Source organism: Micromonospora sp. NPDC050695, from assembly GCF_040654415.1.
GTDB lineage: Bacteria > Actinomycetota > Actinomycetes > Mycobacteriales > Micromonosporaceae > Micromonospora.
This window is the reverse complement of sequence record NZ_JBFAHZ010000012.1, coordinates 1-57671: the sequence shown is the minus strand read 5'-3', so window position 1 is coordinate 57671 and position 57671 is coordinate 1. Positions and strand designations below refer to the sequence as shown.

At 71.6% G+C, this 57671-nt stretch carries 46 protein-coding genes and 2 pseudogenes (1 of these 48 running past the window's edge); 31 read left to right on the top strand and 17 right to left on the bottom strand.

Annotation, left to right across the window (positions count from 1 at the left end):
* The 11 genes and pseudogenes from nuoE to AB0H52_RS11995 form a co-directional block, all read left to right on the top strand.
* Nucleotides 1-66, top strand: a pseudogene (nuoE, locus tag AB0H52_RS12045) (NADH-quinone oxidoreductase subunit NuoE) (its annotated part extends 699 nt beyond the left edge of the window); the annotation flags it as partial.
* Nucleotides 67-497: 431 nt separating this feature from the next.
* A complete protein-coding gene (gene nuoF, locus AB0H52_RS12040) occupies nucleotides 498-1814 on the top strand; it encodes an NADH-quinone oxidoreductase subunit NuoF (protein WP_151489191.1) in 1317 nt (438 codons plus the stop codon).
* A complete protein-coding gene (locus AB0H52_RS12035; protein WP_357946871.1) occupies nucleotides 1814-4321 on the top strand; it encodes an NADH-quinone oxidoreductase subunit G in 2508 nt (835 codons plus the stop codon). The genes nuoF and AB0H52_RS12035 overlap by 1 nt, the downstream gene beginning before the upstream one ends.
* Nucleotides 4318-5664, top strand: coding sequence for an NADH-quinone oxidoreductase subunit NuoH (nuoH, locus tag AB0H52_RS12030; RefSeq protein ID WP_151489193.1), 1347 nt, complete (start codon nucleotides 4318-4320; stop codon nucleotides 5662-5664). The genes AB0H52_RS12035 and nuoH overlap by 4 nt, the downstream gene beginning before the upstream one ends.
* A 1-nt stretch (nucleotide 5665) precedes the next feature.
* Nucleotides 5666-6307: an NADH-quinone oxidoreductase subunit NuoI gene (nuoI, locus tag AB0H52_RS12025; RefSeq protein WP_151489194.1), complete on the top strand. Its 642-nt coding sequence runs from the start codon at nucleotides 5666-5668 to the stop codon at nucleotides 6305-6307.
* The gene (locus AB0H52_RS12020; protein ID WP_151489195.1) at nucleotides 6304-7074 is read left to right on the top strand and encodes an NADH-quinone oxidoreductase subunit J; all 771 of its coding nucleotides are present in this window, start codon (nucleotides 6304-6306) and stop codon (nucleotides 7072-7074) included. Before nuoI ends, AB0H52_RS12020 begins: the two co-directional genes overlap by 4 nt.
* 58 nt (nucleotides 7075-7132) lie before the next feature.
* On the top strand, nucleotides 7133-7432 hold the full coding sequence (gene nuoK / locus AB0H52_RS12015) for an NADH-quinone oxidoreductase subunit NuoK (protein ID WP_030486270.1): 300 nt from the start codon (nucleotides 7133-7135) through the stop codon (nucleotides 7430-7432).
* Between the two features lie 11 nt (nucleotides 7433-7443).
* On the top strand, nucleotides 7444-9372 hold the full coding sequence (gene nuoL, locus AB0H52_RS12010) for an NADH-quinone oxidoreductase subunit L (RefSeq protein ID WP_151489196.1): 1929 nt from the start codon (nucleotides 7444-7446) through the stop codon (nucleotides 9370-9372).
* Between the two features lie 64 nt (nucleotides 9373-9436).
* Nucleotides 9437-10969 carry an NADH-quinone oxidoreductase subunit M gene (locus AB0H52_RS12005; RefSeq protein ID WP_151489197.1) on the top strand — a complete coding sequence of 511 codons (1533 nt, stop codon included), beginning with the start codon at nucleotides 9437-9439 and terminating at the stop codon, nucleotides 10967-10969.
* A gap of 55 nt (nucleotides 10970-11024) precedes the next feature.
* Complete coding sequence (gene nuoN / locus AB0H52_RS12000) at nucleotides 11025-12578, top strand: NADH-quinone oxidoreductase subunit NuoN (RefSeq protein WP_357946866.1); 1554 nt, start codon at nucleotides 11025-11027, stop codon at nucleotides 12576-12578.
* 90 nt (nucleotides 12579-12668) lie between these two features.
* Complete coding sequence (locus AB0H52_RS11995) at nucleotides 12669-13754, top strand: polyprenyl synthetase family protein (RefSeq protein ID WP_151489199.1); 1086 nt, start codon at nucleotides 12669-12671, stop codon at nucleotides 13752-13754.
* Here AB0H52_RS11995 and AB0H52_RS11990 read toward each other — a convergent pair.
* Nucleotides 13730-14947, bottom strand: coding sequence for an MFS transporter (locus AB0H52_RS11990; RefSeq protein WP_357946863.1), 1218 nt, complete (start codon nucleotides 14945-14947; stop codon nucleotides 13730-13732). The two genes, AB0H52_RS11995 and AB0H52_RS11990, sit on opposite strands and share 25 nt — an antisense overlap.
* 154 nt (nucleotides 14948-15101) lie before the next feature.
* Between AB0H52_RS11990 and AB0H52_RS11985 the strand changes: the two genes are divergently transcribed.
* Nucleotides 15102-15884, top strand: a complete 783-nt coding sequence (locus tag AB0H52_RS11985) for an IclR family transcriptional regulator C-terminal domain-containing protein (protein WP_151489201.1) — start codon at nucleotides 15102-15104, stop codon at nucleotides 15882-15884.
* 110 nt (nucleotides 15885-15994) lie between these two features.
* Here the strand turns inward: AB0H52_RS11985 and AB0H52_RS11980 are convergent, their stop codons facing one another.
* On the bottom strand, nucleotides 15995-18121 hold the full coding sequence (locus AB0H52_RS11980; RefSeq protein WP_151489202.1) for a PhoX family phosphatase: 2127 nt from the start codon (nucleotides 18119-18121) through the stop codon (nucleotides 15995-15997).
* A 239-nt stretch (nucleotides 18122-18360) separates the two neighbouring features.
* On the opposite strand from AB0H52_RS11980, the gene AB0H52_RS11975 reads away from it, so the two are divergent.
* Nucleotides 18361-18876 (top strand): sigma-70 family RNA polymerase sigma factor, encoded by a 516-nt coding sequence (locus AB0H52_RS11975; RefSeq protein ID WP_109817284.1) that lies wholly within the window; start codon nucleotides 18361-18363, stop codon nucleotides 18874-18876.
* Nucleotides 18873-19592 carry a zf-HC2 domain-containing protein gene (locus AB0H52_RS11970; RefSeq protein ID WP_151489203.1) on the top strand — a complete coding sequence of 240 codons (720 nt, stop codon included), beginning with the start codon at nucleotides 18873-18875 and terminating at the stop codon, nucleotides 19590-19592. Before AB0H52_RS11975 ends, AB0H52_RS11970 begins: the two co-directional genes overlap by 4 nt.
* A 105-nt stretch (nucleotides 19593-19697) precedes the next feature.
* Here AB0H52_RS11970 and rarD read toward each other — a convergent pair whose 3' ends face one another.
* From rarD to eccE, 4 genes are all read right to left on the bottom strand, one after another.
* Nucleotides 19698-20618: an EamA family transporter RarD gene (rarD, locus tag AB0H52_RS11965; protein ID WP_278125079.1), complete on the bottom strand. Its 921-nt coding sequence runs from the start codon at nucleotides 20616-20618 to the stop codon at nucleotides 19698-19700.
* On the bottom strand, nucleotides 20615-21112 hold the full coding sequence (locus AB0H52_RS11960) for a GNAT family N-acetyltransferase (protein ID WP_151492934.1): 498 nt from the start codon (nucleotides 21110-21112) through the stop codon (nucleotides 20615-20617). Before AB0H52_RS11960 ends, rarD begins: the two co-directional genes overlap by 4 nt.
* Before the next feature lie 117 nt (nucleotides 21113-21229).
* Nucleotides 21230-21616, bottom strand: a complete 387-nt coding sequence (locus AB0H52_RS11955; protein WP_151492933.1) for a phage holin family protein — start codon at nucleotides 21614-21616, stop codon at nucleotides 21230-21232.
* Between the two features lie 112 nt (nucleotides 21617-21728).
* Nucleotides 21729-23453 carry a type VII secretion protein EccE gene (gene eccE / locus AB0H52_RS11950; RefSeq protein ID WP_225854833.1) on the bottom strand — a complete coding sequence of 575 codons (1725 nt, stop codon included), beginning with the start codon at nucleotides 23451-23453 and terminating at the stop codon, nucleotides 21729-21731.
* Nucleotides 23454-23893: 440 nt separating this feature from the next.
* Between eccE and AB0H52_RS11945 the strand changes: the two genes are divergently transcribed.
* Entirely contained in the window at nucleotides 23894-24214 is a 321-nt protein-coding gene (locus AB0H52_RS11945) for a WXG100 family type VII secretion target (protein ID WP_151492931.1), read from the top strand.
* Between the two features lie 22 nt (nucleotides 24215-24236).
* A complete protein-coding gene (locus AB0H52_RS11940) occupies nucleotides 24237-24530 on the top strand; it encodes a WXG100 family type VII secretion target (RefSeq protein WP_151492930.1) in 294 nt (97 codons plus the stop codon).
* A 73-nt stretch (nucleotides 24531-24603) separates the two neighbouring features.
* On the opposite strand, the gene mycP is transcribed toward AB0H52_RS11940, so the two are convergent.
* Nucleotides 24604-25827, bottom strand: coding sequence for a type VII secretion-associated serine protease mycosin (mycP, locus tag AB0H52_RS11935; RefSeq protein WP_151492929.1), 1224 nt, complete (start codon nucleotides 25825-25827; stop codon nucleotides 24604-24606).
* Nucleotides 25828-25979: 152 nt separating this feature from the next.
* On the opposite strand from mycP, the gene AB0H52_RS11930 reads away from it, so the two are divergent.
* Both AB0H52_RS11930 and AB0H52_RS11925 read left to right on the top strand, forming a co-directional pair.
* Nucleotides 25980-28673 (top strand): SseB family protein, encoded by a 2694-nt coding sequence (locus tag AB0H52_RS11930; protein WP_357946856.1) that lies wholly within the window; start codon nucleotides 25980-25982, stop codon nucleotides 28671-28673.
* The gene (locus AB0H52_RS11925; RefSeq protein ID WP_151493301.1) at nucleotides 28670-29035 is read left to right on the top strand and encodes a hypothetical protein; all 366 of its coding nucleotides are present in this window, start codon (nucleotides 28670-28672) and stop codon (nucleotides 29033-29035) included. Before AB0H52_RS11930 ends, AB0H52_RS11925 begins: the two co-directional genes overlap by 4 nt.
* A 3-nt stretch (nucleotides 29036-29038) precedes the next feature.
* Here the strand turns inward: AB0H52_RS11925 and AB0H52_RS11920 are convergent, their stop codons facing one another.
* The 5 genes from AB0H52_RS11920 to acs form a co-directional block, all read right to left on the bottom strand.
* Nucleotides 29039-29971 carry an alpha/beta hydrolase gene (locus AB0H52_RS11920; protein WP_151493302.1) on the bottom strand — a complete coding sequence of 311 codons (933 nt, stop codon included), beginning with the start codon at nucleotides 29969-29971 and terminating at the stop codon, nucleotides 29039-29041.
* A 109-nt stretch (nucleotides 29972-30080) separates the two neighbouring features.
* Nucleotides 30081-30650 carry a hypothetical protein gene (locus AB0H52_RS11915; RefSeq protein ID WP_357946852.1) on the bottom strand — a complete coding sequence of 190 codons (570 nt, stop codon included), beginning with the start codon at nucleotides 30648-30650 and terminating at the stop codon, nucleotides 30081-30083.
* Nucleotides 30651-30709: 59 nt separating this feature from the next.
* On the bottom strand, nucleotides 30710-33148 hold the full coding sequence (locus tag AB0H52_RS11910) for an immune inhibitor A domain-containing protein (RefSeq protein ID WP_357946974.1): 2439 nt from the start codon (nucleotides 33146-33148) through the stop codon (nucleotides 30710-30712).
* Nucleotides 33149-33491: 343 nt separating this feature from the next.
* Nucleotides 33492-36287 carry an immune inhibitor A domain-containing protein gene (locus tag AB0H52_RS11905; RefSeq protein ID WP_357946849.1) on the bottom strand — a complete coding sequence of 932 codons (2796 nt, stop codon included), beginning with the start codon at nucleotides 36285-36287 and terminating at the stop codon, nucleotides 33492-33494.
* Between the two features lie 262 nt (nucleotides 36288-36549).
* Nucleotides 36550-38514, bottom strand: a complete 1965-nt coding sequence (gene acs / locus AB0H52_RS11900; RefSeq protein ID WP_151492878.1) for an acetate--CoA ligase — start codon at nucleotides 38512-38514, stop codon at nucleotides 36550-36552.
* Nucleotides 38515-38767: 253 nt separating this feature from the next.
* Between acs and AB0H52_RS11895 the strand changes: the two genes are divergently transcribed.
* Nucleotides 38768-39514 (top strand): oxidoreductase, encoded by a 747-nt coding sequence (locus AB0H52_RS11895; protein WP_357946846.1) that lies wholly within the window; start codon nucleotides 38768-38770, stop codon nucleotides 39512-39514.
* Nucleotides 39515-39639: 125 nt separating this feature from the next.
* Here the strand turns inward: AB0H52_RS11895 and AB0H52_RS11890 are convergent, their stop codons facing one another.
* Both AB0H52_RS11890 and AB0H52_RS11885 read right to left on the bottom strand, forming a co-directional pair.
* Nucleotides 39640-40446 carry an HAD-IB family hydrolase gene (locus AB0H52_RS11890; RefSeq protein ID WP_151493264.1) on the bottom strand — a complete coding sequence of 269 codons (807 nt, stop codon included), beginning with the start codon at nucleotides 40444-40446 and terminating at the stop codon, nucleotides 39640-39642.
* A 630-nt stretch (nucleotides 40447-41076) separates the two neighbouring features.
* Nucleotides 41077-42831, bottom strand: coding sequence for an ATP-binding protein (locus AB0H52_RS11885; protein WP_357946843.1), 1755 nt, complete (start codon nucleotides 42829-42831; stop codon nucleotides 41077-41079).
* Between the two features lie 397 nt (nucleotides 42832-43228).
* Here AB0H52_RS11885 and ssd point away from each other — a divergent pair, with 397 nt between their 5' ends.
* The 7 genes and pseudogenes from ssd to AB0H52_RS11850 all read left to right on the top strand — a co-directional run.
* A complete protein-coding gene (gene ssd / locus AB0H52_RS11880) occupies nucleotides 43229-44335 on the top strand; it encodes a septum site-determining protein Ssd (protein WP_151492075.1) in 1107 nt (368 codons plus the stop codon).
* A complete protein-coding gene (locus AB0H52_RS11875) occupies nucleotides 44332-45543 on the top strand; it encodes a TadA family conjugal transfer-associated ATPase (protein ID WP_151492074.1) in 1212 nt (403 codons plus the stop codon). The genes ssd and AB0H52_RS11875 overlap by 4 nt, the downstream gene beginning before the upstream one ends.
* A complete protein-coding gene (locus AB0H52_RS11870; RefSeq protein ID WP_357946840.1) occupies nucleotides 45540-46775 on the top strand; it encodes a hypothetical protein in 1236 nt (411 codons plus the stop codon). Before AB0H52_RS11875 ends, AB0H52_RS11870 begins: the two co-directional genes overlap by 4 nt.
* Nucleotides 46776-47080: 305 nt before the next feature.
* Nucleotides 47081-47665, top strand: coding sequence for a type II secretion system F family protein (locus AB0H52_RS11865; RefSeq protein ID WP_225854721.1), 585 nt, complete (start codon nucleotides 47081-47083; stop codon nucleotides 47663-47665).
* 22 nt (nucleotides 47666-47687) lie between these two features.
* Complete coding sequence (locus AB0H52_RS11860; RefSeq protein WP_151492073.1) at nucleotides 47688-47855, top strand: DUF4244 domain-containing protein; 168 nt, start codon at nucleotides 47688-47690, stop codon at nucleotides 47853-47855.
* A 110-nt stretch (nucleotides 47856-47965) separates the two neighbouring features.
* Nucleotides 47966-48340 (top strand): TadE family type IV pilus minor pilin, encoded by a 375-nt coding sequence (locus AB0H52_RS11855; RefSeq protein WP_151492077.1) that lies wholly within the window; start codon nucleotides 47966-47968, stop codon nucleotides 48338-48340.
* Nucleotides 48341-48576: 236 nt separating this feature from the next.
* Nucleotides 48577-48924 (top strand): annotated as a pseudogene (locus AB0H52_RS11850) (Rv3654c family TadE-like protein); the annotation flags it as partial.
* A gap of 250 nt (nucleotides 48925-49174) precedes the next feature.
* On the opposite strand, the gene AB0H52_RS11845 reads toward AB0H52_RS11850, so the two are convergent.
* The 3 genes from AB0H52_RS11845 to AB0H52_RS11835 form a co-directional block, all read right to left on the bottom strand.
* Nucleotides 49175-49753 carry a hypothetical protein gene (locus AB0H52_RS11845; RefSeq protein WP_151492071.1) on the bottom strand — a complete coding sequence of 193 codons (579 nt, stop codon included), beginning with the start codon at nucleotides 49751-49753 and terminating at the stop codon, nucleotides 49175-49177.
* 120 nt (nucleotides 49754-49873) lie between these two features.
* A complete protein-coding gene (locus AB0H52_RS11840) occupies nucleotides 49874-50080 on the bottom strand; it encodes a hypothetical protein (RefSeq protein ID WP_151492070.1) in 207 nt (68 codons plus the stop codon).
* Between the two features lie 101 nt (nucleotides 50081-50181).
* Nucleotides 50182-52611, bottom strand: coding sequence for a DEAD/DEAH box helicase (locus AB0H52_RS11835; RefSeq protein WP_151492069.1), 2430 nt, complete (start codon nucleotides 52609-52611; stop codon nucleotides 50182-50184).
* A gap of 140 nt (nucleotides 52612-52751) precedes the next feature.
* Here AB0H52_RS11835 and AB0H52_RS11830 point away from each other — a divergent pair, with 140 nt between their 5' ends.
* The 5 genes from AB0H52_RS11830 to AB0H52_RS11810 all read left to right on the top strand — a co-directional run bounded on the left by AB0H52_RS11830 (nucleotide 52752) and on the right by AB0H52_RS11810 (nucleotide 57581).
* Complete coding sequence (locus AB0H52_RS11830; RefSeq protein WP_151492068.1) at nucleotides 52752-53108, top strand: STAS domain-containing protein; 357 nt, start codon at nucleotides 52752-52754, stop codon at nucleotides 53106-53108.
* Nucleotides 53105-53542 carry an ATP-binding protein gene (locus AB0H52_RS11825; protein ID WP_151492067.1) on the top strand — a complete coding sequence of 146 codons (438 nt, stop codon included), beginning with the start codon at nucleotides 53105-53107 and terminating at the stop codon, nucleotides 53540-53542. The genes AB0H52_RS11830 and AB0H52_RS11825 overlap by 4 nt, the downstream gene beginning before the upstream one ends.
* 317 nt (nucleotides 53543-53859) lie before the next feature.
* Nucleotides 53860-56220, top strand: coding sequence for a sodium-translocating pyrophosphatase (locus tag AB0H52_RS11820; protein WP_151492066.1), 2361 nt, complete (start codon nucleotides 53860-53862; stop codon nucleotides 56218-56220).
* A gap of 102 nt (nucleotides 56221-56322) precedes the next feature.
* Nucleotides 56323-56865, top strand: coding sequence for a hypothetical protein (locus AB0H52_RS11815; protein WP_151492065.1), 543 nt, complete (start codon nucleotides 56323-56325; stop codon nucleotides 56863-56865).
* Entirely contained in the window at nucleotides 56856-57581 is a 726-nt protein-coding gene (locus AB0H52_RS11810) for a hypothetical protein (protein WP_357946835.1), read from the top strand. The genes AB0H52_RS11815 and AB0H52_RS11810 overlap by 10 nt, the downstream gene beginning before the upstream one ends.
* Nucleotides 57582-57671 lie beyond the last annotated feature (90 nt).

Genomic DNA, 57671 nt, shown 5'->3' with positions numbered 1-57671 from the left:
TCCGCCGCCGAGGCGAAGGCGAAGGCGGAGGCCGCCAAGCCGGCGCCCGCCGAGGCCAGTGCTGCCCCGGTGAAGGGTGGCGACGGGGCGTCCGCCCCGACGGGGGCCGCCGGGGTCGCCGGGCCGGCGAAGCCGGCAGACGCCACTGAGCCGGCGAAGCCGGCAGACGCCACCGGCAGCACCACGCGGGACGTCACGGCACCGGACGGCAAGTCGCCGCAGGTGCGTACCGCCGAGACCCGGCAGCCGGACGCGGACACCGCCGTGGCGGACGCCCCGGGCACGAAGGTTCCGGTGGACGGCACCGGCACCGCGCCCGCGGCTGGCGACGCGCGGGCGGCCGAGGCCGCCGGCGTGGCGGCCAACGCGCCGGCCGGCGACGGCAAGCCCGCCGGCGACGAGGCCGGGGCGCAGGAGCGCAACCTCACCGAAGCGAAGGCTGGCACGGTCGCCGACGGCGCCGGACCGGCGGACGCGAGCGAAACGGGGGCCCAGAAGTGACCACTCCCCGCCCGGAGACGTTGGCCAAGCTGACGCCGGTGCTGACCAAGCGCTGGCTGTCGCCGGACGCCTGGCGGATCGGCACCTACGAGCAGCTCGACGGCTACGCCGCGCTGCGCAAGGCGCTCAAGGCCCACCCGGACGACCTGATCCAGCTGATCAAGGACTCCGGGCTGCGCGGCCGTGGCGGCGCCGGCTTCCCCACCGGACTCAAGTGGGGCTTCATCCCGCAGGGTGACGGGAAGCCGCACTACCTGGTGGTCAACGCCGACGAGGGCGAGCCGGGCACCTGCAAGGACCTGCCGCTGATGACCCACGACCCGCACGCGCTGGTCGAGGGCGTCATCATCGCGTCGTACGCGATCCGGGCCAGCCGCGCCTACATCTACATCCGGGGCGAGGCCGTGCACGCCGCACGTCGGCTGCGCAACGCCGTCCAGGAGGCGTACGACAAGGGCTACCTCGGCCGGAACATCCTGCGCAGCGGCTACGACCTGGAACTGGTCGTGCACTCCGGCGCCGGGGCGTACATCTGCGGCGAGGAGACGGCTCTGCTGGACTCGCTGGAGGGGTTCCGGGGTCAGCCCCGGCTGCGCCCGCCGTTCCCGGCCACCCACGGCCTCTACGCCAGCCCGACGGTGGTGAACAATGTCGGCACCATCGCCAGCGTGCCGCCGATCGTGCTCGGTGGGGCCGACTGGTGGAAGACCATGGGCACCGAGAAGTCCTCCGGTCCGATGATCTACTCGCTCTCCGGTCGGGTCGCCAACCCCGGCCAGTACGAGTGCTCGATGGGTGTCACGCTGCGCGAGCTGCTGGAGCTGGCCGGCGGGATGCAGCCCGGTCACAACCTGCGGTTCTGGACTCCGGGCGGATCGTCCACGCCGTTGCTCGCGGCCGAGCACCTGGACGTGCCACTGGACTTCGAGGGGGTGGCGGCGGCCGGCTCGATCCTGGGCACCACGGCCACCCAGATCTTCTCCGACCAGGACTGCCCGGTGTACGCGACGTACCGGTGGCTGGAGTTCTACCACCACGAGTCGTGCGGCAAGTGCACCCCGTGCCGCGAGGGCAACTACTGGATGGTCCGGGTCTACCGGCGGATCCTCGCCGGTCAGGGCACCCACGAGGACCTGGACACCCTTCTGGACACCTGCGACAACATCCTCGGCCGCTCGTTCTGCGGTCTGGGTGACGGCGCGACCAGCTCGGTGACCTCGTCGCTGAAGTACTTCAAGCAGGACTACCTCGACTACATCGAGGGACGTACCGCGCCGAAGCTGTCGGACAAGCAGCTGGTGGGAGCCCACTAATGACCGACGTAGCCAAGCAGACCGAGACCGTCACCCTCACCATCGACGGCATCGAGGTCACCGCCCCCAAGGGGACGCTGCTGATCCGGGTCGCCGAGCAGATGGGCACCGAGATCCCCCGGTTCTGCGACCACCCGCTGCTGGCCCCGGCCGGCGCGTGCCGGCAGTGCCTGGTCGAGGTGGAGGGGCAGCGCAAGCCGGTCGCCTCGTGCACCCAGACCGTCGCCGACGGCATGGTCGTGCGGACGCAGATCACCTCCCCGGTCGCCAAGAAGGCGCAGGAGGGGGTGATGGAGCTGCTGCTGCTCAACCACCCACTGGACTGCCCGATGTGTGACAAGGGCGGCGAGTGCCCCCTGCAGAACCAGGCGATGTCCACCGGCCGCACCGACTCGCGCTTCCACGAGCACAAGCGGGAGTACGAGAAGCCGATGGCGATCAGCAGCCAGGTGCTGCTGGACCGCGAGCGCTGCGTGCTCTGCCAGCGGTGCACCCGGTTCTCCGAGGAGATCGCCGGCGACAAGTTCATCGACCTGATGGGCCGGTCGTCCGCCGAGGAGATCAACATCTACCGGGACGACGCGTACGGCGAAGAGGGCGACGCCGGGGACGTCCCGTTCAACTCCTACTTCTCCGGTAACACCGTGCAGATCTGCCCGGTGGGTGCGCTCACCGGTTCCCAGTACCGGTTCCGCGCCCGCCCGTTCGACCTGGTGTCCAGCCCCAGCGTCTGCGAGCACTGCTCGGCCGGCTGCGGGCAGCGCACCGACTGGCGTCGCGGCAAGGCGCTGCGCCGCCTGGCCGGTGACGAGCCGGAGGTGAACGAGGAGTGGAACTGCGACAAGGGCCGGTGGGGCTTCCAGTACGCCCGCGCCACCGACCGGCTGACCACCCCGCTGGTCCGCGACGAGCGCACCGGCGAGCTGCGCGAGGCGTCCTGGAGTGAGGCGCTCACCGTGGCCGCCGAGGGGCTGCACGCGGCCCGGGAGGGCGGGCAGGGCACGGCGGTGCTCACCGGCGGCCGGCTGACCGTCGAGGACGCCTACGCGTACGCGAAGTTCGCCCGGGTCGCCCTGAACACCAACGACATCGACTTCCGGGCCCGGCCGGTCTCCCGCGAGGAGGCCGACTTCCTGGCCAGCTCGGTCGCCGGGGTCACCGACGTCACCTACACCGACGTGGAGAACGCGCCGGCGGTGGTGCTGGTCGGCCTGGAGCCGGAGGAGGAGTGCCCCATCCTCTTCCTGCGGCTGCGCAAGGCGTACCTGAAGAAGACCCTGACGGTGTACGCGCTGGCGCCGTTCGCCACCCGCGGCCTGGAGAAGCTCGGTGCCAAGCTGGCCCGGGTGGTGCCGGGCGAGGAGGCCAGCGTGCTTGCCGAGCACGCCACGGTCACCGAGGCGCTGAGCGCGCCGGGCGCGATCCTGATCGTCGGCGAGCGGCTGGCCAGCGTGCCGGGTGGGCTCTCCGCCGCGGCGGACGTGGCCCGGCGTACCGGTGCGAAGCTGGCCTGGGTGCCGCGACGCGCGGGTGACCGTGGCGCGGTCGACGCGGGCTGCCTGCCCAACCTGCTCCCGGGTGGCCGGCTGGTCACCGAGCCGGCGGCGCGGGCCGAGCTGGGCGAGGCGTGGGACATACCGGCCGGGGTGATCCCGAGCCAGGCCGGTCGGGACACCGATCAGATCCTGGCCGCCGCGGCCAACGGGCAGCTCGGCGCCCTGGTGGTCGGCGGTGTCGACCCGGCCGACCTGGCCGACCCTCGGCTGGCCGAGGCCGCTCTGGACGCGGTGCCGTTCCTGGTGAGCCTGGAACTGCGCGCCAGCGCGGTGACCCGACGCGCCAACGTGGTGCTGCCGGTCGCCCCGGTGGTCGAGAAGGCCGGCAGCTTCCTGGACTGGGAGGGTCGGCTGCGGCCGTTCGAGGCGGTGCTGGACACCGCCGCGATGACCGACGGCCGGGTCCTCGACGCGCTCGCCGCCCTGCTCGACGTGCGGCTCGGCACCGGCGACGTGCTGAGTGTGCGTCGCGAGTTGGGCTCGCTGCCGGCCACCCGCACGTCCCGGCCGGCGGCACCGTCGGTGTCGCCGGGCGCGGTGCCGCACCCGGGCGCCGGAGAGGCCGTGCTGGCCACCTGGCACCAGCTGGTCGACCTCGGCACCCTGACCGACGGCGACGAGCACCTCGCCGGCACCGCCCGCCCGCCGGTCGTCCGGCTGGGCAAGGGCACCGCCGAGGCACTCGGTGTGGCCGACGGTGACGCGGTCACGGTCGGCACCGACCGGGGCGCGTTGACCCTGCCGGCCGAACTCACCGAGATGCCGGACGGCGTGGTCTGGCTGCCGACCAACTCACCCGGTGCGACCGTGCGACGCAGCCTCGGGGCGACGTCCGGCGCGGTCGTCCGGATCTCCGTTCCCGCACCGGGCGCGGCCGTTCCGGCCGGGCGCGTCGCGGCGGACGAGGCCGGTCTCCCGGGTCCGCTGCTCAATGCTGGGGGTGTCGAGTGAGGTACCTGGCGCAGGATCCGACGCTGGCCGACTTCGGCCGGGATCCGTGGTGGCTGGTCCTGGGCAAGATTGTCTTCGCGTTCGCCTTCGGTCTGCTGGCCACCCTGCTCGGCGTCTGGTTCGAGCGGCGCGTGGTGGGCTACATGCAGGTGCGGCCCGGCCCCAACCAGGTCGGCCCGTTCGGTCTGCTGCAGACCCTCGCCGACGGCCTGAAGATGGCCTTCAAGGAGGACATCCTGCCGAAGGCGGCCGACAAGGTCGTCTACTTCTTCGCCCCGACCATCTCGGTGATCTGCGCGGTCACCGCGCTGTCGGTGGTGCCGTTCGGCCCGATGGTGAGCATCGCCGGTCACCACACGCCGTTGCAGGTCACCGACGTGCCGGTGGCGGTGCTGCTGCTGCTGGCCTGCTCATCGATGGGCGTGTACGGCATCGTGCTGGGCGGCTGGGCCTCCGGCTCGACGTACCCGCTCCTCGGCGGTCTGCGCTCCAGCGCCCAGATGATCTCCTACGAGGTCGCCATGGGCCTGAGCATCGTCGCGGTGTTCATGACCGCCGGCACGATGAGCACCAGCGGGATCGTCGCCGCTCAGGGCGACGGCACCCAGCTGACCGTCTTCGGCACCGAGATCCCCGCGCCGGGCTGGTACGCGATCCTGCTGCTGCCCAGCTTCATCATCTTCTTCATCGCCACCGTGGGTGAGACCAACCGGGCGCCGTTCGACCTGCCCGAGGCCGAGTCCGAGCTGGTCGCCGGCTTCATGACGGAGTACAGCTCGCTGAAGTTCGCGCTCTTCATGCTCAGCGAGTACGTCGCGATGGTGACCATGTCCGCGGTCACCACCACGCTGTTCCTGGGCGGTTGGCGGGCACCCTGGCCGATCACCCTGTGGGAGGGCGCCAACTCCGGTTGGTGGCCGATGCTCTGGTTCTTCGGCAAGGTGATCGCGTTGGTCTTCGTGTTCGTGTGGCTGCGCGGCACGCTGCCCCGGCTGCGCTACGACCAGTTCATGCGCTTCGGCTGGAAGGTCCTGCTGCCGATCAACCTGGTCTGGATCCTGGTCCTGTCGGGCCTGCGCTCCATCGAGGACTGGGACTCGCGCAGCAAGCTCATCGCCGTCGGCATCCCGGCCGGTGTCCTGCTGATCGCCACGCTGTTCTGGCCCAACCGCCGCCCGCAGCCGAAGCCGACGACGCAGGAACAGGTGGACAGCCGGCCGTACGGGAGCTTCCCGCTGCCACCGATGGATCTACAGGTACCACCGAGCCCGCGTATCACGCGCGTGGTCGCCGAGCGGGAGCCGGCCAACATCGTCGCCGGCTCGGACTCCAGGGAGGTGTGACGTGGGCGCGATCACCGGAACGTTCAAGGGATTCGGTGTCACCTTCTCGCACATGTTCAGGAAGGTCGTCACCACCGACTACCCGTTCAAGCCGCCGGTGTCGGCGCCGCGCTACCACGGGCGGCACATCCTCAACCGGCACCCGGACGGCCTGGAGAAGTGCATCGGCTGCGAGTTGTGCGCCTGGGCCTGCCCGGCGGACGCGATCTACGTCGAGGGTGGCGACAACACCGACGACCAGCGCTTCTCGCCGGGTGAGCGGTACGCCAGCATCTACCAGATCAACTACGCGCGGTGCATCTTCTGCGGCCTGTGCATCGAGGCCTGCCCGACCCGTTCGCTGACCATGAGCAACGAGTACGAGCTGGCCCGGGACAACCGGCAGGACCTGATCTTCACGAAGGAGCAGTTGCTCGCGCCGCTGCTCGAAGGCATGGAGCAGCCGCCGCACCCGATGCGCCTGGGCGACAGCGAGAAGGACTACTACGTCGGCGCCCTGGACAATCCGGGCACCTCCGCCGGTGCCGAGACGTCCCCGATGGGCCCCGGCCGGTACCAGGTCGAGGAGCACCCCGGCGTGACGTTCCCGGGTGCCGAGCAGGCCGCCCAGCGCGCGGCGGCCGGCAAGGGAGAGCAAGCATGACCACGTCTACGGTGCTGGCCGCGGCGGGTGGGGTGTCCGGTGGTGAGGAGGTCACCTTCTGGATCCTCGCGCCGCTCGCGCTCATCGGCGCGATCGGGATGGTGGCGGCCCGCAACGCGGTGCACTCCGCGCTCTGGCTGGTGCTCACCATGCTCTGCCTGGGCGTGTTCTACGTGCTCCAGGCCGGGCCGTTCATCGGCATGGTGCAGATCATCGTCTACACCGGCGCGATCATGATGCTCTTCCTGTTCGTGCTGATGCTGGTCGGCCGGGACGCCTCCGACTCGCTGATCGAGACGCTGCGCGGCCAGCGCGTCGCCGCGATCGTGCTGGGGCTGGGCTTCGCCGGCCTGGTCGGCGGTGCGCTCTACCGGGCGCTGGAGGGCACCACCGCGGTCGGCCTGGAGCAGGCCAACGCGGAGGGCAACGTGCAGGGCATCGCCCGACTGCTCTTCACCAAGTACGTCTTCGCGTTCGAGCTGACCTCGGCGCTGCTGATCACCGCGGCGGTCGGCGCCATGGTGCTCGCGCACATCGAGCGGCGTAAGCAGGACAAGGTCGACCAGCCGTCGACGATGCGGGCCCGCTTCGCGCCGGGCAACTACCCCGGCCCCAAGCCGGGCCCGGGCGTCTTCGCGACCTCCTCCTCGGTGGCCACCCCGGCGCGGCTGCCGGACGGCCGGCTCACCGATCGGAGCACGCCGGACATCCTGCCGGTGCGGGAGCTGACCGCGCAGGAGACCACGCTGAAGGGTACGGATCGGTGAGCGCGAGGAGTGCAGCGAAGCGGAGCCCCGCAGTCGCGAACGAAAGGCGAGGCCAGTCATGACGCCCGACTACTACCTGGTGTTGGCCGCGGTGCTGTTCACCATCGGTGCCGCCGGGGTGCTCGTGCGGCGCAACGCGATCGTGCTGTTCATGTGCGTGGAGCTGATGCTCAACGCGGCCAACCTGACGCTGGTCACCTTCAGCCGGATCAACGGCGACCTCAACGGTCAGATCATGGCGTTCTTCGTGATGGTCGTGGCGGCGGCCGAGGTCGTGGTCGGTCTCGCGATCATCATGTCCATCTTCCGGACGCGGCGCTCGGCGAGCGTCGACGACGCCAACCTGCTCAAGTACTAAGGGGCAAGCAAGTGGAAGAGACTGTGCAGTACGCCGGTGCCACGGGCTTGCTCGGCAGCGTCTGGCTGCTGGTGGCGATCCCGCTGGTCAGCGCGGCCATCCTGCTGCTGCTCGGCCGTCGGGCCGACCGCTGGGGGCACTGGCTGGGCGTCGCCGCCATCGGTGCCGCCTTCGTGCTCGGCCTGACCTTCTTCTTCCAGCTGCGTGGCCTGGAGAACAAGTCGGTCGAGCTGAGCCTCTGGGACTTCATCGCGGTCGGTGATCTCCGGGTCGACTTCGGTCTGCTGTTCGACCCGCTGGCCGCGGTCTTCGTGCTGCTGATCACCGGGGTGGGTTTCCTGATCCACCTGTACGCGGTGGAGTACATGGCGCACGACGAGGGCCGCCGCCGGTTCTTCGCGTACTTCAACCTGTTCGTCGCGGCGATGCTGCTGCTGGTGCTCGGCAACAACTACGTGATGCTGTACTTCGGCTGGGAGGGCGTCGGTCTGGCGTCGTACCTGCTGATCTCCTTCTGGTACGGGCGGCCCAGCGCCGCCACCGCCGGCAAGAAGGCGTTCCTGATGAACCGGGTCGGCGACACCGGCCTGGCCATCGGCATCTTCATCATGTTCGCCACCCTGGGCACCACCCAGTACGACGAGGTGTTCAACGGCGTCGGTTCGCTGACCGGCACCACCGTGCTGGTGCTCGGCCTGCTGCTGCTGCTCGGCGCGGCCGGCAAGTCCGGTCAGTTCCCGCTGCAGGCGTGGCTGCCGGACGCGATGGAGGGCCCGACCCCGGTGTCGGCACTCATCCACGCCGCCACCATGGTCACCGCCGGCGTGTACCTGATCGCCCGCTCCAACCCGGTCTTCTCGGCGAACTCGACGCTGCAACTCGTGGTGGTCAGCGTCGGCGCGCTCACCCTGCTGATGGGCTGCATCATCGGCGCGGCCAAGGACGACATCAAGCGGGTACTGGCCTGGTCGACGGTGAGCCAGATCGGCTACATGTTCCTCGGCGTCGGCCTGGGCGGCGGGGCGTACGCGCTGGCCATCATCCACCTGCTGGCGCACGGCTTCTTCAAGGCCAACATGTTCCTGGGCGCCGGCTCGGTGATGCACGGCATGAAGGACCAGGTCGACATCCGCCGCTTCGGTGGCCTCTCGAAGCACATGAAGATCACCTGGTTGACCTTCATGATGGGATGGCTGGCCATCATCGGCCTCCCGCCGCTCTCCGGCTACTTCTCCAAGGAGCCGATCATCGCGAGCGCCTTCGATCGGGAGGACTGGACCGCCTGGCTCTTCGGCGGCGCGGCACTGCTCGGCGCGGGGCTGACCGCGTTCTACATGACGCGGCTGTTCGTGCTCACCTTCCACGGCCCGAAGCGGTGGACCGAGGACATCGAGCACCCGCACGAGTCGCCGAAGCTGATGACCATCCCGCTGATCCTGCTGGCTGCCGGCTCGGTGGTGGCCGGTGGCCTGATGGCCTGGAACGACGGGGTCGCCTCCTGGCTGTCACCGGTGCTCGGCGAGGAGGCCGCCGGTGAGGCCCACGGCGTGCTCTCCCACACGGTGATCACGATCCTGTCGCTGCTGGTCACCGTGCTCGGCGCCGGGCTGGCCTGGTTCCTGTTCCGGACCGGTACGGCCACCGCGCCGCAGCCGGCCGGGGTGCTGGTCACCGCCGCCCGGCGCAACCTCTACGCCGACGCGGTGAACGAAGCGGTCTTCGAGAAGCCGGGCATCTTCCTCACCCGGGCGCTGGTCTTCCTCGACAACCGGGGCATCGACGGGCTGGTCAACGGGCTCGCCGCCGCGGTCGGCGGTGGTTCGGGCCGGCTCCGGCGGATGCAGACCGGCTTCGTCCGCTCGTACGCCACCTCGATCCTGGCCGGCGTGCTGCTGGTGATGGCGGCGTTCCTGGCCGTGCAGGCGGGGTGGTTGGCGTGATCGACCTCTTTCCGGCCGCCCCCGCCGGCGGACCACGCAGTGACGACGGAGGTAAGGCCGCATAATGTCCAACTTCCCGTTCCTCTCGGTGCTCACCGTGGCGCCGCTGGTGGGCGCCCTGGTGGTGGCCTTCCTGCCGCGTCACCGGCCGGAGCTGGCCAAGCAGGTGGCGTTCGCCTGGTCACTGCTCGTGCTGGTGCTGTCGGTGGTGATGTGGGTCAGCTTCAACGCCGGCGGTGACCGGTTCCAGTTCCGCGAGTCGTACTCGTGGATCCCGAACTGGGGTGTCAGCTTCACCTTCGCGGCCGACGGCATCGCCCTGGTGATGTTGATGCTGATCGCGGTGCTGGTGCCGCTGGTGATCCTGGCGTCCTGGCACGACGCGGAGTCGTCGAAGCGGTCGGTGCCCGTCTACTTCGCGCTGCTGCTGGTCCTCGAATGCACGATGATCGGCGTCTTCGCGGCCGCCGACGTCTTCCTGTTCTACGTGTTCTTCGAGGTCATGCTGGTGCCGATGTACTTCCTCATCGGCAGCTACGGCGGCCACCAGCGGCAGTACGCGGCGGTGAAGTTCTTCCTCTACTCGCTCGTCGGCGGTCTGTTCATGCTGGCCGCGGTGATCGGCCTGTGGGTGGTCGGCGGGAAGACGTTCGACTGGCAGGCGCTGTCGCAGGTGGACATCAGCACCGGCACCGAGCGGTGGCTGTTCCTCGGCTTCTTCCTCGCGTTCGCCATCAAGGCGCCGTTCTTCCCGTTCCACACCTGGCTGCCGGACGCCGGTGGTGCCGCTCCGGCGGGTGCCGCCGCGCTGCTCGTCGGCGTGCTGGACAAGGTCGGCACGTTCGGCATCCTGCGCTACTGCCTGCCGCTGTTCCCCGAGGCGTCGAAGTGGTTCGCGCCGTGGGCTCTGGCGCTGGGCGTGATCGGCATCGTCTACGCCGCGCTGCTGGCGGTCGGCCAGAACGACCTCAAGCGGCTGGTGTCGTACACCTCGATCGCGCACTTCGGGTTCATCGGGGTGGGCATCTTCGCGTTCACCACGCAGGCCGGCACGGGCGCGGTGCTCTACATGCTCAACCACGGTCTGGCCACCGGCCTGCTGTTCCTGGTGGTGGGCATGCTGATCTCCCGGCGTGGTTCGGCGCTGATCAGCGACTTCGGTGGTGCCGGCAAGCTGGTTCCGGTGCTCGCCGGTGTGCTGTTCTTCGCCGGTCTCGCCTCGCTCGCGCTGCCCGGGACCGCGCCGTTCATCTCCGAGTTCCTGGTGCTGATCGGCACCTTCACGGTGAACAAGCCGGTGGCGGTCATCGCCACGCTCGGCATCATCCTGGCCGCCGCGTACGTGCTGTGGATGGTGCAGCGCACCACCCAGGGCACGCTCAACCCGGCGCTGACCGAGGTCGACGGCATGCGCCGGGACCTGAATCTGCGCGAGAAGGTCGTGGTCGCCCCGCTGATCGCGCTGATCGTGCTGCTCGGCTTCTACCCCAAGCCGGTCACTGACGTGATCAACCCGGCCGTCCAGGCGACCATGGACGACATCGGCAGGACCGACCCCGCCCCGTCGGTGGGCACCGTCCAGGAGGCGCACCGGTGAGCGCGAGGAGTGCAGCGCAGCGGAGCCCCGCAGTCGCGAACGAAAGGTCGGCACAGTGACCGAGTTGAAACTGCCGTCGCTCGACTACGCGGCGCTGGCCCCGATCCTGATCATGTTGGGCACCGCGTTGCTCGGTGTGCTGGTCGAGGCGTTCGTGCCCCGGCGTTCGCGGCACCTGGTGCAGCTGACGTTGGCACTGCTGGCGGTGCTCGCCGCGCTGACCATGGTGGTCCTGAGCGCCGACGACCGGATCATCACCGCCGGTCAGGCCCTCGCGGTGGACGGGCCGACGCTGTTCCTCCAGGGCGCGATCCTGGTGCTGGCCGCCATGGCGCTGCTGCTGATCGGTGACCGCTCGGTGGAACGCGGCGGTGCGTTCGTCGCGCAGGCCGCGGTGACCGCCGAGTCGGCCGACGACCGGCGGCAGGCCGAGGGCCGCAACGGGCTCACCGAGGTCTACCCGCTCACCACGTTCGCGATCGGCGGCATGCTGATCTTCGTGGCGGCGAACGACCTGCTGACCATGTTCATCGCGCTGGAGGTCTTCTCGCTGCCGCTGTACCTGCTCTGCGCGCTGGCCCGTCGCCGGCGGCTGCTGAGCCAGGAGGCGGCGATGAAGTACTTCCTGCTCGGCGCGTACGCCTCGGCGTTCTTCCTGTTCGGCGTGGCCCTGATCTACGGCTTCACGGCCGGCGTTCCGGGTCGGGCCGCCGGTGTCGACTTCGCCACCATCAACGCGGCGGTGACCGAGTCGCCGGCCAGCCCGGTGCTGCTCTTCGCCGGCATGGCGCTGCTCTCCATCGGCCTGCTCTTCAAGGCCGCCGCGGCACCGTTCCACGTGTGGACGCCGGACGTCTACCAGGGTGCGCCGACCCCGGTCACCGGGTTCATGGCGGCCTGCACGAAGGTCGCCGCGTTCGGTGCGCTGCTGCGTGTCTTCCACGTCGCGTTCGCGGACGCCGGCTGGGACTTCACGCCGGTGCTCGGTGCGGTCGCGGTGCTGACCATGCTGATCGGCGCGGTGCTCGCCGTCACCCAGACCGACATCAAGCGGCTGCTCGCGTACTCCTCGATCGCCAACGCCGGCTACCTGCTGGTCGGTGTGCTGGCGCCGACCCGCGACGGGCTGTCCGGCACGATGTTCTACCTCGTGGCGTACGGGTTCTCGGTGCTGGCCGCGTTCGCGGTGGTGACGCTGGTGCGCGACGCCGACGGGGAGGCCACCCACCTGTCCCGCTGGGCGGGGCTGGGTCGGCGTTCGCCGTTCTTCGCCGGGCTGTTCACGTTCATCCTGCTGGCCTTCGCGGGTATCCCGCTGACCAGCGGCTTCACCAGCAAGTTCGCGATCTTCGGGCCGGCCCTGGAGGAGGGGCAGGCCTGGCTGGTGATCGCCGGTGTGTTGACCAGCATGGTGCTGGCGTTCCCGTACCTGCGGGTCGTGGTGATGATGTGGCTCTCCGAGCCGGGCGAGTCCACCCCGACCGTCACCGTGCCCGGTGGGCTCACCTCCGCCGCGCTGATGATCGGCGTGGTGGCCACTCTGGTGCTGGGTGTCGCCCCGGCGCCGCTGCTCGATCTGGCCGCCGGAGCAGCCGAATTCGTGCGATGACGCGAGTCTCGTCGATCGGAGGCCGGTACGCGTTCGCGTGCCGGCCTCCGGTGCGTATCCCCGACCCGGAGCAGGTCGAACGGGTGTGGCATGGTTGATGGTGTGGTGATTCCGGCTGGTGAGCGTTCAGGTGCCTCCGGCTCCGGCGGTCGTCGGGGTCGGGCGAGCACGAGTCAGTTCGGCGCGCTCGGCCTGCATCTCGCCGATCCCCGCGTCGAGGCGTCCGTGCTGGGTCTGCTGGCCTCGGTGGAGGTCGAGCTAAGGGCCAGCGTGGCGAGCGCGGACCCGTTCGTCACGGAGGCCGCCCGGCATCTGGTCGAGGCCGGCGGAAAGCGTTTCCGCCCCCTGCTGGTGGCGCTGGGCGCCCAGTTCGGTGATCCGACCGGCGCACAGGTCATTCCGGCCGCCGTGGTGATGGAGCTCACGCACCTGGCGACGTTGTACCACGACGACGTGATGGACGAGGCGGCCGTGCGTCGGGGTGCGCCGAGCGCGAACTCCCGCTGGACCAACTCGGTCGCCATCCTGGTCGGCGACTATCTCTTCGCCCGCGCCGCGGACATCGCCGCCGATCTGGGCCCCGAGGCGGTCCGGTTGCAGGCGCGCACGTTCGCCCGCCTGGTGCACGGTCAGATCGCGGAGACCGTGGGGCCGCGTGCCGACGACGACCCGGTCGCGCACTACCTGAACGTCATCGCGGACAAGACCGGTTCGCTGATCGCCACGTCGGCCCGTTTCGGCGGCATGTTCGGTGGTGCCGCGCCGGAGCACGTCGAGGCGTTGGCCGGGTACGGCGAGACGATCGGGGTGGCCTTCCAGCTCTCCGACGACCTGCTGGACATCGCGTCCGAGTCGGTGCAGTCGGGCAAGACCCCCGGCACGGACCTGCGGGAGGGCGTTCCCACGCTGCCGGTGCTCTACGCCCGTGCGGCGGACGACTCCGACGCCTCCTCGGTGCGCCTGCGGGAGATCCTGGCGACCGGCCCGCTGACCGACGACGCGCTGCACGCGGAGGCGCTGGGGCTGCTCCGGGAGAGCCCGGCGCTCAAGCGGGCGCGGGAGACCGTGCGCAGCTACGCCGAGGACGCCCGCGCGCGACTCGCCCCGCTGCCGGACGGGCCGTCGCGTCGCGCCCTCGAATCGCTCTGCGACTACATCGCCGACCGCACCAGCTGATCCGCACTCCGGGTCGTGCCGGCGACGGTCAGGAGCCGACTGCCGACGAGCATGAGCGCGGCGGCGAGCAGCATCGACACCGCCGCCGTGGACCACATCGCCGGGTAGCCGAGGTGGGCGGCGAGCGGGCCGAGGCTCAGCGGGCCGAGGCAGCCGCCCGCGTACACCCCGGTCTGGGTGATCGACGTGGCGGTGGCCGGCGCCTGCGGGTGGAGCCGGACCACCGCGAAGTTCATCAGGCCGGGCCACGCCCAGCCCAGGCCGAAGCCGAGCACCACGCCCGCCACCAGCGGCACCGCGCCGGTCAACGCGAGCAGGCCCAGGCCGACCGCGCCGACCACCAGCATCGCGGCGATCAGCGCGACGTGGCCGCTGGCCCTGCGGTCGGCCAGCGCGCCGGCACCCACGCGGGCCGTCACGCAGACGGCGCTGCCCAGGGTCAGGGTGAGGCCGGCGAGGCCCGGGGACAGTCCTCGGGCGGCCGCGGAGTCCACCAGGAAGGTGCCGAGCGCGTTGGCCGCGGCGGCGGCCAGGGTCGCCGCCGCGCCGATCACCACGAGCGCCCCGGTGGCCCGGCCGGCACGCCTGTCGCTGGCCTTGCGGGCGCGGCCGGCCTCCTGCCGGGGTACGAGCGGCAGCGTCGTCAGCGCCGCACCGGCGGCGGCCACGAACGCCCAGCGCCAGCCGGCGGTGAGCGCGATGGTGGGGACCGCGGCACCGGCGAGCAGGGTGGAGACCGGGATGGCCGCCTGCTTGACGCCGAACGACAGCCCCTGGCGGCGGGCCGGCACGTGCTGGGCCAGTGCCGCGTTGCTGGCCAGCTGGCCGAGGGCGTTCGCGGCGGCGCTGAGCGCCAGCAACCCCACCAACACCGGGTACGACCGGGCGAGCGCCGCCACGGCCAGCATCGACCCGGCGGCCAGCAGGATGCCGCCGCGGGCCACCACGGCCGGTCCGTACCGTTCGACCAGGCGGCCGGAGGGCACCGAGGCCAGTGCGCTGACCCCGAAGTAGACGGCCACGGCGACGCCCAGGCCGGCAGGGGAGAAGCCGACGTCGGCGCCCATCTGCACGGCGAGGCCACCGAGCAGGAAGACGGGCATGACGCAGGCGACGGTGGTGGCGACGGCACCGACGCTGGCCCGGACGGGTCGGGGACGGGCGGTGGCCGGGGTGAGGGCTGTGTTGGCCATCGTCCGGCAAACCTACGCGAGGCATGTGCAGAGCACTCCTCGTGACCGGCGGGGCACAAGCTGTGGATGGTGATCTGGCATCCTCGACCCGAACAGGCATTTCGCACCGGGCCTGTTTTTCATATGGTGTAAGTCCCCGGCGGCGGAGGTGGTTGTGCGCGACCCCTTGGCAGAACCTTCGGACCTGATCCGCAGCGTGTCCAGAGCACTGCGGGTGCTGGAGTCGGTCGGTCGCGCCCCGAAGGGCCTGACCGTCAAGCAGATCGCTCGGCGTTGCGAGTTGACGGTGGCCACGACCTACCATCTGGTGCGCACACTCGCCTACGAGGGTTACGTGATCCGTCGCGAGGACGGCACGTACATCGTGGGGTTGGAGGTGGCCGACCGCTACCGGGAGCTGGTGACCGCGTTCCGGGGTCCGCCGGCCGTCGGTGAGACGCTGCGGCGGGCCGCGATGGACACCGGCTACAGTCACTACCTGGGCCGCTTCGTCGGCGGTCAGGTGGCCATCACGGCGGTCGCCGAGGGGCACCGGTCGCCCTACCTGGAGGATCTGGTCCCCGGCTTCGACGAGGGTGCGCACGCCACCGCCCTCGGCAAGGCGCTGCTCGCCACCCTCACCGCCGACCAGCGTTTCCGCTACCTGCGCGAGTACGGCATGCGGCCGTTCACCAGCGCCACGTTGACCACCACCGAGACGTTCGAGGCCGACCTGGCCGCCGGGGACCGGCGCGGGATGCAACTGGAGCTGGGGCAGTTCCGCCAGGGCGTGGCGTGCGCGGCGGTGCTGGTCACCCCGGACAAGGACATGGAACGCCGGGTCGTGCTGGCCTGTGCGTTGCCGGCCAGCGAGATGATGACCTCCGCCCGGGTGGTACGCGCCAAGCTGCTCACGGTGGCCCGCAGCGTCGCCGACGGTATCGCCGCCGACCACTGACCCGTACGACGCCGAGAGGCCCTCTCCCGGGCTGGGAGAGGGCCTCTGGGGGCGGTCCAGGGCCGGACCGCCGGAGCAACGTCAGCGGCCCGCCGGCCGCGTGGGTGACGTCAGCTGCCCACCGGGCCGCCGTCGAGACGCCAGGTGACCACCACGCCGGGCTTGGCGTAGTCGCCGTCCGGCCAGTTCGAGGCCGGGTTCTCCACCGAGGCGCCGGTGATCTCACCCGGGTGCTGCACCGCCACGAAGACCGAGCGGTTGTCGCCGGTGATGAACGGGCCGCAGGTCTCCGCGCCGATCGGCACGGTCAGGAACTGCTTGAGGTGACCGCGCTCCGGGCCCTCCACGGCGACCGCGAACAGGCCGTCGTTGCTGCCCAGCGCATTGCCGTCGGTGGAGATCCACAGGTTGCCGGTGGCGTCGAAGGCGACGTTGTCCGGGCAGGAGATCGGGGAGACCTTGGTCTTGTCGTACCCGGCGAAGAAGGTCGACGGGTCGGTCGGGTCGCCGCAGACGATCGGCAGCGACCAGGCGAACGTCTCCGCCGCGTTGTCGTTGCGATCCTCGACCAGCTCGAGGATCTGCCCGTGCTTGTTGGCGATCCGCGGGTTGGCCTCGTCCGGCTTGGGGTTGCTGCCGACACCCCGGTTGGTGTTGTTGGTCAGCGCCACGTACACCTTGCCGGTGAGCTGGCTCGGCTCGACGTCCTCGGGGCGGTCCATCTTGGTCGCACCGACCTTGTCGCCGGCGAGCCGGGTGAAGGTGAGCACGTCCGCGGCGGTCATCCCGTCGACGAACGACCGGTTGCCGCTGACCAGCTTGATCCAGCGACCCCGGCCGTTGAAGGCGCCGTCGCTGGGCAGCTTGCCGGAGCCGTCGATCTCACCGGCGCTGGTCTGGTCCAGCTGCGCCACGTAGAGCGTGCCGGACTCCAGCAGGGTCAGGTTGTGCTTGCGGGCAGCCCAGGAGTTGCCCTTCATGAACTTCTTGTCCGAGACGAACTTGTACAGGTAGTCGAACCGCTCGTCGTCGCCCATGTACGCGACCACGTGCCCGTCCTTGGCGACGATCACGTTCGCGCCCTCGTGCTTGAACCGGCCCATCGCGGTGTGCTTGCGCGGGCGGCTCTCCGGGTCGAACGGGTCGATCTCGACGATCCACCCGAACCGGTGCGCCTCGTTGGGGTGCTTGGCCAGGTCGAAGCGCTCGTCGGCGCGCTCCCACTTACGGCTGCCGCTGGGGTAGCGGCTGGCGGTGCTGATGCCGTAGCGGTCCAGCTTCGGCTTCAGCTCGGCGGGCGCGGCGTCGGCGCCGACGAAGTACTGGTTGAAGTTCTCCTCGCCGGAGAGCACCGTGCCCCACGGGGTCACGCCACCGGAGCAGTTGTTCAACGTGCCGACAACGGTACGACCCTTGGGGTCGGCGGCGGTCTTCAGCCACGCCGAGCCGGCGGCCGGGCCGGTCAGGTCGAACTTGGTGCTCAGCGCGGTGACCCGCCGGTTGTACGGCCGAGGGCCCTTGCCGACCGGCTTCCACTGCCCGGTGCCGGCGACCCGCTCCAACTCCACCACGGACATGCCGTGCGCGGCCATGGCCGTGCGCAGCTGCTCCACGGAGAGCCCGTCGAGGCCCGGGAAGCCCGGGAACATCAGGTCCTCGTTGGTGTACTCGTGGTTGACCACGAGCAGCGCCCGGTTGCCGCGCTTGTCGAGCGGCAGCACACCCACGAAGTCGTTGTTGTAGCCGAACTGCTTGGACTGCGCGGCGGCGGTCTGGTGGTGCACGTTGAACTCCGGCGCGCCCGGCACCACCGGGTCACCCCACTTGATCACCACGGCGTGGTCGTAACCGTTCGGCACGACCAGGTTGTCCAGCTTGTTCGGCGGGATCGGCTTGAACGACAGGGCGCCGCTGCCGACACCGGTGCTGGGACGGCCGAAACCGAAGCCCTCCGGAACGTCCGGGGCGGCGGGGGCCGCCACGGCGGGGGCCGCGCCGGCCAGCGCGCCGGCCGCCGTACCGCCGAAACCGAGGACCAGCGCGCCGACCGCACCGGCCCGGACCACGCCGCGCCGCGAGACCTCCGCGTTCACCACGTCTCCGAAGTACGCGTTGTCGGACGTGTTCGGGACCGGGTGGTCGCAGGCGTTTCCGCAGCGGTAGAGACAGGTCATGGCGTCACGGGTGCCGTGGCGGTTGCCGGTCAACAAAGGGAGCAGCCGGGGACGGTCGCTCATGGGAGTGGCCTCCTGGAAGTCGGTGGCGCGCCGGAGAAGGTCGACGGCGGGCGTACCAGCCGGACGCTAGGAGGACGCGGTGAGCGGTCGTCGGCCGCAATGTGAACCAGGCATGAACACCTGTCTGGGTCCGCGCCGACCCGCAGCCGGTCTGACCTCGGTCTGAACCGTTCGGCGTCACCGCACGTATTCCCGGGCGAACGCACCGCCGGACGCGCGCCGGAAGTGAGGAGAACGCCATCAGCGACCACGACGCCCAACTGCTGCGCGCGCTGCACGACGAGCACGCGGAGGCGCTGTACGCACACGCGCTGCGGCTGGTCAACGGCGACCGGCAACGCGCCGAGGATCTGGTGCAGGAGACGCTGCTGCGGGCCTGGCGGCACCCGGAGTCACTCGACCCGCGGCGCGGTTCGGTCCGGGCCTGGCTCTTCACCACCGCCCGTAACCTGGCCATCGACGCCTGGCGTCGGCGATCCACGCGGGTCGGCGAGGTGTTCACCGACGAGATGCCCGAGCCGCCCGAGGTCGTCGACGAGGCCGAACGCGCGGTGGAGGCGTGGACCGTCGCCGAGGCGTTGAACCGGCTCAGCCCGACCCACCGGGAGGTCCTGGTCGAATGCTTCTACCAGGGACGGTCGGTGGCCGAGGCGGCGTCGCGGTTGGGCGTGCCACCGGGCACCGTGAAGTCCCGCACCCACTACGCGCTGCGGTCTCTACGGTTGGTCCTGGCTGAGATGGGAGTGACGGGATGACCCGGTGCGAGTTCGCGCACGACGATGGCGCGTACGTGCTGGGTGCCCTGGCTCCCGCCGAGCGGGCCGCGTACGAGCGGCACCTCGCCGGCTGCGCCGAGTGCCGCGACGCGGTCGCCGAGATCGCCGTCCTGCCCGGACTGCTCGGCCGTCTCGACCCGGCCGGGCTGGAGCAGTTCCTGCCGCCGCCGACCGCACCCCGGGTGCCCGCGCTGCTGGAGGAGGCTCGGGCCCGGCGGCGCCGCGAGCGGTGGTCCAACCGCCGAGGGTACGCGGTGACCGGGCTGGTCGCCGCCGCGATGGCACTGGTGGTCGGTGCCGGCACCGCCACGGTGCTGCGAAACACCCCGGGCACGACGCCCCTCCCGGGCGCGGTGGGGACGAGCCCCGGCCCGCGGGTGTCGATGGTCGCCATGCGACCGGTGGCCGCCGCTGGGCCGGTGCACGCCGAGATCGGGCTGACCGGCACCGAGTGGGGCACCGAGGTGACCATGCGCTGCGGGTACGACCCGCGCACGAGCTACGGCAAGGCGTACCCGTTCCGGTTGGTGGCGCACGGCCCGAACGGCGCCAGTGAGCAGATCGGCTCGTGGCTCGCCGCGCCGGGCGACAGTCTCCAGTTCACCGGCGCCACGAGGTTCACCGACGCCGAACTGGTCAGCGTGGAGCTGCAGAGAGCCGACGGCACCCCCATCCTGACCTACGCGGTCCCCTGACCCGCCCCGGTGATCATGAGGTTGGCGGGGCCTCGGGAGATCGACAACACCGTCAACCTCATGATCAACCAGGGTTTGGCCGGGGTGGGCGGGTGGGCCGGTCGGTCAGGTGGGGAGGGGGGCTGGGGCCTTGGTGGGGGCGGGGGTGGCGCGTCGGCGGGTTTGGCGGATGGCGTCGGCGGTGAAGACGATCAGGGCCAACCAGACCAGGGCGAAGCCGGCCAGACGGGCCGGCGGCATGGGCTCGTGGAAGATCAGCACGCCGCAGCCGAGCTGAAGGATCGGCGCCAGATACTGGATCATGCCGAGGCCGGTCAGCGGCAGCCGGTTGGCGGCCCCGGCGAAGAGCAGCAGCGGGATCGCGGTGACCGCACCGGCCAGCACCAGCAGCGCGGTGTGCCCGACCGAGACATGCCCGAAGGTCAACTCGGCGCGGCGGGTCAGCCAGGCCAGGTAGCCCAGCGCGGGCAGCGCCAGCACCGCTGACTCGACGAAGAGCCCCTCGGCGGCGGGCAGCCCGAGCCGCTTCTTGATCAGGCCGTAGCCGGCGAAGCTGAACGCCAGGGTCAGGGCCAGCCAGGGCAGGCGACCGTAGTCCACGGCGAGCACCACGACGGCCGACCCGCCGATGCCCAGCGCCACCCACTGTGCCGGCCGTAGCCGCTCCCGCAGCACCGTCACCCCGAGCAGCACCACGACGAGGGGGTTGATGAAGTAGCCGAGCGCCGTCTCCACCACCCGCTCGGAGCTGACCCCGTAGATGTAGGTGCCCCAGTTGATCGCGATCAGCGCGGCGGCGGCGGCGATCCCCGCCATCGCCCACGGCCGGCGCAGCAGCGCCCGCAGGAAACCGATGTTGCGCAGCGCACCCAGCAGCAGGGCCACGAAGACCACCGACCAGACGATCCGGTGAGCCAGGATCTCCAGCGGGCCGGCGGGTCGCAGCAGCTTGAGATAGAGCGGGAAGAAGCCCCAGATGAGGTACGCGACGAAGCCGTAGAGGTAGCCCAGGCGGAGTGACGTCACGCCTCCACCGTAAGGGGTGAATCCCCGCTATGTTCCTTTCCGGTGATCGGGGTCACCGGCGGCCGCTGGTCGAGATTCATCCACCGCTCCGGGACCTCCAGCGGAGTGAAGCCCACCCGCGCGTACACCTCGTGCGCGTCGTTGGTGACCAGCAGGATCCGGCGTACGCCCAACTCGGCCAGGTGGTCGCGGACCGCGGCCGCGAGCCAGCCGCCCAGGCCGTCGCCCCGGGCGGCGCGATCGACGTACACGTCGCAGAGCCAGGCGAAGGTGGCGCGGTCGGTGACCACCCGGGCCACCGCCACCTGCTGGCCGTCCCCGGGCCGGTAGACGCCGAACGGCAGCGAGCCGGCGAACGCCCGCGCGACCATCTCCCGGTCCCGCCCCAGTGCCCAGTACGCGTCGGTGGACAGCCACCGGTGCACCCGGTCCAGGTCGAGGCGTGCCGGATCGGTGCTGAGCAGGTGGCCGTCGGCGCGAGTCAGTGAGAACACTCCGCGACGCTAGCCGCGACGGCGGCCTCCCGCGCCGACCAATTCCCGCACTCTGGTCACCGACCCGTCCGGTCCCCGGTGCTCGTCGGGGGCCGGACGGGGTCGAGGCGGTGCTGGTCAGTCCCGGTCGAGGACGGCGCCGAGGATCCAGGTCACGATGCTCACGAAGAGGGCGCCGAGTACGGCGGCCGGCCAGAAACCGTCCACCGAGAACGGCAGGCCGGCCTGGTCGGCGATCCAACTGGTGAGCAGGAACAGCAGGCCGTTCACCACCAGCGCGATGAGACCGAGCGTCAACAGGTAGAAACCACAACCGACGGTCTTGATGATCGGCTGGAGGACCGCGTTGACCACGCCGAAGATCACCGCGACCAGGAGCAGCGTGGTGACCGTCTCGACGGCCGAGTTCGAGTCCAGGGTGATACCTGGAATGAGCAGTGTGGCCAACCAGAAGGCCAGCGCCGTGGTGGCCAGCCGGATCAGCAGACCTTTCAGAAAACCCATGGCGGGGATCGTGCCACGGACCGGGCGGCGGCGTAACCCGCCAGTTGCCGCGCCGGGCGGGTCAGCCGCGTCTCGCGCGCGGGCAGGTCGATCGCGTTCCGCGCCGGGCGGGTCAGCCGCGCGCGGGTCGTCCGATCAGCTGCGCCTCGATCGGGGTCGGGGAGAGCAGCGCCCAACGCAGGGCCCGCCGGTTCACCACGGCCACCATGTCGTCGCGGATCCGGGTCAGCCACTCGGCCGACCCGCCCAGCCCCAGCGCCGCGCCGGCCAGCGCGGCTTCGGCCGTGTCCAACGGTTGCAGCACCGCCAGGTCGGCGCGGCTCAGCGCATCGGTGTCCGCCGCGGTCAGCTCGTCCCGCACCACCAGGGTGGCCCGCCACGGGGCGCCCGGCTCCGCCTCGGCCGGCATCGGCCCCGCATCGACCACCAGCAGCAACGGCCGCAGCGCGGTCGCCACCCCGTCGGCGACCCGCCGGCCCGGCGGGATCAGCGGGATCGTCCCGCCCGGCGCGCCCACCCCACGGACGAACGGCTCCCAGGCGCGTGGCCGGGCGGTCTGCACGACCACCAGGGCACCCAGCGCCATCGCGCGCAGCGCCACCAGTTGGGCCGCGCGTACGCCGCCGACCAGCAGCACCCGGGTGCTCTCCGGCCGGAACAGTCGCACGGTGACGGCTCCGCCGTGCCGGTTGGTGCCGACCAGCATCCCGGCCTGACCCAGGGTCAGCTCCCAGTCGTCGAGCGCCGGCCGGGGCGGCGTGCCGGGGGTCGCGAGCGCCAGGGGCAGCGTGGCGGCCAGCCCCTCCAGGTGCGCGCCGTCGAGCCGGCGTAACCCTCCACCGAGGCCGCTCACCAACCGGTCCAGCGCCTCGGCGGCCAGGGTCAGCTCGGTCGTCGTCCCGGCGGCCAGCCGTACCGTCAGCTCGGTCGGCACCTCGGTGGCGCCGCCGGCCGGAAGCGGGCCCGCGCAGATCGACACGGTCGTCGCGGTCGCCGGCAGCGCGAGCAGCCGAGGCGCCAGGAGACGGCTGCCCGCGCCGCCGGTGTCCGGCCAGCGGGTCAGCCGGAAGGTGGCCTGGACGAGGGCGCCGGACCGAAGCACCGGCCAGGACTCGCGCACCGGGTGGCCGTCATGGTGGGCCAGCTCGCCCAGGACGCGCAGCGCCGCGGGTACGCCGAGTGGCCGTGCGGTCAGCGGCCCCAGCCGGCGGACGACGCGGCGGACCGTGCCGGCGAGCACCCGGCGCAGGGCCTCCTCCGACCAGCCGTCGACGCGCAGCACCCGGACCGCCAGCACCGCCTGCTCCCGCCCGGCGAGCCGCCCGTCGGTGAGCTGCCGGTACGACGTGCCGACCGTGCCGCCGGCCGCCGGTACGGGTGCCGGTGTCCCGGCGAGCAGCAGCTGGATCCGCAGCGGCGGGACGTCCACCCCCGGTGCGGGCAGCAGGGCCGATGGCGCGGGGATCGCCCGGGACGCGTCGCCGAGCAGGTCACCGGGGTCGCCGAGTTCCAGCAGCGCGACCATGCCGTCGGTGTCCTCCAGCACGGCCGCCGGCCCGTCGGACAGCTCCGTGGAGCGGACCACGGTGCCTGGCGCCACAAGGTCGAGCAGGTCGGCTGGCCCGGCCGGCCCGACCAGCGCCCGGCGACGGGTCAGGTGCCCGACGGCGGTGCCCAGCCACTCGAAGAGCCACCGGCCCCGGACGCGGACCCCGGCGACCGCCAACAGCACCGCCGCCGCGGCCCCGGCCGCGACGGTCACCGGCGCGCCCCGGCCGAGGGCGGCCAGGACGAGTGCCGCCGCGACCTGGGCGGTGACGAGCTGGCCGGCGCGTATTCCGGTGCCGGCGCGCTGGGCGAGCGCTGCCCACCGACCAGCGCGTCGACGAGGGGCGGCGCCCGGACCGGTGGGACCGGAGGCGGTGTCCACGACGCCCGGGGCGGGGCCGGTCCGGGCGGGCTGCTGCGGCCCCCCGGTGGTGATCGCCGGCACCGCGCCTCCTCCACCGATGTGGACCGAGCCGGGCGGCCGGCCGCTCTCCTGGCCCGTCACGCGCCGCGACGTGGCTGCGGCACATCGTAAGCGACCGATGGCTGCCGTGGTTGTCCACAGGGGAGGCGCGGGGGGTAGCAGAACCGCTACCAGGCCGCTACCGTCAGCCACGAAGTTCATCGCTGCCCGCGTCCGCCGTGCTTCGAGGAGCGGGCCAAGCGACCGGCGCGTCCTCCGGGCGCGTCGACGGTCAGGCGCGATCGAGGAGACGAGGTGACGTCCGGGTGTCCCAGACCCAGGCAGAAGCCGCGGTGATGAAGCAAACCGCCGCGAAGTTCGAGCAGGTGGACCAGTCGTTGCAGTCCATGCTGACCGGCCTGCTGGCCGAGTTGGAGGTGTTGCAGCAGGCCTGGCGCGGCGCCGGTGGACGGTCGTTCGAGCAGGTCAAGCAGCAGTGGTCGCAGGATCAGGCCGCGCTGCACCGGGCCCTGCGGGAGACCGCCGGTGCCATCCGCAGCGCCGGCCGGCAGTACGACGTCTCGGACGACGAGGCAGCCAGCCGGGTCGCCGGCACCAACCGCGGCGGCATCCAACTGCCGCTCTGATCCCACTCGGGAGGGAGATCCGATGGACCACGGTGTGCTGGTCGTCAACTTCGCCGCGCTTCAGCAGGCCGGCGCGGACATCCAGAAGGCGCTGAACACGCTCGACTCGCAGCTTGGCCAACTCGAACGCGATGCCGCGCCACTGGTCGCGGGCTGGAAGGGCGACGCCCGGGAGGCGTACGAGCAGCGCCAGGCTCGGTGGCGGTCCGCCTCGCAGGACCTCCAGGCGATGCTGCGCGACATCAAGCTGGCGGTGAACGACTCCGCCGCCGACTATCTGGACACCGAGAAGAAGAACACCGGGCTGTTCCAGTGATCCCGGTGGGCCGGGAGCGCTGACCGTGTCCGGGTCCGCGCCCCGGCCGAGCCCGGCGTCGAGGAGCAGGGGCTCAGGCCGGGCCGGCGGGTCGCCACCGTCGACGCGCACCCCGGGGCAGCACCAGGGCGAGCAGCACCACCGCACCTGCCGTCGTCCCGACCACCGCCCCGATCAGCAGGGCCCGGTCGCGTGCCGTTTCGCGGCGAGCCTCGCGGGCGATTTGTGCGGCGTCGGCGCGGTCGTCGGCGAGCGCGGCAGCGGTCCGGGGGCCGGCCGGCTGACCGGCACCGGTCTCGGTGACCGCGCGGTACGGGTTGAGCACACCCGCGCCGTACCCGCCGCCGTGACCCGGGCCGGGTGCCGGATCGGCGGTGGCGATGATCCGCTCCGCCACCTGGGCGGCGGTCAACTCGGGGCGGTACTGACGCAGCAGGGCGGCGGTGGCGGCCACGAACGGCGCCGCGTAGCTGGTGCCCTCGACCCGCTGGTGACCCTGCCCGGGCGCGGCGGTCAGCACCTCGCTGCCCGGTGCGACCAGATCGACGTACGCGCCGGTCTGCGAGAAGGCCGCCCGCACGCCGTCCGCCCCGATCGCGCCCACCCCGAGCACCCCGTCGTACGCGGCCGGGAACGGGCGCGGATCGCCGCTGTCGTGCAGGTTGCCGGCGGCGGCCACCAACACCACGTTCCGCTCCACGGCGTAGCGGACGGCGGACTGGACGGCCGGGTCGTCGGCGTACAGCACGACGGAGAGGTTCACCACGTCGGCGTCGTGGTCGACGGCCCAACGGATGGCCTCGGCGAACTCGGCGGCGCTGACCGTACGTCCCGACTCCCGCCCCTGCACCACCTGCTGCTCACTCACCCGTACCGGCAGGATCCGGGCACCCGGCGCGAGGCCGTGGAAGGCGACACCGGGTTGGGGTTGCGCGGCGATGATGCTCGCCACGCCGGTGCCGTGCCCGGCGCAGTCACGGCTGCCGTCTCCGCCAGGGTCGAGCAGGTCGGTGCCGGTCAGCACCTGCCCGGCCAGTTGCGGGTGGGCCCGATCGACCCCGGAGTCGACCACCGCGACCGTCACTCCGGCCCCGGTGGCCAGCGGCGCGAGCCGTGCTGGGTCGTACCGTTGCTGCGTCCACGGGAGGGCCGCGACCGGCCGGACGGGGGCCAGGGGGGTCGCGCAGGTCGGCGCCGCCCGCCGCGCGGCGTCAGCGGCCTCGACCGGGAGGGCCGGCGCGGTCAGCAGGCCGGCCGCCAGGCCGGCGAGGACCGGGCGCGCAATCGACCGGGACATCGACGGCCTCCGTATCGTGTCGGCTCCGGGACGGGATGTTATCGCCTCGCTCGCGCCCCGGCGGACCGCCGCCGGCCAGCCATTGTGATCTTGGTACCACCTTGTAGGTTGTACGCGATACCTGTGGCCTGTTCTCGGAAGGAGAGGTGGCCGTGACCGAATGGGAGCCGGCCACGGAGGCCGAGGTGGCGATGCGGGACGCGCTGCGCGCCAACGACCAGGAGCTGTACTTCCGGCTGCTGTCCCGCACCGATCTGCTGTTGCCGGTCTCCGCGCCGGCGCTGGCCGGCCAGGCGTCGCCCGGCTGGGGCACCTGGACCACCGGTGGCCGGACGCACGTGCTGGCCTTCACCTCCGCCGCCGCGCTGCGGACCTGCCTCGGTGACCACCCGGGCAGCAACCGACGCGTCCCGTTCACCGACCTCGCGGTCGGCTGGCCCAACCACGAGTGGTGGCTCGCGGTCAATCCGGGGTTGCCCGTCGAGGGCTACCTGCCCGCCTGGTTCGTCTCCCAACTCTCCCGTGGCGACGTCCGACTGCCCGGTCGTGCCATGGGTGCCCGCGCCCGGCTGGAACGGGCGGAGACCCTCGCCCGCACCCGCACCGGTGCGCCGGGTCGGGACGCCGCAGGCTCGACGCCCACGGCCGGTCCGATGCCGTCCGGCCCGATGCCGTCCGGCCCGGATCCGGTGGCCATCCCGCCGGTGCGGCCCGCGCCGACGCGGCCCGCGGTGCCCCGGATGACCAGTCCGCTGGGACCGGGCACGTCGAGGAGTACGCCCGGTGCGGGTGACCTGTCCCGCCTCTCCGGCGGGGAGGACCTGCCGGCCGCCGGTCAGCGGCACCCGAGCGCCGCACCCGGCCCCGACTCCGTACCCGCGGCGGGCGCTCGGCCCGCCGCACCCCGGTTCGCGCCGTCGACGGCCGCCGACCGTCCCGGCGCCGTACCGACCGACCAGAGTGGCACCGCCACCGGCCGGCCGCCGACCGCGCGGCCCGGCGACGCCGCCGCACCGGCCAACGGCACCGCCCAGGGCGACCGGCGCTCCTTCTTCGAGCCGGCGTCCGGACGGGGCCGGGCCACCGGCCCGACACCGGGCGCGGGCCGTCCCGGCGAGCGCGCCGCGCCCCCGTCGCGGTTCGGCCGGGGTAGCCAACCGTTCCCGCGCCGTCGTCCCGCCGACGCGCCGAGCGCCGACGGTGCGACCCGAGCCTTCCCGATGACCGACGCGAGCGTCCCCCGGCCTCCGCGCCCGGCGGCCGGCGACCCGCTGGCGTTCCGAGGGGTACGCTCGCCCGCTCCCGGTGACGAGCCCACCCAGCCCCTGCCTCCACGCCGACCGGACCGGCTGGCCGAGGAGCCCACCCGCGCGTTCCGGGCGGCCGGTGCGCCACCACCGACCCGACCCGCCCCGTCGGCCGAGGAGACCCAGGCGATCCCGCGTGGCCGGCCGGGGGAGCCTGGTCGGTACGAGCCGGTGGAGGAGCTGTCCCCGTCCATCGCGGAACCGGTCTCCGGCCCGCCCGCGCCACGCCGCGGCTTCACGCCCATCGTCATCGAGGGCACCATCATCGAGTCCCGCGACCTGACCGACCCGAGCGGGACGGCTCAGGCCGGCGGTGGCTGGCTGGCGGCCGGCAGCCTGCGTGCCGACGACCTCCTCGGCGGCCGGACCGCCTTCGACCCGGTCGTCGACCCCGTCAGCCCGCCGCCGCCCGCCCCGGACAGCGCGGCAGAGCCGCCCCGCCCGGACCCCGTCGCGCCGCCGCCCCGCCCGGACAGCGGCCCGGAGCCGGTGCGGCCGGACACCGACGACCGGTACGCGGCCACGGGCGGCGAGGAGCAGCGCGCACCGGCCGAGCCGGCGCCGCTCGACTTCGACCCGGCCAACACGGTCGAGGAGGACCTGCTCAACGCGGCCGGTGCGGGCAGCACCGACACGTTCCTGTCCACCCTGCTGCTGGCCCGGGTGCTGTTGCCGGCCGCACCGGACTCGGTGCGGGGCAGCCGCCCCGGCGACCCGGGATTCGTCTGGCGTACCGCCCAGCTCGACGGTGACACGTACGTGGTGGTCTACACGTCGCCTGAGCGCCTCGCCGACCACACCGACGGTGACGTCGACACGGTCCGGGTGAAGTTCGCCCAGCTGATCCGGCGCTGGCCGGACGAGGACTGGTCGTTCGCCGTCAACCCGGGCACCCCGGTCGGTGCGAAGCTGCCCGGCGAGCAGATCGTCGCCCTGGCCAACTGGGCGGCCGAGGTGGGGCTCGGTGACGACCTGGAGGTCGACCCGGAGGAGGCGCCGGTGGTGGCGGAGCCGGCCGCCCGCCCCCGGTACGCTCCGGCGGCCGTCGACCCGGCCCGCCCGACCGTGATGCAGAAGGCCATCGCACCCAGCCAGCTCGCGTACTACCTGGAGCGGGGCTACGACCGGGTGTCCGGCTTCGTGCACCGGGCGGGCGAGTTGGCGCACCTGACCACGCCGGCCCAGTTGTACGACGCGCTCGGACTCAGCTACCCGGCGTCGCCGTTCGTGCGGGACGCCGAGGAGATCTACGTGCTGCGCTGGCCGGCGCACCGGCCGAGCCTCTACCGGATCCCGTACGGCGGGCAGAACGAGCCGGCGATGCGGGCCATGGAGGGCTGGGTCATCGAACGGCCGCCGTTCAGGGGCAACGGCTTCGCGCCGGGTGAGAGCAGCGATGTGGTCGCCGAGTTCAAGGTGGACAGCGCCCGGCTGCCGCACGGCGCGCAGCTCTGGCGGATCGCCGCCGACGGCACCGAGCGGGTGGTCGCGTCGCTGGACACGGACGCGGTCGTGTGGCGACGGGTCGGGGAGGCGTGATGCGCGACGGCTACGTGGCCCGCTGGCAGGGCCGGGAGTACCAGGCCAGCCCGGACGGCGACGACATCCGGCTGTACCAGCCCGAGCCCGGTGAGGGCTTCGAGGAGGTCCGCCCCGGCCGGTACGTGCGGGTGCAGCCGGCGCACGAGATCGAGGATCTGGCGTACGTGCGGACGACCTGCACGTGGCAGGGGCAGCCGTTCATCGTGCTCGGCGAACACGACGCGTGGCTGCGCGTGGAGTACACCGGTGGTCGCTGGCCGGTCGCCGAGGCGATGCGGCTGGAGGTCTTCGACTTCGGCGTCTACCAGGGCTGGGCACCCGCCGCGGAGGTCACCGACCTGCGGGAGCAGCGGGTCTGACGGTCAGGACTTCGCCCACCGCAGGATCTCGCCGAGCACCAGCTCCGGTGCCTCCAGGTGCGGGAAGTGCCCCACTCCGTCGAGCAGCCGCCACTCGTACGGCGCGACGACGTACCGGCCGGAACCCAGGGCGGTCCGCGGCAGGGCCGCGACATCCTGCGCGCCGTGCAGTTGCAGGGTCGGGGTGACCAGCGGTTTCTGCATGAGGCGTACGAACCGGTAGCCGTGCAGTCGCAGCACCGAGCGGAACGCCCAGCGGTAACCCTCCAGCGCGCAGAACGCGGCCTGTGGAATGCGCATCGCCTCCCGGCACCGCTCGGCGTACGCCTCGAAGTCCGATCCGGCCACCCAGCGCGGCCCGCCCCACCGGCGCAGGATCTCCTCGACGGCCGCCGCGCCGTCCCGGGTCAGGACGTGCTCGTAGCGGGGAAGCTGGAACTTCAACGCCGGTGTGGAGGCGGCGAACTGACCGCGCGGGTCGGCGAAGATGGCGGCGCGCAGCCGCAGCGGGTGCGGTGCTCCCAGCACCACCAGGCGGCGGACCAGGGCCGGGTGGAACGACGCCACCGTCCAGGCCACCATGCCACCGACGCCGCTGCCGACCAGCGTCGCCGACCGCTCACCGAGTGCTCGGATCAGTCCGGCGATGTCCGCGGCGAGGGTGTAGCCGTCGTACCCCCGGGGTGGTTTGTCGCTGGCGCCGTAGCCGCGCAGGTCGACGGCGACCGCGCGGAAGCCGGCGTCGGCGACGGCCGGGAGCATCTGGTGCCAGGCCCACCAGTGCTCGGGGAAGCCGTGCAGGAAGAGCACCATCGGCCCGGTGCCGGCCTCGACCACGTGGAACCGGGTGCCGTTGGCGCCGACGAAACGGTGCGTCCACGGCCCCTCGGTGAGGACGCGGGACTCGTCGACGGCTCCGCCGCGCTGGTCGGTCATGGCAGACAGCCTAGGACCCGGTTGCCTCCGGCGGCCCTGGTGGTCGCGTTGAACAGGGAGAAGCCCGGGTTGTCCCCTACCGACACGGGGGTCCGGGTGCCCCGGCGGATCACCGCGTGACGATGCTGGCCCGGACACCCGGGCCGCAGTCCACCTCGGAGGATCGGGCGATGATCCGCAGGGTGACGAAGCTGCCCTCGGTCAGGGTGCCGAAACCGGTGCCGTGCAGGGCGTACTCGATGCCGTCCTCGGACACCAGCCCGTAGCAGGGTCCGCGACCGCCCCGGGTGACATGGCCGGCGACCAGGCCGGTGGCCCGCAGGTCGGTCGGGTCCGTCGGCTTGGCCGGCTTCGGTACGCCGATGGTCGGCGGGTCGGTGCGCGACATGGGTGGCGGGTCGGTGCGCGACACGGGCGGCGGGGTGGTGCGTTCCGGTGTGGGCGCCGGGGACGCGGGGGCGGCCGGGGTGGTGTAGCCGGGGGTGGGTGCATCGGTCGTCGAGGTGCCGGCGGGCGGGGGCGGGGCCGCACGGTCGCTGCCGTGCGGGTCGGCGCAGGCGGTCAGGGGCAGCAGGAGGAGTGCGGCGAGACCGGCCGCCGTCCGGGTGACACGGGGGGAGAGGGGCACGGTGGTGGGACGTTCCAGCAGGTCGAACGGTTCCCGGTGGCGGCTGGACAAAGGGCGGCGCCCGGGCAGGTGACCTGCCCGGGCGCCGCTGGGTGGTGCGGGATCAGCGGTCAGAAGATCCGGATCTTCATCGACGTGCCGTCCTGCTCCAGAACCTTGATCTTGACACCGGTCGCGGGGAGCTTGACGCCGTGGTTCGGCAGCTCCTCGTAGAAGTACTTCTTGGTGTCGTCGAACAGGGGCTGCGCCGCCTCACCGCGGATGTACTGCGGCTGGCTGTTGAGGTGCAGGGTGAACGAGTCCGCCTTCTTGAGGCTGAACGGTGCGTCGTACACCTGGATCCGGGCCCGCCACGGAGCACCGGTCAGGTTGTAGATCGGCTCCGGGCGCGAGTCGATGTACAGGTTGCGGCCCTCACCGGGGTGACCACCCGGGTTGGTCGGCGACGCCGGAGCGGTGTTGTTGTCCGCCCAACGGGTGTTCCAGTACGAGATGAGCAGGCCCTCCTGGTACGCGTAGTGGTCCACGTAGTCCGGGCGGGTGTTCGCGTAGCCGAAGAAGTACGGGCCCGTCTTCAGGTACTTGTCGTACGAGACGTACGAGCGGTTGCCGGCGATGTAGTAGTTGTCGAACAGCCGGGTGTAGGTCGCCCCGACCACCTGGAACTTGTCCAGGGTCCAACCGGCGTCGGTCTCGGCGCCGTCGCTGAACACGGTCTGACCGTCGGCGGTCACGGTGATCGCGTCACCGAAGAAGCCGCCCTCGGAGACACCACCGTCGGTGACGTAGTGCAGACGGATCTGCGCCGACTTGCCGGCGACCGAGGTCAGCGGGATGTTGATGTCCGCCCAGGCGCCGTTGCTGGTGCCGGCGAGGGCCGGGCGGCCCGCGCCGTCCACGCCGATCGGCTTGCCGTTGACCGTGCCGTCCAGGTCGGCCCAGGTCTGACCGCCGTCCGTCGAGGCCTCGAAGTAGAGGTAGTCGTAACCCGCTTCGATGCTGTACTTGCCCTTCAGCGACAGCGCCGCCGAGGACTTACCGGTGAGGTCGAACGTCCTCGTCATCTTGCTGTCGAGGTCGTCCTCGTTACCGGAGAAGTACTGCTTGGAACCCGCGAACGGCGGGCCGTAGTTGAAGGTGTACTCCCGCTGGGGCAACACCACCACGGCGGCCTGTGGCTTATCCGAGTTGTACTCCTGCGGCCCGATCTCCACCTTCTTGTCCTGGCCCGCGACGAACACCTTGTAGTCGAGCCAGCCGAGCTGGAGCTTGTTCCACGCGCCGAGGTCGCCGCCCCGGTCGCCGATGGCGGGCTCGTTCTTGGCGCCGAGCCGGCTCTGGGCCATCAGGGTCCAGTGCTCGTTGTTGTTGTCGGCGGGTCCGTAGTCGTCCGGCAGGCCCAGGTCGTGGCCGTACTCGTGGTAGAAGACGCTGCGGCCACCGTTTTCCGGCTGGATCGTGTAGTCGCGGATCCAGACGCCGGTGTTGCCGATCTGGGTGCCGCCGATCGGGAAGTTCGGCGGCCCGACGGGCGAGCTGTTGTACGCCGACCAGCGGTGGCTCCAGATGGCGTCCTCACCCTGCTGCGGGTCACCGTCGGCCTGGTCGCCGCCGGAGTGCACGATCTGGAAGTGGTCGATGTAGCCGTCCGACTCGTTGAAGTCGCCGTCACCGTCGTAGTCGAACCGGTCCCACTGGTCGAAGGTCTTCATCTCGGCGGCGATCTGCGCGTCCGTCCGGCCCTTGGCCTTCTGGTCGGCGACCCACTGGTTGGCGGCGTCGCGGACCAGCGCCCAGGTGTTCGAGCAGACGTTGTCCGCGCAGACGGCGGGGTCGTTGGCCGGGTTCTCGGTGTCCTCGTCCTCGATCGGGTCGTCGGAACGACCGTAGCGGGCCTCGTTGTAGCGGACCTTGACCCAGTCGGTGACCTCACCCTCGACCGAGTACCGGCCGGAGGACTGCGCCTCGTAGTACTGCTTCAGCGACTCGTCGCCGGGGTTGGTGCCGAAGTACAGCTGGCGGTAGTGCTCCGGGCTGAAGTCCGGCTGCCAGACGGTGGAGTTGTCGACAGCCCGGTTGGGCTGCGGGATCTTGTTGTGCAGCGGGCCCTGGAAGGTCGTCGGCCCGGCGAAGGCCGGCGTGGTGTCCTTGTCCGGGTAGGACGGGTGTCGTTCGTCGCCGAACTCGGCCAGGATGACGAAGATCTTGTCGGTCCGCTCACGCTCGAGCTCGACGTACTGGTCCTTGCTGGTCTGCGCGCCGGCGGTCCGGGCGTTGCCGCTGGTGCCCGTCTTGCCGACCTGACCGACCTTGACGACCATGCTGCCGTTGCGCTCGATCGGCTTGCTACGACCGCTCAGCACATCGCTGAGACCCTGTTCACGCAGCTCGCGGCGCTTGTCCTCGAGCTTGTCGGGGAGCTCATCCTTCAGTGCCTGCGGTTCGGCAGCGGTCGGTGCTGCTGCCGGCAGTTTGGGCTGCGGCGCCGCCGAGGCCGACGGGCCGAAAGCCAGGCCCGTCGCCGTCAGTGAGAGCCCGATCAGACCCACTGCGACTTTGCGCACGTGGTACCTCCGGTGTGAGGGAACCGGCCCAACGGGGGTACGGGCCGGTGGGAGATCGATCCCACTAGTGGGACCAATGGTGAACATAGACACTGCTGGGACGGGTGGGAAGACGCACGCGTCGATTTGTTGCAGGATTTTGTTGAGGATGCTTTCCCCCGTAACACACCAGCGCTTCATCAGCCACGCTGGTCAAGGGGTTCGATCGACACCGAATACAACGACCAATTTCGATCAGCGTGATCGGGCATACGACAGTGGGGCCGGAGGCGTCTCCGCCACCGGCCCCACCGTTACCGCTGTTGTCAGTTGTCCAACCGCGTAACCGTCACTTCTTCGCCGGGGTGACGAAGATCGTGGCGGACGAGTTGTCCCGCGCGGCCTTCTTGATGGTCAGCGAGACCCCGAAGTTCACGCCCGCGTCGCCCGGGTTACCGGTACCCAGCACGATCGCGCCACCGCCCAGCGTCACACCGTAGAACTCCGGTGCCGGGCTGCCGTCCGGGTTGGTGACCCGGGTGGTGTACGGCGCGTTGTTGCGCGACGGCAGGACCACCGAGGCGTCGTTGTCCCGCGCGTACGGGGCCCCGTCGCGCATCTCGATGCCCGGGTACCAGCCCTTGGCGTCGGTGAAGGACTTCACCGGCGCCTGCGCCTTGAACTTCGTGCAGTACGCGCTGTACGGCTCGTCCGCGGCCTCCAGGCACTCCGTGAAGGGGTACGTCTTCTGCAGCGTGAACGCCGCGTTCGACGACTGCGGACGGCTGGGCAGGTTGTCCGTCACCGACGGGTCCTTCACCGCCGCCTCGCCGGTGCGGCGGTACGGGTCGAAGTGCGAGTCCACAATGAGCAACCCACCCTTCGCGCCGTAGCTGGGCAGCGCGGTCATCTGCCCGGTGACGTGGTTGACGTCGCCGAGTGCGCTGTCCCGGTACCAGACCAGCATGCCGGGCGCGTTGTACGAGATCCGGTCGACCTTCCACGCCTCGTGGGAGTAGATGGTGTCGTACGCGTACTTCAGGCCCTTGTCGAAGCCGTCGAAGTTGCGCCACTCGGCCAGGTAGAAGTGCGCGTGCACCTCGGTGCCGCCGGAGACCTTCCAGCCCGCGCCGGTGGTGTCGACGAAGGTGCCGCCGGTGGCCGTCCAGCCGTTGGCGCCGCCCTCGACGTCGTCGCTCCAGGTGGTCGCGCCGCCGCCGGTGACCGCGAAGTCGTCGACGAACCAGTTGCGCTCCTCGAACGCCTCATCGGTGGCCTGGCGCAGCCGCAGCTGCACCGTGGTGCCCGCGTACGCCGACAGGTCGACGTAGTCGTGGCGCCAGCCGTCGGTGCTGCCGGTCAGGCCGTACTTCTTGCCGCCGAAGTCGTTCATCCGGCCGTTCGGGTCCGGGTAGCCGTCGGGGGTGGTGACGACCGTGCCGTCCTCGGCGTACACCTTCTGCTCGGTCCAGGTCGTACCGCCGTCCGTCGAAAGCTCGACGAAGCCGTAGTCCCAGTCCTCCTCGATGATGTAGTTGTTCCACATCCAGAACTTGGAGTCCGCGGCCGCCGGCACGTCGACCGAGCGGCTCAGCTTGACGTCGGCCCAGCTCTGGTCGTTGTTGCTGTGCCACATCTTGGTGCCGCTGTGCGGCGTGGCCAGCGTCGTCACCTTGTCCGGCAGGTCGACCTTGATGCCGTCCTCGGCGTCGATCGGCGTACGGGAGGTCTGCCCGAGCTTCACCTCGCGCGGGTTCGACCCGGGGCGGATGATCAGCGGGTCGGCCCAGCCGAGCACCCACTTGTCCCAGATGCCCATGTGCGTCGGCAACGCCTGGAAGATCTCACCGGAGTGCGAGCCCGAGGCCATCAGGTCCCAGAAGTCCACGTCGGAGTCGGCGTTGCCGGAGGTGTCGTAGAGGTCCGGCAGGCCGAGGTCGTGACCGAACTCGTGGGCGAACACACCGACACCGGCGTCTTCCGGCTGCACGATGTAGTTCGACACCTTCAGGTTGGTGCCCGGGATGCTGTAGCCACCCGGAACCGAGGAGGAGTGCGCCCAGACGGCGTACACGCCCTGGTCGCCGCCGCCGCGGGACTTGCCCTGGCCGGCGTGCACCAGCACGAGGTGGTCGATCACGCCGTCCGGCTCGAAGAGGTTGCCGTCACCGTCGCGGTCGCCCTGGTCTTCCTTGTCGTAGTCGGCCCACGGGAAGGCGGGGTCCTTCGCGGCGAGCGCGTCGATCGCGTCGGTCGCCAGCCGGCCGGCGCCGGCCGGGTTGTCCGGGTGGCCGTTCATCGACTGCTCGCGGCCGGGGACCCAGTTGCCGTCCTCGTCCTGGGTGCAGCGGTTGGCCGCGTACCAGCCCTCCGAGTGCGGCACGGTGATCCACGGGCTGGCCTGCCCGTCCACCGTGTACGCGTTCTTGGACATCTCCAGGTACATGTTGTGCATGGTGCGACCGGACAGGTCGACACCCTTCTTGCCGTCCGGGCCCTTCAGGTCCGTGCGGACCCGCTCGGTGATGCCCTTCTTGCTGTAGAGCATCTTGTTGTAGTGCGACGGCGAGAAGTCCGGCACCCACATCGAGTTGTTGTCCTCGTGGGGCAGACGCGCCGGGTCCGGGATCTTGTTGTGCTTCGGCCCGTTCTGCACGGTGCCCGGCACGCAGGTCCGGTCCTCGAACACCGTCTTCGGGACCATCACGTCCGTGAAGTCGTCGTTCGCCTTGTCGTTGAACTCCACCAGCAGCGTCAGCAGCTTCGCCGTCTGCGTGGTCGGCGCCTGCTTGATCTTGCGGGGGTTCTTGCCGGTCTGGATCGACTTGGCTTCGATCTTGGCCAACTGCTTGGCGGTGACCGGGTTGCCTCGCGCGTGCTTCTGGTCGAACGCCCGCGCGGCGTCCCCGGCGGGCGTGTAGACGCCGCCCTTGCCCTTGACCTCACGGCCTGCGGTGTCCGGCTGCACCTCGGGCTCGGCGTAGTTGATGTAGTACTCGTCGGCGCCGATCACCGCCCGGGGGGTGCCGGACGCCGACTGGGCCGCCGCGCTGCCACTCACGGTCAGTGACGTGGCCGCGAGGGCGATGGCGGGTAACGCGACGAGTAGTCGTCGACGCGACCCCGGATGGGAGTTTCTGTTCATGCCACTCCGTTCTCGGCATGGGCGGAGGAAATCGGCTGGTCCGGGGCGCGGTGAGGGCGCTCCGACACCATCCGACGCGCGTGAAGCTAAATGAAAAATGTGCCGAACGGCGGGAACGTGACCGAGGCGTTATCCGCCGGATCGGCACTGATCGTCGGTACTCCGCACATCCGTGGGAGCGCTTCCGGCGCGTACCTCCACAAAAGACAACGGTGGGTGACGGTCCGTCCGGACCGCCACCCACCGCGGGGTACGCCTGCCGTCAGTCCTCGTCGGACCTCGCTCCGCTCATCCCGGAGGAGATCAGCTCCATCACCGACGAGTCCTGCAACGTGGTCACGTCGCCCAGCGACCGGTTCTCCGCCACGTCTCGCAGCAACCGGCGCATGATCTTGCCCGAGCGGGTCTTCGGCAGCTCCGGCACCAGCATGATCTGCCGCGGCTTGGCGATCGGGCCGAGCGTCTTCGACACGTGGTTCCGCAGCTCGGCGATGAGCCGCTCACCCGCCTCGCCGGCGATGTCCGTGCTGCCTCGCGGAATGGCGAACGCGACGATCGCCTGACCGGTCGTCGGGTCGGTCGCACCCACCACCGCCGCCTCGGCCACCGACGGATGCGACACCAGCGCCGACTCCACCTCCGTGGTGGAGATGTTGTGCCCGGACACCAGCATCACGTCGTCGACCCGGCCGAGCAGCCAGATGTGCCCGTCGTCGTCCTTCTTCGCCCCGTCACCGGCGAAGTACATGCCCTCGAACCGGCTCCAGTAGGTGTCGATGAACCGATCGTCGTCACCCCAGATGGTGCGCAACATCGACGGCCACGGCTCCCGCAGCACCAGGTAACCGCCGCCGCCGTTCGGCACCGACTGGCCCTGGTCGTCCACCACGTCGGCGACGATGCCCGGCAGCGGAGTCATCGCCGAACCCGGCTTCGCCGCCGTCACCCCCGGCAGCGGGGAAATCATGATCGCGCCGGTCTCGGTCTGCCACCAGGTGTCCACGATGGGCAGCTCACCGCCGCCGACGTGCTGCCGATACCACATCCACGCCTCGGGGTTGATCGGCTCACCGACGCTGCCCAGCAGCCGCAGCGACGACAGATCGAAGCCGGCCGGAATGTCCTCGCCCCACTTCATCATCGTCCGGATCAGCGTGGGCGCCGTGTACAGGATGCTGACCCCGTACCTGTCGATGATCTCCCAGAACCGGCCCTTGTGCGGCGTGTCCGGCGTGCCCTCGTACATGACCTGCGTGACGCCGTTGGAGAGCGGGCCGTAGACGATGTACGAGTGGCCGGTGACCCAGCCGATGTCCGCCGTGCACCAGTAGACGTCCGTCTCCGGCTTCAGGTCGAAGACCGCGTGCGCGGTGTACGACGCCTGGGTCAGGTAGCCGCCGGTCGTGTGCAGGATGCCCTTCGGTCGGGCCGTGGTGCCGCTGGTGTACAGGATGAACAGCGGGTGCTCCGCGTCGAACGGCTGCGCGGTGTGCTCCGCCGAAGCGGTCTCCACCGTCTCGTGCCACCAGTGGTCCTTCGCCGACCAGGCCACCTCCTCGCCGGTACGCCGGACCACCAGCACGTGCTGCACCGACGGGCAGCTCGCCACCGCCTCGTCCACGGTCGGCTTCAACGCCGACGGCTTGCCCCGCCGGTAGCCGCCGTCCGCCGTGATCACGACCTTGGCGCTGGCGTCCTGGATCCGGTTGCTCAGCGAGTCGGCGGAGAAGCCGCCGAAGACCACGCTGTGCGCCGCGCCGATCCGGGCGCACGCCAGCATCGCCACTGCCGCCTCCGGGATCATCGGCAGGTAGATCGCCACCCGATCGCCCGCGGTGACCCCCAGATCGGTCAACGCGTTCGCCGCCCGGCACGTCAGCTCGTGCAGGTCCGCGTACGTGATCGTGCGGGTGTCACCCGGCTCGCCCTCCCAGTGGATCGCGACCTTGTCGCCGCGGCCCGCCTCGACGTGCCGATCCAGGCAGTTGTACGCCACGTTGAGCTGCCCACCGACGAACCACTTCGCGAACGGCGGATTCGACCAGTCGAGCACCTCGTCCCACTTCTTCGACCAGGCCAGCCGGTCGGCCTGCTTCGCCCAGAACGCGAGCCGGTCGGCCTGCGCCTCGGCGTACGCGTCGACGGTGACGTTGGCGTGCGCGGCGAGTTCGGCCGGCGGGGGGAACTGGCGCGTCTCGTTCAGCAGATTGGCCAATGCCTCGCTCATGCCGTGACTCCTCGTCCTCGGGGTGACCTGCGTCTCGTGGGCACGAGGGTAGTCGTGGGCCCGGTGCCCGGCGACCGCTGCCCACTCCGTCGCGCCGAGCGGCCCCCGCCACGCGCCCGACGGCCCGTCCCGTCCGTCGCGCCCGGTCGATGCGCCCGGCCGGGGTGGGGCTGGCAGGCGCGGCGGGGTGGTTCGGGTCGCGTTGCGGGCGGGTGCGGCCCGCCGTGCCGGGGCGGGTCGCTAGCGTGGCGGGGTGACCACCGATCCGCTCGCCCCGCTGCTCGCGCTCGCCGACATCGCCACGGCCGTCGAGCAGGCACGCGAGCGTTTCGACCAGGCGCTCGGGCACCGTGCGCTGCGTCGCCACGGCGGCCAGGTCGCGGCCGAGGTCAGCCTGCGTTCCGCGGTGGCCAGCGCCGCCCTCGAAGGGGCCGTCCACGAGCGCGAGGAGGTCCGGGCCGGCACCGTCACCGACCCCGTACTCCAAGGGGCACTGCGGGTCGCCGGGGCGTTGCCCGGGCTGAGCGAACTCTGGCCCAAGGCCCCCCGGCAGGCCCTCGCCAAGCTGCACGTCCTCGCCGCCCGCGACATCGTGCCGGAGGCCGAGCTGGGCCGTCCGGTGACCGACCCGGTGGTGGCCACCCGGTTGGACGGCCTGGCCGGGCTGGTCGCCGGTGGCACGAAGGTGTCGCCGCTGGTGCTCGCCGCCGTCGTACACGGGGAGTTGCTGAACCTACGCCCGTTCGCCGGTCCGTCCGGCGTGGTGGCCCGCGGTGCCGCCCGCCTGGTGCTGCTCTCCAGCGGCCTCGACCCGCGCGGCCTGCTCGCCGTCGACGTCGGTCACCGGGAGCGGGAACCGGAGTACGTCGGCGCGGCCGGCGCGTTCGCGACCGGCACCCCGGACGGGCTGCGCTCCTGGCTGCGCCACTACATGACGGCCGTCGAGGTGGGCGCCGGCCAGCTCACCGCCATCGGCGACGAGATCCTCACCGCCCCCTGAACCCTCCCGGCCCGCCCCCCGCCCCGCCGGTGACGTCGATCATGTAGTTGTGGTGCCTGACAAAAGCCGCGAAACTGGCGAAGGCGCCCACCACAAATCCATGATCGACCCGAGGGTGGATGGGGTCAGGCCGTGGTGGCGGCGGCGCGGGTGCGACGGTGGCGCCCGTACCAGGCGATGCCGATGGCCACGCCCACCCCGACGCCCAGGGCCGCCGCGGCAACCGGGACGGCGGGCCGCTCCCGCAGCCGGCGACCCAGCGGGATCGGGTGCCGGAACTCCAACACCGGCCACGCGTTCTCCGACGCCAGCTTGCGCAGCTGCCGATCCGGGTTGACCACACTCGGGTGGCCCACGCACTCCAACAGCGGGCGATCGCTGTACGAGTCGGAGTAGGCGTACGAGTCGGCCAGGTCGTAGTCGCGGGCGGCAGCCAGCTCGGTGACCGCCTCGACCTTGCTCGGGCCGGCCGCGTAGAACTCGACCTCGCCGCTGTACCGGCCGTCGCGCACCGTCATCCGCGTGGCGATCACGTCGGTCACGCCGAGCAGCTCACCGATCGGCCGGACCATCTCCTCGCCGGACGCGGAGACCAGCACCACGTCCCGACCGGCAGCCTGGTGCTCCTCGATCAGGGCGGCCGCCTCGGCGTACACGTAAGGGTTGATCAGCTCGTGCAGTGTCTCCGCGACGATCTGGCGGACCTGCTCCACCTGCCAGCCCTTGCACAGCGCAGCCAGGTAGTCCCGTGTTCGGGCCATGGTCTGCTCGTCGGTGCCGCCCAGCCGGAACATCAGCTGCGCGTACGCCGACTTGACCACGTCACGCCGGGTGATCAGCCCGTCCCGGTAGAACGGCCGACCGAACGCCAGGGCGCTCGACTTGGCGATGACGGTCTTGTCCAGATCGAAGAAAGCGGCACTTCGGCCCACGGCGCAAAAGTCTAGCCGGATGGTCTATCGTCGGCGGATGCCCGGGGTCACGCCACCCCTCAGACCTGCGGGCTGACACCGCCACCTCCGCTCCGCGTGATCACGCTCACACTGCGCGAGGAGATTTTCGCAGTGAGTGGAGGCGGCACCACTCGACGTGACGGGCCCGCTCAGGCAGACTTGTCGGTACGACGAGCTCTCACATCCTCGAAACAGACAGACCCTCGGCGGTTGCACCCCCCGTGACCGCTGAGTGGTTCGGCTCGACCCCCCCGGAGCCGAACCTCCGACGACCCCCGTCTCCCCCCGACGGGGGTCGTCCCTTTCCTGTGGGAGCGCGCACCGCACAGGTCGTCCTCCGGCCCGTCCAGACCAGCCAGTGGCGGCCCCGACGGCGGCCCGCCCCACCAGGGCGGGTCGACGGCGACGGGATGGCGAGGTTCCGCTGGCTGGGTCAATGCTTCACCAACACGCACGCGACACGGGGCGGGTCGAGCTGCCAGATCTTGTCGGCGGCTGCGGGGTGGCGGCTGCGTCGGTCGTTTGGGCAAGGGCCGCCAGAGTGGGTGGAGGCGGTGCTTGTGCGGAGCGCTGGTGGCCCGAGCAGGTCAGACGCTGCCCCGGATCGACTCATTTTCGCGGCGCATACATTGCCGCGAGTTTCCGGTAGCGATCAGTGAAAGTCTTGTCGCGGTCGACAAGTTCGAGCGCCTGGAGTGCCTGAGGCAGGGACGCCCCGGCTCGCCCGTACAGATTGTCCGGCGAAATCTTGCCCCTGACTTGCGCCAACTCGATCGGTGTCAGCGGTCTGCCGTTGACCGAGAGGGAGCCGAGTGCCCTGATCAAGTCGACCAGGTCTCTCTCGCAGTCAATCGGACGCCGAATCGCGAACCGTGGGACACTTCTGACCGACACCTTGGTGCGCCTTGCCCGGGCAGACGCTGCCGCTTTCGAAACCTGCGTCACCACGAGCCCCTTCAGCTGAAGGTTCGAGAGCAACGCGCGGTACTGCTCGGCGTCGACCAGGCCGAGTGCGTCGAAGACCTGCTGGGTGCTGAACAGCGCGCCATCCCGCCCGAGGAGCAAGACCTTCATCTCGTCGACGGGCAGGTTGAACCCGTCGAAGGCCGCGAGCCAGCGCTGGTCCGTCTCGGAGAAAACCGATTCGTGGTGCAGTGTGATGGCGAAGTTGTCATTTTCGGCCCGAAGCTCCGGGTCCACCAGGTCGTTGGCTTTCATCAGCGCGAAGATCCGTCGCATTCCTTCGCCCACCTCACGCATGAAGCGTGCCTCGCGCAGGGTTCGGGCGACAAACGGGTTACGCGACTCGTGGGCCCCGGAGAGCCGAAGCAGATCTTGCACGGATACCGTAGACAGCAGGGATCCCGGGCTCCGTACTTCCATCCGGTCGTCGTACACGAACACCTCGACGCCGCGCCCCTCGTCGCTGTAGTCGCGGTGCGCAACAGCATTGATCAGGACTTCCCGGCAGGCATCCTCCGGGTACATGACCCGCTCCTCGAACAGGCCACTCCGTTCGAGCCTCACCTGCACGAGGTGGTTACGGATGGCGTCCCAGGCGCGCACCAACAGCGTGAGGATATTGCCGCGGACGATCTCGTCGTTCGACACATTGTATTCTTTGCCCGGCCGCATCTCGGTGCCCACAACCCGGAGGATTCGAACCTGGCACCGAGGATGCCACCGCTGAACGTCGTTGGCGAAGAGGAGCAGCGCCGCTCGGCGAAGCCGCACGTGGAACCCGTCGTAGTCTGCCAGGTCGAGTAGCTGAAGAACCTTTTCTTCTGACATCCCGGGGGCGACTTGCTCACCGAGGCTGCGTATGAGTGGGATATCCAGGGAGTCCAGGTCGGCACCGTCGACGTACTGTCGATCGTAGGAGCGGGAGCGCTGCTCCTGGCGCTCAAAGTGGACGATCTCGGTCGCGATCGGGATCGACTCCCGGTCGCTTCGCTGGAGACACTTCCCATCGCTCGTCTGATGAATGGCCACGGTGCTCTTGGCGACGGCAAACAGCAGGACCAGCTTGCCGTCATGATAGATGCGCGACTTGAGTGGCGATGGCAGCGGTGTTTGCGCCAGGACATTTGTCTGCGGGGCGGCCAGAAGCCCTTCGATGGCATTCGCCGAGTGCGGTACCCCGGTTACCGTCCCATCGTCCTCGACGCCCACGAACAGCTGGCCCCCCTCGCTGTCGGCGAACGCCACCAGGGTTTCAGCGATATCTCGTTTGATATCCCGGACATCTCGCGGCCTTTTGTGCCCCGGCGGGCCCTCTAGTGCCGTCTTGAATTCGCGGAACTGGCTCTCACCCTTACGTATGGCGCTTTCCAGGCGCTCCTTCGGAAGTAGTTCCTCATCCATCTTTACCTCCGCGGCGTCCTCCGGTCCGGCATCGGCCAGCCTAGTGCCGCCGTCCAGTCAGGACGAGACCTGAAGAGCTGCCATTGGAGGCCCTCGACCTGAATGATCTTCTGCTTTCTGGTCTCAGGGGACAATTCGCTGCGTCGGGCGTGGTGACCCGGGGGTCACACGAAAGCCGGCTCACCGCGTCGGCCGCTCGATCCGCGCGACGCCTCCGCAATTCGCCACGCGCTGACGCGCCAGCCGGACAGGCCGCGCGCGTAGCAGATCAACTGTCTCGACGGGCGTTGTCCACAGGCCGCGAAGTTGTCCACAGGCGGCGTACCTGGGGCGGTACCAGGGGCGGATTCCGAGCAGGGTCGGCGGCACAACCGAGCCCCGACTGCTGGAGGCCGCGATGCCACCCCGTACCTCCGTTCCGCCCCCGATCCGACGGCTTCCACTGCTCGTCACCGGCGACGGTGACCTGCTCGACGACCTGCTTCGGCTCGCCGCCGCAGGCGGCATCGAGGTGGAACTCGCCGCCGATCCAGCGGCAGCCCGCACTCGCTGGCTTCCCGCGCCGTTGGTTCTGCTCGGCGCCGACCAGGCGCAGCCGTGCCTGCGGGCCCGGCTGCCGCGGCGACCCCGGTTGGTGCTGGTTGGTCGGTCCGGTCAGCTCGACCCTGGTTGGCAGATCGCCGAGTTGATCGGCGCCGAGCATGTCGCCACGTTGCCGGCCGCCGAACCGTGGCTGGTGGATCGGTTCGCCGAGCACGGCCCCAGCCTCGCGGACGACTCCAGCGCGCGGATCGTCGCGCTGCTCGGCGGGCGCGGCGGTGCCGGTGCGAGTGTGCTCGCGGGCGGGCTGGCCGTGACCGCCGCGCGGGCGCGGCTGCGCACCCTGCTGGTCGACGCCGATCCGCTCGGCGGTGGCCTCGACCTCGTACTCGGTTGGGAACAGTTGGAGGGGCTGCGCTGGCCGGCGCTCAGTGGTGCCGACGGTCGGGTCGACGCGCCGGCGCTGGTCCGGGCTCTGCCCAGCCGGGGTGACCTGGTGGTGCTCTCCTGGGATCGCGGCGACCTGCTGGCGTTGCCCGCGGCGGCCATGGCGGCGACCGTCGACGCCGCCCGACGCGGCCGGGACTTCGTGGTGATCGACCTGCCCCGACAGTTGGACGACGCGGCGGTGGTCGCGCTGCAGGCAGCCGATCAGGCGTACGTCGTCGTACCCGCGGAGCTGCGCGCCACCGCCGCTGCCGCCCGGGTGGTGGCCGCGGCTGCGCCGCACTGCGCCGCGCTCTCGGTCGTGGTGCGCGGTCCCGCCCCGGGCCGGCTACGCGCCACCGAGGTCGCGCGGGCACTCGGGCTTCCCCTCGCCGGCACTCTGCGTCCCGAACCAGGACTCTGCCGAGGGCTGGAACGGGGCGAGGCACCAGCCGCCGCCGGGAAGGGCCCGCTGGCCGCGCTCTGCCAGCGGATCGTCGCTGACCTCACCGGCGTGCCCGCGACGGGTGCGGCATGACGGCCCGGCCGGACGATGCGAGCCTGGCCGCCCGGGTACGACAGCGCATCGCCGGTGCCAGCACACCGGTCACGCCGGCGGCGATCGTCTCCGCGGTACGCGCGGAACCCGCAGCCGCGGTGCTCGGCGACACCGCCGTGCTGCGCATCGCCGACCGGGTGCACGACGACCTCGTCGGCGCCGGGCCGCTGGCACCGCTGCTCGCCGACCCCGAGGTGACCGACGTGCTGGTCAACGGCGTCCGGGTGTGGGTCGACCGGGGAGCGGGGCTGCACCAGGTCCCGGTGCCGGTCGGCACGGTGGAGGACGTACGCCGGTTGGCGCAGCGGCTGATCGCCAGCGCCGGGCGACGGCTCGACGACGGATCCCCGTACGCGGACGCCCGGCTCGCCGACGGCACCCGGTTGCACGCGGTGCTGCCGCCGGTGGCGACCGAGGGACCGTACCTGTCGCTGCGGACCTTCCGGCACCGGCCGTTCACCCTCGACGAGTTGGTGCGTCAGGGGACGGTGCCGCGTCCGGTGGCTCCCGTGCTCGCGGCCGTCGTCGCCGCTCGGCTGGCGTACCTGGTCACCGGCGGCACCGGATCCGGGAAGACGACCCTGCTCAACACGCTGCTCGGTCTGGTGCCGGCGACGGAGCGGATCGTGCTGGTCGAGGATGCCGCCGAACTGCGTCCGGGGCATCCGCACGTGGTGGGGCTCCAGGCTCGTACCGCCAATGTCGAGGGAACCGGCGTGGTCAGCCTCGCCGACCTGGTCCGGCAGGCGCTGCGGATGCGTCCGGACCGGCTGGTGGTCGGTGAGTGTCGGGGCGGTGAGGTGGTGGACCTGCTGGCGGCACTCAACACCGGCCACGACGGCGGGGCCGGCACGCTGCACGCCAACGCGCCGTCGGACGTACCGGCGCGCCTGGAGGCGCTCGGCATGCTGGGTGGGCTGCCGCGCGCCGCGCTGCACGCCCAGGTGGTCGCGGCATTGCAGGTGTTGTTTCAGGTACGACGTGGCGACCGCGGACGAGTCCTGGAATCGATCTGCCTGCTGCTCCCCGAGGGGCCGGATCGGCTGGTCACCGTGGTGCCCGCGTGGGTGCGTGGTCGTGGGCTGGGGCAGGCCGCACGCGCGCTGGGGGCGCTGTTGCGCGAGCGGGGTGTGGCGGTGCCACCGATCCTCGGTGAGCCGTGGCCCGGATCGGCGGGTCCGGCATGACGGGCGGGTCGGTGCTGGTGGCGGTGCTGCTCCTGGGTGCCGCGGTCCTGGTGGCGTGGCCGGTTCGGACCATCCGTGCCCGCCGCCGTCGGGTGCTGGCCGCAGGCCCTGGCACCGTCGTTGATGATCCGGACGACGCCCTGGTGCAGTGGGTCCGGGAGTTGGGTCGCACGCCCGACGGACCCGAAGAGAGATCAACCCAGGCTGCCATCTCGAAGTACCCGCCGGCTGCGGAATCCGCTGGCGGACAGGCACCGGCCGCACGCTCCGACCGGGACACCATCGGTGTCGCGAGTTGGGTGGGCTCCAGGCGTCCGGCCGGCCCGGCCCGTCCGCCGACCCGCCGGGACCCACGCCGCCCGGCCGGCACCGATCGACCGGGGGCGGTGGCCCTGGATGCGGAACCGCGTGCCGGTGCCTCCGTTGCCACGTCGACGTTCGACGGCGGTGAGCCCGAGGCGCACGGTCCGGGCGACACGTCAGGTGGCGACGGTCGCAGGGCAGTGCACGCGGACGGCCCGGGCCGCGTCGCAGGTGCGGCAACTGTTCCTCGCGGTGACGTGGATCGCCGTGACCAGCAGTTGGTCGACCCCGATGGCCGGGAGGATGGCGGGTTCGCCGCGGTACGTGGTGTGCGATCTGCGCGCGTACTGCTGCTGGCCGGTCTGGTGGGTGCCGGCGTCGGCGCCGTGATCGGCGGTCCGGTCGCCGGGGTCGCACTGGCCGGGTACGGCACGCTGGTCGTGCGTGGCCTGGTGCGCCGGCGGGCCAACCGGCGCGCCGAGCGGATCCGTCGGCGTGGGTTGGACCAGCTATGTGGTCTCGCCGCGGACCTCCGGGCGGGCGTGCCCGTGCCGCCGGTCATCGAGGTCGCCTCCGCCGGTGGGTCGGACCGGCTTCGCCAGCTGACCTCGGCTGCGGTGCGGCTCGCGGACCGGACGGGCGCGCCGCTCGCCGAGCTGGTCGAGCGGATCGAGGCGGACGCACGGGCAACCGACCGAGGGCTCGCGGCCGCCGCTGCGCAGGCGGCCGGCGCCCGGGCCACCGCCTGGCTGTTGGCGGCCCTGCCGGTCGGCGGGATCGGGCTCGGGTACGCGATCGGCGTCGATCCCGTGGCGGTGCTCCTGCACAGCACGGTCGGCGGTGTCTGCGCTGTCCTCGCGGTCGCCCTGCAGGTCGTCGGCCTGTTCTGGGCCGAACGGCTCGGTTCGACGCCGGGGCGGCCCGCCTGATGTCCCCAATGGTGCTCGTCGCCATCGGGCTGGTGCTCGCTGCCCTGCTCGTCGCGTCGCTCCGGTTGAGTAAGACAGTCCGCCAGCGCGGCCCGGCGAGCCATCCGACGCGCCAGCGCGGCCCGGCGCGCCAGCGCGGGTCGGGCGGCGAAATGCCGGGTGACCGGCGTGGGTTGGGCAGCCAGTGTGTGCCGGATGACCGGCGTGGGTCGGGAAGCCAGCGTGTGCCGGTCGACCGGCGTGGTTCGGGGAGCCAGCGCCCTGCGGTCGACTGGCCGCGACCAGCCAACCGGCGCCGGCCGGACGTGATCCGGCTCGCCGCCGGCCTTGGCGGCCTCGCCGTGGCCGTGATCGTCGAAGGGTGGTTCGGGCTGCTCGGCGGGGTCCTGACCGCGTTCCTTCTGGACGTGCTGCTGCGGCGGATCGAGCCGCCGGCCGTGCGCAGACGTCGGCTGCGGGAGGCCGCCGACCTGCCGCTCGCCGCCGACCTACTGGCTGCGGCGATGCGGGCAGGTGCCCCGGTGGACCGATCGGTGCTGGCCGTCGCGGAGGCGCTGGACGGCCCGCTCGCTGACCGGCTGGCCCGGGTCGGTCGCACGCTGCTGCTCGGCGGCGGTCCGGCGGAGGCGTGGTCCGCGCTGGACGGGGTCTCGGGTGCGGACCGGTTGGCGGCGGCCGCGGCGCGCTCGGCCAACAGTGGTGCCGCCCTGGCCGGTGCGCTGACCCGGCTCGCCGACGACCTGCGCGCCGACCGTGCCACCGCCGCCGAGGCGTCGGCCCGCCGGGCGGGGGTGCTCATCGTCCTACCGCTGGGGCTCTGCTTCCTGCCCGCATTCATTCTCGCCGGTCTGGTGCCGGTGATCGTCGCCGTCCTCGGCGACGTGCTCTGACCCATCGAGAAGGGAAACAGCCATGCGCAAACTCATCGGCCGCCTGCGCGGCGACGCCGGGATGAACACCGCCGAGTACGCCGTCGGCACGCTCGCCGCGGTCGCTTTCGCCGGGATCCTGTTGAAGGTCTTGACCTCCGGCAACGTCCAGTCGGCGTTGACCGCCGTCATCGACCGGGCGCTGAAGTGACCGGGCGCCGGCAGGCCGGACCCGGTCGGGAATCCAGCGCCGGCGGGCTGACGTCCACCGGCACGCGGAGGCCCGGTCGGGTCGCCAGAGGCGCTCGGAGGTTCTCGGGGCTGCCCGGCGGCGGGCGGCGACTCGTCGGCGGGGACCGGGGGTCCTTCACCGCCGAACTGGCGGCCGGCCTGCCGGCGCTGGTCTTGCTCCTGCTCGCCGGACTGACCGCCGTCAACGCTGTCGGTACCCAGGCGAGTTGTCTGCACGCGGCCCGGGAGGCGGCGCTGGCCGCAGCCCGGGGCGCGGACGGCAGCACCGATGGCCGGGGTGCGGGGCCGCCGGGCGCGGAGGTGTCGGTGTCGATCGACGGCGAGCGGGTGTATGCGACGGTGCGCGCGCCCGTACGCACCCTGGGCGGTCGACTACCACGAATCACCGTGGCCGCCACCGCCGTCGCGGCCCTCGAACCGGGTGTAGGGGAGCTGGACCAATGAACCACCGGGCTACGGACGGACCACGGCACCAACATCGCAGACGCTGGCACAACGATCGCCCGGACGCTGAGCGACGAGACACCCGGTCCCAGGGCGAGCGGCTTGAGGGCGGGCGGTCTGAGGGTGAGCGGTTCGAGGGCGGGCGGTCCCAGGGCGAGCGGCTTGAGGGCGGGCGGTCTGAGGGTGAGCGGTTCGAGGGCGGGCGGTCCCAGGGCGAGCGGCTTGAGGGCGGGCGGTCGGACGGCGACCGGGGTGGGGCGACCGTCGTGCTGCTGGCGGTAGGGCTGGTCTTCGTGCTGGTCGGGACGTTCGGTGCGGCCGTCGCCGTGGCGGCGATGGCCGCTCAGCGGGCGGCGGTGGCAGCCGACCTCGGCGCGCTGGCCGGAGCCGGCAAGGCGCTGGACGGCGACGTGGGGGCCTGCGCGTCGGCCCTGGACGTCGTCGACCGCAACGGCGGACGGCTGGTCGCCTGTCGTCTCGACGGGCTCGACGTGCTGGTGACCGTCGAGGTGGCGGTCACGCCACTGCCCGGCCTGACCCGGGTCGCGGTGTCGACAGCGCGAGCAGGCCCGGTACGCGGCTGAGCGCTCGGACCGGACCGGGCGGCGATTCGTCTACGACATCAACTCCACAGCGTCGCCGACCGGGAGTGGGCATCGGCTTCTCGAACGCGGCAGCGACCGGTCACCAACCGGGCCGCGCTGCGACCGGGTCACCAATCGGGCCGCGCCCGAACGGTCACCGGCTGGGGCTGCGCCCGACGGCCTGCTGGCCGGGACGTGGGCAGGGTGCCCGCGTCCCGGCCGGCGATCGGGGATGTGCACGTCGGTTGGGTCAGCGCGCCTGCAGCGCGTCGAGCGCCACGGCCATCGCGATGACGAGACGGCGGTCGAGCTGCGGGTTCTGCACCTCGACGACGTACTTGTCGCGCAGGCCCCACTTCTTCACCACGGTGAAGCCCGGCTGGCCGCCGGCGGTGAAGTCGAAGTGGTACGGCAGCCAGGACAGCGAGTCGACGAACCGGCGCAGCAGCGCCACCGGCAGGCTGCGCTCCTGGCCCGTGACCTGCGGCAGACCGGCCTGCTCGACGTGCCAGGTGGACCGCAGCAGCGACTGGGCGAAGTCCTTACGGAACAGGCCGATCGGGTTGCCGGCCGCGTCGGTGACGTCGTACGTGGCGCCGAGGTCGAGGCGCTGGCGGGCCTTGAAGCCGAGCAGGGGCTGCTGCTTGGAGTCGTCGGTGTAGATCGTCACCTGCTCCTTGAAGGCGAGCCGCTTCTGCTGCGCGAACGCCAACAGCTCACCCTCGGTGCCGTCCGGGGAGACCGCCCGGACCTCGTACTGGTTGACCATCAGCCGCAGCCGCTGGCGGACGTGGAACTGGTGCTGGCTCTGCAAGTTGTCGAGCTGCATCTGATCTCCTCAGGGGATGGTGCGCCGGAGTCTCGCACAGCCCGACAACCTCTGCGGGCCCGCGCCCCCGGCGCTCCCATCCCCGACCGCCCCGGCCCGTCCGGTCGATCCCTGCGAAGGTCAGCGGCTCTCGGCGGTAGCGGCGCGCAGCGCCCAGCCGTTGAGGACCTGGTGGATGCCGCGCAGCCGTTCGTTGATCTGCTCCAGTCGTTCCGCCTGAGCCAGAGCGGCCAGCGCGGATCCGAGCGCGATCTGCTGATCGAGGGTGAGTTGTTCCTGGTCGATGGTGTAGAGCAGGTCGACGGTCTCGGCGATGGTGTCGGCCACGGCTTCTCCTCGGGGCGCGGGGGTGAACGGCTGGACAGGCATCGATGGAAGCGCTCCCACATCATTGTGCCCCGTGCCCGGTGGATTCATGCAAGGGCCGATCAGGCGGGCAGGTTCGCGAGCACCACGTCGAGGACGCGGATCGCGTCCGGCTTGGAGAGCGGATTGTTGCCGTTGCCGCACTTCGGCGACTGCACACACGACGGGCAGCCGGTTTCGCAGCCGCACTCCGCTATCGCGTCCCGGGTGGCCCGCAGCCACGCCGACGCCGTCCCGTACGCCCGCTCCGCGAAGCCGGCGCCACCCGGATGCCCGTCGTAGACGAAGACGGTCGGCGCCTCCGTGTCCGGGTGCACCGCCGTGGAGAGACCGCCGATGTCCCACCGGTCGCAGGTGGCCATCAGGGGCAGCAGACCGATCGCGGCATGCTCGGCCGCGTGCAGCGCGCCCGGCACGTCGGCCGGCTGGACTCCGGCGGCAGCCAACGACTGCGGCGACAGGGTGAACCAGACCGCCACCGTGCGCAGCTCACGGGTGGGCAGGTCGAGCGGCCGGGTGTCGATCACCTCACCGGTGGCGATCCGGCGCCGCTGGTACGACACCACCTGGCTGGTCACGTCCACCTCACCGAGGAACATGCCGACCGGACCGGCGTCCACGTAGGAGCGCACCGACACCACGGACAGGTCGGTGACATCCCGCGCGTGGGTGGACCAGTCCGGCTCCTCGACGTGCACCAGCGCGCAACCGTCGGCGAGGTCCAACTCGTCCACCACGTACGAGACGCCCTGGTGCAGGTAGACGGCGCCGGAATGGAGTAGGAAGTGCGAGGAGCCGCCGTCGACCGTTCCGAGCAGCCGGCCGGTGGCCGACTCGACCACGCAGACCGGTGCGCCGCCCTCGCCGCGCAAATCCACCTCGGGGCGTTCCCGGTGCCGCCAGTACCAGCCGGTGGGTCGCTGCCGTAGCGCACCGGCCGCCACCAGCTCGTCGATCGCCTCCTTCGCCCCGTCGCCGAAGAGCGCCAGGTCGGCCGGGGTGAGGGGCGCCTCCACCGCGGCGCAGGCCAGCTGTGGGGCCAGCACGTACGGGTTGGCCGGGTCGAGGACCGTCGCCTCCACCGGCGCCCCGAAGATGGCCTCCGGATGGTGCACCAGATAGGTGTCGAGCGGGTCGTCCCGGGCCACCAGCACCGCGAGCGCCTCCTGCCCGGAGCGCCCGGCGCGGCCCGCCTGCTGCCACAGCGACGCCCGAGTGCCCGGGTAGCCGCAGATCAGCACCGCGTCGAGCCCGATCAGGTCGACGCCCAGCTCCAGCGCGTTGGTGGAGGCCAGACCGAGCAGATCACCGTGCAGCAGCGCCCGCTCCAGCTCACGGCGTTCCTCGCGCAGGTAGCCGCCCCGGTAGGCGGCCACCCGGTCGCCGAGGCCGGGCACCGCGTCGTCCAGCGCCCGTCGCGCGCTGGCCGCCACCACCTCGGCGCCCTTGCGGGACCGGACGAACGCGAGCGTGCGTACCCCCTCGGCGACCGTGTCGGCGAGCAGGTCCGCGGTCTCGCGCAGCGCCGACCGGCGGACCTGGACGAGATCCGTCATGGCGTCGTGGTCGCCGGCCGCCTGCGGGGGCACCGCGGACGCGGCGGTGGAGTCGGGTGGCAGCAGCGGCGGCTCCCAGAGCGCGAAGGTCACCCCGCCGCGCGGTGACGCGTCCTCGGTGACCGCCGTCACCGGTAGGCCGGTCAGCCGCCCGGCCGCGGTCGCCGGGTCGCCGGAGGTCGCCGAGGCGAGCACGAACACCGGCGTGGCCCCGAACCGGGCGCACTGCCGGCGAAGCCGACGCAGCACGTGCGCCACGTGCGAGCCGAACACGCCCCGGTAGGTGTGGCACTCGTCGATCACCACGTACGTGAGTCGGCGCAGGAAACCGGACCACTGGGCGTGCCCGGGCAGGATGCCGTGGTGCAGCATGTCCGGGTTGGTCAGCACGAATCGGGAGTGCCGGCGGATCCACTCCCGCTCGGCGCGCGGAGTGTCCCCGTCGTAGCAGGCCGGGCGTACCCCCTCCAGCTCCAGCGCGGCGACGGCCCGTAGCTGGTCGGCGGCGAGCGCCTTGGTCGGTGCCAGGTAGAGCACGGTGGCCCGGGGGTCGGCGAGCAGGGTCGCCAGCGCCGGGAGCTGGTACGCCATCGACTTGCCGGACGCGGTGCCGGTGGCGACCACGACGTGCCCGCCGTCGTACGCCAGGTTGGCGGCCTCGGCCTGGTGCCGCCAGGGCGCGACCACGCCACGCCGGGCGAACGCCGCGCGCAGTTCCGTCGGTGCCCACGGCGGCCACGGCGCGGGCTCGCCGGCGCGGGCCGGCACCCGTTCGACGTGGGTGACCGGGTCGCCGGCGCCCCGGGCGCGCAGCCGACGCAACAGGTCGCCCGGGGTTGGCCCAGGGCCGGGACCTGCGGATACGGTGGCGCTGGTCGACGGCTTCAGGTCGAGCCGCGGCGACAGTCGCGCGGAGCTGAAGTCGTCGGAGGTCACGCCCTGCACTCTCGCACTGGTGTTCGGAGATGAAAAGTCGGGCCGGCGGGTAAAGGGAAGCCTCCGCCGGCGACCGCAGGGTGTCCCGGCGGTAGTGGTTAGATGCCCAGGAGAGTTTACGGCTCTGGCGAGGAGGACCGATGGAGCTGTCACTGGCGACCCGCACTGTGGGTGAGCACACGGTGCTCGAGGTCGGCGGTGAGGTGGACGTCTACACCGCGCCCCGGCTCCGTGAACGGCTCCTCGAACTGATCGACGGTGGCGCCCGGCATGTGGTGGTCGACCTCGGTCGGGTGGACTTCCTCGACTCCACCGGGCTGGGCGTGCTGGTCGGCGCGCTCAAGCGGCTGCGGACGGCCGGCGGCTCGTTCGCCCTGGTCTGCGACAAGGAGCCGTTGCTCAAGATCTTCCGGATCACCGCGTTGGACCAGGTGTTCCCGTTGCATTCGACGGTCGATGCCGCGGTCGGCGCGGAGCCGACCGGTGCCAACGCGTGATGGCGACAGTCCGGCTCTCCTTCTCACCGGCGCCGGTGCACGTGCGCACCGCCCGGCTGGTCGGCGTCGCCGTCGCCCGGCGCGCCGGGGTTCGGGAGGACCTGCTGGACGAGGTACGGCTGGCCATCGGCGAGGCGTGCACCCGGGCGGTCGCCCTGCACCGCCAGTACGGCCTGCCCGATCCGGTGCTGGTGGAGATGTCCGACTCCGGCTCGTACGCGGTGCGGGTGGTCGACCGGGCGCCGATCGAGGCGGGCATCGGACTGGCCGCGCTGCCGCCGGACGCGCTGGCCAACGAGTCGCTCACCGATGAGGCGTTGACCACCGGTGTCGGCTTCGCGTTGCTGGCCGGTTTCGTCGAGGACCTGCAGGTGCGCCCGGTCGACGACGGTGTCGGCACCGAGGTGCGGATGGTGTGGCCGGTCGGCCGCTGACCCACAACTGCTGCACGAAGGCCGCATCCCCGTCGGGATGCGGTCTTCTTGTCATGGACCGATCCCTATATCAGATTTCGTTTCATAACACAGCGACGAAGATCATCGAGACACGGTGCCACCTGGGTGTGACCTCTGACACTGTGGAGGGCTACAGTACCCGGGTTGTCAGCAAGTGACCCATCCCGCAGCCAGCGGGTATGGGTGGTCATCGCTGGTCCGCTGGGGTGGGTTGGCGCGCTTGCGATTCCGCATCCAGGCGCTGGTCGGTGCGTCTCCACCCACCGGCGCGAGTGTTCGGTAACAGGAGGACACAGATGTCCGAGACCTTGGCCGCCGACGGCGGCGGGCTTTCCCTTACCGGAAGCAATGTCACGTACGTCGTCATCGCCGCGGTAATCGCGCTGGTGGCGCTCGTCTTCGCCGCCGCCCTCACAAAGGCGGTGCTGGCAGCCGGCAAGGGCACCACGAACATGCAGGAGATCTCGGGGGCGGTCCAGGAGGGCGCCTCCGCCTACCTGCTCCGCCAATTCCGCACCCTGGCGATCTTCGTCGTGATCGCTGTGGTGCTGCTCTTCCTGCTGCCGGTGCACGACACCGACGGCAACGAGACGGCCGTGAAGATCGGCCGCTCGCTCTTCTTCGTGGTGGGCGCCCTGTTCAGCGCGTTCATCGGCGGCGCCGGCATGTGGCTGGCCACCCGCGCCAACCTGCGGGTCGCCGCCGCCGCCCGGGAGCGACAGGGTGGCCGCGAGGCCGCCATGAAGATCGCCTTCCGGACCGGCGGCGTGGTCGGCTTCCTCACCGTCGGCCTCGGGCTCTTCGGTGCGGCGCTGGTCGTCCTGGTCTACCGGGGCGACGCGCCGACCGTGCTGGAGGGCTTCGGCTTCGGCGCCGCGCTGCTCGCGATGTTCATGCGGGTCGGCGGCGGCATCTTCACCAAGGCCGCCGACGTCGGCGCCGACCTGGTCGGCAAGGTCGAGCAGGGCATCCCCGAGGACGACCCGCGCAACGCCGCCACCATCGCCGACAACGTGGGCGACAACGTCGGTGACTGCGCCGGCATGGCCGCCGACCTGTTCGAGTCGTACGCGGTGACGCTGGTCGCCGCGCTGATCCTCGGCCGGGCCGCGTTCGGCGAGGACGGGCTGGTCTTCCCGCTGATCATCTCCACGATCGGTGTGCTGATCGCGATCGTCGGCGTCTTCATCACCCGGCTGCGCACGTCCGACCGCAGCGGCCTCACCGCGATCAACCGGGCCTTCTACCTCTCGGCGGTGCTCTCCGCGGTGCTGGTGGCGATCGCCGCGTACGCCTACCTGCCGGCGACCTTCGCCGAGTTGGAGGGCGGGCTCGACATCACCGACCGCGACCCGCGGTTGGTGGCCATCGGCGCGGTGGTGATCGGTATCGTGCTGGCCGCCGCGATCCAGGCGCTGACCGGCTACTTCACCGAGACCAACCGTCGGCCGGTGCAGGACATCGGCAAGAGCTCGCAGACCGGTGCCGCCACCGTCATCCTGGCCGGCATCAGCATCGGTCTGGAGTCGGCGGTCTACTCGGCGCTGCTGATCGGCGCCGGCGTCTTCGGGGCGTTCCTGCTCGGTGGCAGCTCCATCACGCTGTCGCTGTTCGCGGTCGCACTGGCCGGCACCGGCCTGCTCACCACGGTCGGCGTCATCGTCGCCATGGACACCTTCGGGCCGATCTCCGACAACGCCCAGGGCATCGCCGAGATGTCCGGCGACATCGACGAGCACGGCGCCCGGACGCTCACCGAACTGGACGCCGTCGGCAACACCACCAAGGCGATCACCAAGGGCATCGCGATCGCCACGGCGGTGCTCGCCGCGACCGCGCTGTTCGGCTCGTACACCGACACGCTCAGCAGCGCGTACGCGGACGCCGGTGTGGCCGACGTCGGCAACGAGATCCTCAACTCGCTGAACGTCGCCAACCCGCGCAACCTGGTCGGCCTGATCATCGGCGCGGCGGTGGTGTTCCTCTTCTCCGGGCTGGCCATCAACGCGGTGTCCCGCTCGGCCGGCGCCGTGGTGATGGAGGTCCGCCGGCAGTTCCGTGAGCTGCCCGGCATCATGGACCGCACCCAGCGTCCGGAGTACGGCAAGGTCGTGGACATCTGCACCCGGGACGCGCAGCGCGAGCTGATGACCCCCGGTCTGCTCGCCATCCTGGCGCCGATCGCGGTCGGTTTCGGTCTCGGGCCCGGCGCGCTCGCCGCCTACCTGGCCGGGGCGATCGGGGCGGGCACTCTGATGGCCGTCTTCCTGGCCAACTCCGGTGGCGCGTGGGACAACGCCAAGAAGCTGGTCGAGGACGGCGCGTACGGCGGCAAGGGCTCCGAGGCGCACGCCGCGACGGTCATCGGCGACACCGTCGGCGACCCGTTCAAGGACACCGCCGGCCCGGCGATCAACCCGCTGATCAAGGTGATGAACCTGGTCTCGCTGCTGATCGCGCCCGCCGTGGTGGCGTGGAGCGTCGGCGACGACCGCAACGTCGGCCTGCGGGTCGGCGTCGCGCTGGTCGCGACGCTGATCATCGTGGCGTCGGTGGTGTTCAGCAAGCGCAAGGGCATCGCGATGGACAGCTCCGACGCCGACGGCAACACCGGCGCGGGCAGCACCGACCACCGGCCGGAGACGGTCAACGCCTGACCATCAACGGCTCCAGGGTCCCCGGTCGACGTACGTGTCGGCCGGGGACCCCGCCCATCCGGACCGGTGCCACACCTGGCCGAAGGTCGTACGCTGCAACGCATGCGTACGTGCCGGGCGTCTGCCGCCGGAAAGTTCACGGTGGTCCTGGCCACGATCGTCGTCGTGCTCGCCGGCTGCGGAGGCGGCCCCAGCCCGCGGGCCTGGGCGGCCACGGTCTGCGGCGCGCTCACCCCGTGGCGTTCCGAGATCAGCAAGTTGACCAGCAGCACGGACGAGCAGATGACCGCGCAGACCACGCCGGCGCAGGCCAAGGAGAACCTGGTGCGGCTCTTCGGTGGGGCCGAGCAGGCCAGCGAGACCGCGCGCCGCAAGGTGGAGCAGGCCGGCGTGCCGGAGACCGACAACGGTGAGGCCATCTCCGCGGGCTTCCGCAACTCGCTGGAGAAGATGCGGGACGCCTACGGCCGCGCCCGGGACACCATCGACGGCTTGAGCACCACCGAGCCGGCCACCTTCTACGACGGCGTGCGGGCCGCCGTCGACACGCTCAACAAGGAGTACGACGCCAGCGCCCTGGACACCAGTCAGCTCAACTCCGAGGAGCTGAAACAAGCCTTCGACGAGGTGCCGGAGTGTCGCTGAGCGGGTTCGGTGACACTCCGGGGGCGCAGCCGCCCCCGGCGCTGTTCCCCGCGCCCGAGCCCGACGTGTCCGTGCCCGCGCGACGGCGTGGGACTCCGGCCCACCCTGACCCACCGGTCCCGGCCGACGACGCCGGTCGGCAACTGGTCTTCTTCGGCGCCGATGCGGCCGAGCCGACGGTCGCCGACCTGGCCGGACTGCTCGCCGGGCCGGGTGAGGTGGTGCGGATGGGCGGCACCGCGCGCCTCTCCGTGCGGGTGGACGCCGCCTGGCGGGTGCACGTGCTCGTCGCCGAGCTGGGGCAGCGCGGGCTCGCGGCGAGCTGGGAGCCGACCGGGGACGAGCGACACGCCGTCCGTACGTCGTACACCCGGGTCTTGAAACCGCTCGCAGCCGCGTGGCTGCACGGCCCGGCGAAACGCCCACCGGCCACCTTCCATCTCACCGGGCGGCGGCTGCGGCTCTGGCTCGCGGCCGCCGGGACGCCGGAGCCGCCCGGCGGTTTCCTGCTGCGGCTCGGTGAGAGCGACCAGGAGTGCTGGGAACCGGTGGGCGCGGCACTCGCCGCCGTCGGGCTGGCCGGCACGCTGCTCGGCCCGGACGAGGACGGCCCGGCGTACCGGATCACCGGCCGCCGCCGGATGGCCCGCCTCGCCGAACTGGTCGGCGGCCCGCCCCCCACCGCCCCACCCACCGCCTGGCCCCCCCGCCCCTAACCCCACCCCCCGCCCCCCGCCCCCCGCCGGGGCGCCACGCCGGGCGATGTCCAGGCCGAGACCGGTCGACCCGGCCGCGCTGGCACCTCG

Bases quoted from the DNA above. Each gene is read 5' to 3' on its own strand.
- mycP (WP_151492929.1), bottom strand. From the start codon at position 25,827: ATGTCCCGGTCGATTGCGCGCCCGGTCCTCGCCGGCCTGGCGGCCGGC.
- AB0H52_RS11990 (WP_357946863.1), bottom strand. From the start codon at position 14,947: ATGGCCAACACAGCCCTCACCCCGGCCACCGCCCGTCCCCGACCCGTC.
- AB0H52_RS11885 (WP_357946843.1), bottom strand. From the start codon at position 42,831: ATGGATGAGGAACTACTTCCGAAGGAGCGCCTGGAAAGCGCCATACGT.
- nuoK (WP_030486270.1), top strand. From the start codon at position 7,133: ATGACGCCCGACTACTACCTGGTGTTGGCCGCGGTGCTGTTCACCATC.
- AB0H52_RS12005 (WP_151489197.1), top strand. From the start codon at position 9,437: ATGTCCAACTTCCCGTTCCTCTCGGTGCTCACCGTGGCGCCGCTGGTG.
- AB0H52_RS11905 (WP_357946849.1), bottom strand. From the start codon at position 36,287: ATGAACAGAAACTCCCATCCGGGGTCGCGTCGACGACTACTCGTCGCG.
- acs (WP_151492878.1), bottom strand. From the start codon at position 38,514: ATGAGCGAGGCATTGGCCAATCTGCTGAACGAGACGCGCCAGTTCCCC.
- AB0H52_RS11820 (WP_151492066.1), top strand. From the start codon at position 53,860: ATGTCCGAGACCTTGGCCGCCGACGGCGGCGGGCTTTCCCTTACCGGA.
- AB0H52_RS11970 (WP_151489203.1), top strand. From the start codon at position 18,873: ATGACCCGGTGCGAGTTCGCGCACGACGATGGCGCGTACGTGCTGGGT.
- AB0H52_RS11940 (WP_151492930.1), top strand. From the start codon at position 24,237: ATGGACCACGGTGTGCTGGTCGTCAACTTCGCCGCGCTTCAGCAGGCC.
- AB0H52_RS11955 (WP_151492933.1), bottom strand. From the start codon at position 21,616: ATGGGTTTTCTGAAAGGTCTGCTGATCCGGCTGGCCACCACGGCGCTG.
- AB0H52_RS11920 (WP_151493302.1), bottom strand. From the start codon at position 29,971: ATGACCGACCAGCGCGGCGGAGCCGTCGACGAGTCCCGCGTCCTCACC.
- AB0H52_RS11995 (WP_151489199.1), top strand. From the start codon at position 12,669: ATGGTTGATGGTGTGGTGATTCCGGCTGGTGAGCGTTCAGGTGCCTCC.
- AB0H52_RS11815 (WP_151492065.1), top strand. From the start codon at position 56,323: ATGCGTACGTGCCGGGCGTCTGCCGCCGGAAAGTTCACGGTGGTCCTG.
- AB0H52_RS11845 (WP_151492071.1), bottom strand. From the start codon at position 49,753: ATGCAGCTCGACAACTTGCAGAGCCAGCACCAGTTCCACGTCCGCCAG.
- AB0H52_RS11860 (WP_151492073.1), top strand. From the start codon at position 47,688: ATGCGCAAACTCATCGGCCGCCTGCGCGGCGACGCCGGGATGAACACC.
- AB0H52_RS12020 (WP_151489195.1), top strand. From the start codon at position 6,304: ATGACCACGTCTACGGTGCTGGCCGCGGCGGGTGGGGTGTCCGGTGGT.
- AB0H52_RS11980 (WP_151489202.1), bottom strand. From the start codon at position 18,121: ATGAGCGACCGTCCCCGGCTGCTCCCTTTGTTGACCGGCAACCGCCAC.
- AB0H52_RS11875 (WP_151492074.1), top strand. From the start codon at position 44,332: ATGACGGCCCGGCCGGACGATGCGAGCCTGGCCGCCCGGGTACGACAG.
- AB0H52_RS11870 (WP_357946840.1), top strand. From the start codon at position 45,540: ATGACGGGCGGGTCGGTGCTGGTGGCGGTGCTGCTCCTGGGTGCCGCG.
- AB0H52_RS11830 (WP_151492068.1), top strand. From the start codon at position 52,752: ATGGAGCTGTCACTGGCGACCCGCACTGTGGGTGAGCACACGGTGCTC.
- ssd (WP_151492075.1), top strand. From the start codon at position 43,229: ATGCCACCCCGTACCTCCGTTCCGCCCCCGATCCGACGGCTTCCACTG.
- AB0H52_RS12035 (WP_357946871.1), top strand. From the start codon at position 1,814: ATGACCGACGTAGCCAAGCAGACCGAGACCGTCACCCTCACCATCGAC.